The 55,705-nt window shown below is 57.5% G+C and carries 57 protein-coding genes (1 of these 57 cut by a window edge); 37 read left to right on the top strand and 20 right to left on the bottom strand.

The window, feature by feature from the left end:
* Positions 1-799 carry the beginning of a glycoside hydrolase domain-containing protein gene (locus tag QZ766_RS02255; protein ID WP_297196811.1) on the bottom strand. It extends 956 nt beyond the left edge of the window, so the window shows 799 of its 1,755 coding nt (coding positions 1-799); the start codon lies at positions 797-799; its stop codon lies beyond the left edge, outside the window.
* Positions 800-1,400: 601 nt separating this feature from the next.
* Between QZ766_RS02255 and ompR the strand changes: the two genes are divergently transcribed.
* Positions 1,401-2,120, top strand: coding sequence for a two-component system response regulator OmpR (gene ompR / locus QZ766_RS02250; protein WP_001157751.1), 720 nt, complete (start codon positions 1,401-1,403; stop codon positions 2,118-2,120).
* Positions 2,117-3,469: a two-component system sensor histidine kinase EnvZ gene (gene envZ / locus QZ766_RS02245; RefSeq protein WP_297196802.1), complete on the top strand. Its 1,353-nt coding sequence runs from the start codon at positions 2,117-2,119 to the stop codon at positions 3,467-3,469. The genes ompR and envZ overlap by 4 nt, the downstream gene beginning before the upstream one ends.
* Positions 3,470-3,496: 27 nt before the next feature.
* On the opposite strand, the gene nadS is transcribed toward envZ, so the two are convergent.
* The 6 genes from nadS to QZ766_RS02215 form a co-directional block, all read right to left on the bottom strand.
* Positions 3,497-3,793: a NadS family protein gene (gene nadS / locus QZ766_RS02240; protein ID WP_297196800.1), complete on the bottom strand. Its 297-nt coding sequence runs from the start codon at positions 3,791-3,793 to the stop codon at positions 3,497-3,499.
* Positions 3,794-3,937: 144 nt separating this feature from the next.
* Positions 3,938-5,557 carry a phosphoenolpyruvate carboxykinase (ATP) gene (pckA, locus tag QZ766_RS02235; RefSeq protein WP_297196799.1) on the bottom strand — a complete coding sequence of 540 codons (1,620 nt, stop codon included), beginning with the start codon at positions 5,555-5,557 and terminating at the stop codon, positions 3,938-3,940.
* Between the two features lie 363 nt (positions 5,558-5,920).
* The gene (hslO, locus tag QZ766_RS02230) at positions 5,921-6,799 is read right to left on the bottom strand and encodes an Hsp33 family molecular chaperone HslO (RefSeq protein ID WP_297196967.1); all 879 of its coding nucleotides are present in this window, start codon (positions 6,797-6,799) and stop codon (positions 5,921-5,923) included.
* A 23-nt stretch (positions 6,800-6,822) separates the two neighbouring features.
* Positions 6,823-7,224 carry a ribosome-associated heat shock protein Hsp15 gene (gene hslR / locus QZ766_RS02225; RefSeq protein WP_297196965.1) on the bottom strand — a complete coding sequence of 134 codons (402 nt, stop codon included), beginning with the start codon at positions 7,222-7,224 and terminating at the stop codon, positions 6,823-6,825.
* Positions 7,225-7,240: 16 nt separating this feature from the next.
* Entirely contained in the window at positions 7,241-7,909 is a 669-nt protein-coding gene (yrfG, locus tag QZ766_RS02220) for a GMP/IMP nucleotidase (RefSeq protein ID WP_297196798.1), read from the bottom strand.
* A 66-nt stretch (positions 7,910-7,975) separates the two neighbouring features.
* A complete protein-coding gene (locus QZ766_RS02215; RefSeq protein ID WP_297196796.1) occupies positions 7,976-10,117 on the bottom strand; it encodes an intracellular growth attenuator family protein in 2,142 nt (713 codons plus the stop codon).
* Between the two features lie 301 nt (positions 10,118-10,418).
* On the opposite strand from QZ766_RS02215, the gene nudE reads away from it, so the two are divergent.
* On the top strand, positions 10,419-10,979 hold the full coding sequence (nudE, locus tag QZ766_RS02210) for an ADP compounds hydrolase NudE (protein ID WP_297196795.1): 561 nt from the start codon (positions 10,419-10,421) through the stop codon (positions 10,977-10,979).
* A gap of 46 nt (positions 10,980-11,025) precedes the next feature.
* Here the strand turns inward: nudE and mrcA are convergent, their stop codons facing one another.
* Positions 11,026-13,578 (bottom strand): peptidoglycan glycosyltransferase/peptidoglycan DD-transpeptidase MrcA, encoded by a 2,553-nt coding sequence (gene mrcA / locus QZ766_RS02205; RefSeq protein WP_297196793.1) that lies wholly within the window; start codon positions 13,576-13,578, stop codon positions 11,026-11,028.
* 118 nt (positions 13,579-13,696) lie between these two features.
* Between mrcA and QZ766_RS02200 the strand changes: the two genes are divergently transcribed.
* The 12 genes from QZ766_RS02200 to trpS all read left to right on the top strand — a co-directional run bounded on the left by QZ766_RS02200 (position 13,697) and on the right by trpS (position 23,704).
* Positions 13,697-14,428, top strand: a complete 732-nt coding sequence (locus QZ766_RS02200) for a pilus assembly protein (RefSeq protein ID WP_297196791.1) — start codon at positions 13,697-13,699, stop codon at positions 14,426-14,428.
* The gene (locus QZ766_RS02195; RefSeq protein ID WP_297196789.1) at positions 14,412-14,951 is read left to right on the top strand and encodes a PilN domain-containing protein; all 540 of its coding nucleotides are present in this window, start codon (positions 14,412-14,414) and stop codon (positions 14,949-14,951) included. Before QZ766_RS02200 ends, QZ766_RS02195 begins: the two co-directional genes overlap by 17 nt.
* Positions 14,932-15,360, top strand: coding sequence for a hypothetical protein (locus tag QZ766_RS02190; RefSeq protein ID WP_297196787.1), 429 nt, complete (start codon positions 14,932-14,934; stop codon positions 15,358-15,360). The genes QZ766_RS02195 and QZ766_RS02190 overlap by 20 nt, the downstream gene beginning before the upstream one ends.
* Positions 15,350-15,766: a HofP DNA utilization family protein gene (locus tag QZ766_RS02185; protein WP_297196785.1), complete on the top strand. Its 417-nt coding sequence runs from the start codon at positions 15,350-15,352 to the stop codon at positions 15,764-15,766. The genes QZ766_RS02190 and QZ766_RS02185 overlap by 11 nt, the downstream gene beginning before the upstream one ends.
* Positions 15,675-16,919 (top strand): DNA uptake porin HofQ, encoded by a 1,245-nt coding sequence (gene hofQ / locus QZ766_RS02180; protein WP_297196783.1) that lies wholly within the window; start codon positions 15,675-15,677, stop codon positions 16,917-16,919. Before QZ766_RS02185 ends, hofQ begins: the two co-directional genes overlap by 92 nt.
* A 265-nt stretch (positions 16,920-17,184) precedes the next feature.
* A complete protein-coding gene (aroK, locus tag QZ766_RS02175; RefSeq protein ID WP_297196781.1) occupies positions 17,185-17,706 on the top strand; it encodes a shikimate kinase AroK in 522 nt (173 codons plus the stop codon).
* A 57-nt stretch (positions 17,707-17,763) separates the two neighbouring features.
* Positions 17,764-18,852 (top strand): 3-dehydroquinate synthase, encoded by a 1,089-nt coding sequence (gene aroB / locus QZ766_RS02170; RefSeq protein ID WP_297196779.1) that lies wholly within the window; start codon positions 17,764-17,766, stop codon positions 18,850-18,852.
* A 129-nt stretch (positions 18,853-18,981) separates the two neighbouring features.
* The gene (gene damX / locus QZ766_RS02165; protein ID WP_297196777.1) at positions 18,982-20,328 is read left to right on the top strand and encodes a cell division protein DamX; all 1,347 of its coding nucleotides are present in this window, start codon (positions 18,982-18,984) and stop codon (positions 20,326-20,328) included.
* Positions 20,329-20,430: 102 nt separating this feature from the next.
* Positions 20,431-21,255 carry an adenine-specific DNA-methyltransferase gene (gene dam, locus QZ766_RS02160; RefSeq protein ID WP_297196775.1) on the top strand — a complete coding sequence of 275 codons (825 nt, stop codon included), beginning with the start codon at positions 20,431-20,433 and terminating at the stop codon, positions 21,253-21,255.
* Positions 21,256-21,275: 20 nt separating this feature from the next.
* Positions 21,276-21,953, top strand: coding sequence for a ribulose-phosphate 3-epimerase (rpe, locus tag QZ766_RS02155; protein WP_297196773.1), 678 nt, complete (start codon positions 21,276-21,278; stop codon positions 21,951-21,953).
* The gene (gph, locus tag QZ766_RS02150; protein ID WP_297196771.1) at positions 21,946-22,707 is read left to right on the top strand and encodes a phosphoglycolate phosphatase; all 762 of its coding nucleotides are present in this window, start codon (positions 21,946-21,948) and stop codon (positions 22,705-22,707) included. The genes rpe and gph overlap by 8 nt, the downstream gene beginning before the upstream one ends.
* Positions 22,700-23,704, top strand: coding sequence for a tryptophan--tRNA ligase (gene trpS / locus QZ766_RS02145; protein ID WP_297196768.1), 1,005 nt, complete (start codon positions 22,700-22,702; stop codon positions 23,702-23,704). The genes gph and trpS overlap by 8 nt, the downstream gene beginning before the upstream one ends.
* Before the next feature lie 56 nt (positions 23,705-23,760).
* Here trpS and cysG read toward each other — a convergent pair whose 3' ends face one another.
* The 3 genes from cysG to nirB are packed head-to-tail and all read right to left on the bottom strand — an operon-like array spanning position 23,761 to position 28,061.
* Positions 23,761-25,134, bottom strand: coding sequence for a siroheme synthase CysG (cysG, locus tag QZ766_RS02140; RefSeq protein ID WP_297196766.1), 1,374 nt, complete (start codon positions 25,132-25,134; stop codon positions 23,761-23,763).
* 60 nt (positions 25,135-25,194) lie between these two features.
* Entirely contained in the window at positions 25,195-25,521 is a 327-nt protein-coding gene (gene nirD / locus QZ766_RS02135; protein ID WP_297196765.1) for a nitrite reductase small subunit NirD, read from the bottom strand.
* Positions 25,518-28,061, bottom strand: a complete 2,544-nt coding sequence (gene nirB, locus QZ766_RS02130) for a nitrite reductase large subunit NirB (protein WP_297196762.1) — start codon at positions 28,059-28,061, stop codon at positions 25,518-25,520. Before nirB ends, nirD begins: the two co-directional genes overlap by 4 nt.
* 236 nt (positions 28,062-28,297) lie before the next feature.
* Here nirB and QZ766_RS02125 point away from each other — a divergent pair, with 236 nt between their 5' ends.
* Positions 28,298-29,605 (top strand): cytosine deaminase, encoded by a 1,308-nt coding sequence (locus QZ766_RS02125; protein WP_297196760.1) that lies wholly within the window; start codon positions 28,298-28,300, stop codon positions 29,603-29,605.
* Positions 29,606-29,619: 14 nt separating this feature from the next.
* Here the strand turns inward: QZ766_RS02125 and tsgA are convergent, their stop codons facing one another.
* A complete protein-coding gene (gene tsgA / locus QZ766_RS02120) occupies positions 29,620-30,804 on the bottom strand; it encodes an MFS transporter TsgA (protein WP_297196758.1) in 1,185 nt (394 codons plus the stop codon).
* A 264-nt stretch (positions 30,805-31,068) separates the two neighbouring features.
* Between tsgA and ppiA the strand changes: the two genes are divergently transcribed.
* The 5 genes from ppiA to QZ766_RS02095 all read left to right on the top strand — a co-directional run bounded on the left by ppiA (position 31,069) and on the right by QZ766_RS02095 (position 34,398).
* Positions 31,069-31,641, top strand: coding sequence for a peptidylprolyl isomerase A (gene ppiA, locus QZ766_RS02115; RefSeq protein WP_297196756.1), 573 nt, complete (start codon positions 31,069-31,071; stop codon positions 31,639-31,641).
* A 101-nt stretch (positions 31,642-31,742) separates the two neighbouring features.
* Positions 31,743-31,910 carry a YhfG family protein gene (locus tag QZ766_RS02110; protein WP_297196754.1) on the top strand — a complete coding sequence of 56 codons (168 nt, stop codon included), beginning with the start codon at positions 31,743-31,745 and terminating at the stop codon, positions 31,908-31,910.
* Positions 31,900-32,502, top strand: coding sequence for a putative adenosine monophosphate-protein transferase Fic (locus tag QZ766_RS02105; RefSeq protein ID WP_297196752.1), 603 nt, complete (start codon positions 31,900-31,902; stop codon positions 32,500-32,502). The genes QZ766_RS02110 and QZ766_RS02105 overlap by 11 nt, the downstream gene beginning before the upstream one ends.
* A gap of 30 nt (positions 32,503-32,532) precedes the next feature.
* Positions 32,533-33,096, top strand: coding sequence for an aminodeoxychorismate synthase component 2 (gene pabA / locus QZ766_RS02100; protein ID WP_297196751.1), 564 nt, complete (start codon positions 32,533-32,535; stop codon positions 33,094-33,096).
* A 78-nt stretch (positions 33,097-33,174) separates the two neighbouring features.
* On the top strand, positions 33,175-34,398 hold the full coding sequence (locus QZ766_RS02095; protein WP_297196749.1) for an aspartate aminotransferase family protein: 1,224 nt from the start codon (positions 33,175-33,177) through the stop codon (positions 34,396-34,398).
* Here the strand turns inward: QZ766_RS02095 and QZ766_RS02090 are convergent.
* Together QZ766_RS02090 and crp are read right to left on the bottom strand one after the other, a co-directional pair.
* Positions 34,385-36,466: a YccS/YhfK family putative transporter gene (locus QZ766_RS02090; RefSeq protein WP_297196747.1), complete on the bottom strand. Its 2,082-nt coding sequence runs from the start codon at positions 36,464-36,466 to the stop codon at positions 34,385-34,387. The two genes, QZ766_RS02095 and QZ766_RS02090, sit on opposite strands and share 14 nt — an antisense overlap.
* A gap of 53 nt (positions 36,467-36,519) precedes the next feature.
* Positions 36,520-37,152 (bottom strand): cAMP-activated global transcriptional regulator CRP, encoded by a 633-nt coding sequence (gene crp / locus QZ766_RS02085; RefSeq protein WP_000242758.1) that lies wholly within the window; start codon positions 37,150-37,152, stop codon positions 36,520-36,522.
* 293 nt (positions 37,153-37,445) lie between these two features.
* Between crp and QZ766_RS02080 the strand changes: the two genes are divergently transcribed.
* Positions 37,446-37,850 (top strand): OsmC family protein, encoded by a 405-nt coding sequence (locus QZ766_RS02080; protein WP_297196740.1) that lies wholly within the window; start codon positions 37,446-37,448, stop codon positions 37,848-37,850.
* 35 nt (positions 37,851-37,885) lie between these two features.
* On the opposite strand, the gene QZ766_RS02075 is transcribed toward QZ766_RS02080, so the two are convergent.
* The 4 genes from QZ766_RS02075 to QZ766_RS02060 form a co-directional block, all read right to left on the bottom strand.
* Positions 37,886-38,755: a phosphoribulokinase gene (locus tag QZ766_RS02075; RefSeq protein WP_297196738.1), complete on the bottom strand. Its 870-nt coding sequence runs from the start codon at positions 38,753-38,755 to the stop codon at positions 37,886-37,888.
* A gap of 26 nt (positions 38,756-38,781) precedes the next feature.
* Complete coding sequence (locus QZ766_RS02070; protein ID WP_297196736.1) at positions 38,782-39,000, bottom strand: YheU family protein; 219 nt, start codon at positions 38,998-39,000, stop codon at positions 38,782-38,784.
* Positions 39,001-39,131: 131 nt separating this feature from the next.
* The gene (locus tag QZ766_RS02065) at positions 39,132-40,154 is read right to left on the bottom strand and encodes a hydrolase (RefSeq protein ID WP_297196734.1); all 1,023 of its coding nucleotides are present in this window, start codon (positions 40,152-40,154) and stop codon (positions 39,132-39,134) included.
* Between the two features lie 74 nt (positions 40,155-40,228).
* Complete coding sequence (locus QZ766_RS02060) at positions 40,229-40,954, bottom strand: NUDIX domain-containing protein (RefSeq protein ID WP_297196732.1); 726 nt, start codon at positions 40,952-40,954, stop codon at positions 40,229-40,231.
* A 194-nt stretch (positions 40,955-41,148) separates the two neighbouring features.
* On the opposite strand from QZ766_RS02060, the gene prs reads away from it, so the two are divergent.
* Positions 41,149-42,018 carry a ribose-phosphate diphosphokinase gene (gene prs / locus QZ766_RS02055; protein ID WP_297196730.1) on the top strand — a complete coding sequence of 290 codons (870 nt, stop codon included), beginning with the start codon at positions 41,149-41,151 and terminating at the stop codon, positions 42,016-42,018.
* Between the two features lie 4 nt (positions 42,019-42,022).
* Positions 42,023-43,513 (top strand): nicotinate phosphoribosyltransferase, encoded by a 1,491-nt coding sequence (locus tag QZ766_RS02050; protein WP_297196728.1) that lies wholly within the window; start codon positions 42,023-42,025, stop codon positions 43,511-43,513.
* A gap of 50 nt (positions 43,514-43,563) precedes the next feature.
* Here the strand turns inward: QZ766_RS02050 and QZ766_RS02045 are convergent, their stop codons facing one another.
* A complete protein-coding gene (locus QZ766_RS02045; protein WP_297196725.1) occupies positions 43,564-45,471 on the bottom strand; it encodes an ABC transporter ATP-binding protein in 1,908 nt (635 codons plus the stop codon).
* A gap of 165 nt (positions 45,472-45,636) precedes the next feature.
* Between QZ766_RS02045 and kefG the strand changes: the two genes are divergently transcribed.
* From kefG to slyD, 4 genes are all read left to right on the top strand, one after another.
* Positions 45,637-46,188 carry a glutathione-regulated potassium-efflux system ancillary protein KefG gene (gene kefG, locus QZ766_RS02040; protein WP_297196723.1) on the top strand — a complete coding sequence of 184 codons (552 nt, stop codon included), beginning with the start codon at positions 45,637-45,639 and terminating at the stop codon, positions 46,186-46,188.
* On the top strand, positions 46,188-47,993 hold the full coding sequence (gene kefB, locus QZ766_RS02035; protein ID WP_297196721.1) for a glutathione-regulated potassium-efflux system protein KefB: 1,806 nt from the start codon (positions 46,188-46,190) through the stop codon (positions 47,991-47,993). Before kefG ends, kefB begins: the two co-directional genes overlap by 1 nt.
* 11 nt (positions 47,994-48,004) lie before the next feature.
* Positions 48,005-48,205 (top strand): YheV family putative zinc ribbon protein, encoded by a 201-nt coding sequence (locus QZ766_RS02030; protein WP_043081150.1) that lies wholly within the window; start codon positions 48,005-48,007, stop codon positions 48,203-48,205.
* A gap of 94 nt (positions 48,206-48,299) precedes the next feature.
* Entirely contained in the window at positions 48,300-48,884 is a 585-nt protein-coding gene (gene slyD, locus QZ766_RS02025; RefSeq protein WP_297196716.1) for a peptidylprolyl isomerase, read from the top strand.
* Between the two features lie 67 nt (positions 48,885-48,951).
* Here the strand turns inward: slyD and QZ766_RS02020 are convergent, their stop codons facing one another.
* The gene (locus QZ766_RS02020) at positions 48,952-49,170 is read right to left on the bottom strand and encodes a protein SlyX (protein WP_297196714.1); all 219 of its coding nucleotides are present in this window, start codon (positions 49,168-49,170) and stop codon (positions 48,952-48,954) included.
* A 214-nt stretch (positions 49,171-49,384) separates the two neighbouring features.
* Between QZ766_RS02020 and fkpA the strand changes: the two genes are divergently transcribed.
* The 9 genes from fkpA to QZ766_RS01975 all read left to right on the top strand — a co-directional run.
* Positions 49,385-50,215, top strand: a complete 831-nt coding sequence (gene fkpA, locus QZ766_RS02015; RefSeq protein ID WP_297196712.1) for an FKBP-type peptidyl-prolyl cis-trans isomerase — start codon at positions 49,385-49,387, stop codon at positions 50,213-50,215.
* 174 nt (positions 50,216-50,389) lie between these two features.
* Positions 50,390-51,112: a transcriptional regulator gene (locus QZ766_RS02010; RefSeq protein ID WP_297196710.1), complete on the top strand. Its 723-nt coding sequence runs from the start codon at positions 50,390-50,392 to the stop codon at positions 51,110-51,112.
* The gene (gene tusD, locus QZ766_RS02005; protein ID WP_297196709.1) at positions 51,112-51,498 is read left to right on the top strand and encodes a sulfurtransferase complex subunit TusD; all 387 of its coding nucleotides are present in this window, start codon (positions 51,112-51,114) and stop codon (positions 51,496-51,498) included. The genes QZ766_RS02010 and tusD overlap by 1 nt, the downstream gene beginning before the upstream one ends.
* Entirely contained in the window at positions 51,498-51,854 is a 357-nt protein-coding gene (gene tusC / locus QZ766_RS02000; RefSeq protein WP_297196708.1) for a sulfurtransferase complex subunit TusC, read from the top strand. The genes tusD and tusC overlap by 1 nt, the downstream gene beginning before the upstream one ends.
* Before the next feature lie 8 nt (positions 51,855-51,862).
* On the top strand, positions 51,863-52,150 hold the full coding sequence (gene tusB / locus QZ766_RS01995) for a sulfurtransferase complex subunit TusB (protein ID WP_297196706.1): 288 nt from the start codon (positions 51,863-51,865) through the stop codon (positions 52,148-52,150).
* Positions 52,151-52,274: 124 nt separating this feature from the next.
* Positions 52,275-52,649, top strand: a complete 375-nt coding sequence (gene rpsL / locus QZ766_RS01990) for a 30S ribosomal protein S12 (protein ID WP_297196705.1) — start codon at positions 52,275-52,277, stop codon at positions 52,647-52,649.
* 95 nt (positions 52,650-52,744) lie between these two features.
* Complete coding sequence (gene rpsG, locus QZ766_RS01985) at positions 52,745-53,215, top strand: 30S ribosomal protein S7 (protein WP_008807044.1); 471 nt, start codon at positions 52,745-52,747, stop codon at positions 53,213-53,215.
* Between the two features lie 97 nt (positions 53,216-53,312).
* Positions 53,313-55,427 (top strand): elongation factor G, encoded by a 2,115-nt coding sequence (gene fusA / locus QZ766_RS01980; protein ID WP_297196698.1) that lies wholly within the window; start codon positions 53,313-53,315, stop codon positions 55,425-55,427.
* Positions 55,428-55,497: 70 nt separating this feature from the next.
* Positions 55,498-55,705 (top strand): GTP-binding protein (locus tag QZ766_RS01975; RefSeq protein WP_000031660.1); only part of this gene is annotated, 208 nt, incomplete at its 3' end.

Here is a 55,705-nt window from a genome sequence, read left to right as displayed (position 1 = left end):
TATTTAACTGTATCCACTTGTCGAACAGATCGTAGTTATAGGTAAAGGTACCGTCTTTTTTCTTTGTCCATTTCACCATCGAGGGATCGTTATCATAAGACTGATGATTCCAGGCCTCTTCAACGATAGTGGCGACCACTCCCCGCCCGCCAATCGCCGCATACTCTTTCATCATCGCATTGAGATAGGTGCGGTGCTCTTCATTAAACCAGTTGCTGTTATTTACGTCGTTTAGCCGGGATATTCCATAATATCTTGCGCTGACGAACGGGTGTTGCCAAAGCTCAATCTGCGTATCCGCCTCCCTGACATCCGGCAGCGTTAAATCAAGAACTTCATAGGTATAGGTAAAGTTGATCGGCGCGGTCATCTCACTGGCTTTTACCGATAATGTGCCGGTATAGGTGCCGGGTTTGGCGTCTCGCGGGATTTGGACATTAATCCACGCGGCATTAACCTTTTTAGCATCAGCGTTAATGGGCTGGGTGGTATAGAGCACATCCGGGAAGGCTTCGCTGGGCGCAGAATTGAGCTGCCCGCGACCGAGGTTGGCTTGAATATCCTTTAGCCAGGTCACTTTTACGTTATTACTGCTGATTTTATCCTGCTGCCCGTTCACAAAGTCAGAGGCAGTGATGGTCAGGTTGTGTACTCTTTTATCTTTAGTCAGTACCACGATTTTTGAATTTAATACATCGCCCTTCCAGGCGACGGATTCATAAAACTCATTTTTTCCGCTCAGGTAGCTATTGTAATTTTTTTGCTGATGGTGAATATCGGTGGAGCCAATAAATGCCACAATGGGCTGCGTCTGAGGAGGCGAGTCTTCGGTAGCCGCAGTTACTCTGCTTATTTGCGTCAATAACGCTAATGCCAGCGTTATCTGTATAAATACATTAAATATGCGGTTATTCTTCATCGTGTATTTCCCGATTCCTGGTGTTTAAACAAAATGTTCAACCAATCTTATTTCGTTTAACATTCCACCAGGGGGAAAGCAATGCGGGTCCTGAAGGTATAAGCAGACAATATTATTTTGTTTTTTGTGGGCATTACATTTTATCCATCATACTTGACGCTGCCCGCGTGCAGGCTTTGTTATCGGGTTCATTCATTAGCCTTGGCCTGAGGACCGCCGCGCTGCGACATTCAAAACGCTTTCAGGCAGATTTGTCGCTTAACCTGGTCACTTGTGCAAGACCGCTCCCGGGGATCCGCTCACTTGCCGCGTTTTGCGCCTCCGGTGTCAGTTTTTACCGTGCAAACTAGACATAAACTGCTGTTAAATATGCTTTGTAACAATTTCGGCTATAATTTATACCAGATTTTGCTGGAGCAAAATGTATGCTTTTTTAAGAATATGCACTCACAATTGTTGCGAGTCTTCTGGGAGTAAAACAATGCAAGAGAATTATAAGATTCTTGTTGTAGATGACGACATGCGCCTGCGCGCGCTACTGGAACGTTATCTGACCGAACAGGGCTTCCAGGTTCGAAGCGTGGCGAACGCTGAACAAATGGATCGCCTGCTGACCCGTGAATCCTTCCACCTGATGGTGCTGGATCTGATGCTGCCGGGTGAAGATGGCCTCTCTATCTGCCGCCGGCTGCGCAGCCAGAGTAACCCGATGCCTATCATTATGGTGACGGCGAAAGGCGAAGAGGTAGACCGCATCGTCGGCCTCGAAATCGGCGCCGATGACTACATTCCTAAACCCTTTAACCCGCGCGAGCTGCTGGCCCGCATCCGCGCCGTGCTGCGCCGCCAGGCGAACGAACTGCCGGGCGCGCCGTCCCAGGAAGAAGCCGTTATCGCCTTCGGCAAGTTCAAGCTTAACCTCGGCACTCGCGAAATGTTCCGCGAAGATGAGCCGATGCCGCTCACCAGCGGTGAATTCGCCGTGCTTAAAGCGCTGGTCAGCCACCCGCGCGAGCCGCTTTCCCGCGATAAACTGATGAACCTCGCCCGCGGCCGCGAATACTCCGCGATGGAGCGCTCCATCGACGTTCAGATCTCCCGCCTGCGCCGCATGGTGGAAGAGGATCCGGCGCATCCGCGCTATATCCAGACCGTTTGGGGTCTTGGCTACGTCTTTGTGCCGGACGGTTCTAAGGCATGAGGCGAGTGCGTTTCTCGCCGCGAAGCTCGTTTGCCCGCACCCTGCTGCTTATCGTCACCCTGCTGTTTGTCAGCCTGGTGACGACGTACCTTGTGGTGCTGAACTTCGCGATCATGCCGAGCCTCCAGCAGTTTAATAAGGTGCTGGCATATGAAGTACGTATGCTGATGACCGATAAACTGCAGCTGGAAGACGGCACGCAGCTGGTGGTGCCTCCGGCGTTTCGCCGCGAGATTTACCGCGAGCTGGGCATTTCGCTTTATTCGGATGAAGCGGCGGAAGACGCAGGGCTGCGCTGGGCGCAGCATTATGAGTTTCTTAGCCAGCAGATGGCACAGCAGCTGGGCGGCCCGACGGAAGTGCGGGTTGAAGTGAATAAAAGCTCGCCCGTTGTCTGGCTGAAAACCTGGCTCTCTCCCAACATCTGGGTGCGGGTGCCGCTGACGGAAATCCACCAGGGAGACTTCTCGCCGCTGTTTCGCTATACGCTGGCGATTATGCTGCTGGCTATCGGCGGCGCATGGCTCTTTATCCGCATCCAGAACCGGCCGCTGGTAGATCTGGAACACGCGGCACTGCAGGTGGGGAAAGGCATTATTCCGCCGCCGCTGCGCGAATACGGCGCATCGGAAGTGCGTTCGGTGACTCGCGCCTTCAACCATATGGCCGCGGGGGTGAAGCAGCTTGCCGATGACCGAACGCTGCTGATGGCCGGCGTCAGCCACGATCTGCGCACGCCGCTGACCCGCATTCGCCTGGCGACGGAGATGATGGGCGAGCAGGATGGCTATCTGGCGGAGTCCATTAACAAGGACATCGAAGAGTGCAACGCCATCATCGAGCAGTTTATCGACTACCTGCGCACCGGGCAGGAGATGCCGATGGAGCTGGCAGATCTCAACTCGGTGCTGGGCGAAGTGGTGGCCGCCGAAAGCGGCTACGAGCGGGAAATTGAAACCCAGCTGCAGCCTGGTGAGATCCCGGTGCGCATGCATCCGCTCTCTATCAAGCGCGCGCTGGCCAATATGGTGGTGAACGCCGCCCGCTACGGTAACGGTTGGATCAAGGTCAGCAGCGGCAGCGAGCAGAATCGCGTCTGGTTCCAGGTGGAAGACGACGGCCCCGGCATCAAGCCCGAGCAGCGTCAATATTTGTTCCAGCCGTTCGTACGTGGCGACAGCGCCCGCAGCACCAGCGGTACCGGCCTTGGGCTGGCGATCGTCCAGCGTATCGTCGATAACCACAACGGCATGCTGGAGATCAACACCAGCAAGCGCGGCGGGCTGCTGATCCGCGCCTGGCTGCCGGTGCCGGTAGTGCGGATCCAGGGCCAGAGTAAGGACGCTTAGGGCAACCCTCTGACAAAGTGTTATCAATCAAATCATGGAGAGTTGATTGATAATGCATGGATTTTGTTGAATCAACAGCAGCAGTTTCCGTGGGGCGCCGGTGGGCTGGCGCCGCTTTGTTTCCCAGCTTTTTACCAGCTCATAGCTAACGCCAACGGCAAGTGCAAAATCTTGCTGGCATAAACCGGTGGTTTCACGAATAGCTTTTACATCGATCTCACTAAAGGTATGGACGCGTTCAGGTTTTGGCTCTATCTCGCCTTTTTCAATCTTTACCATCTCTTCTGCACTGGCCAGCAGATCGGCAAATAGCTCGTCTTTCATCAGTTTCTTATCTCTTCCGGCGCTAAATTGGGTGATTCTGTCTGTAGAGGGTTAAAGCTTTTAAACACGCTGCATGTTCTTCTGAGCACAAAAAAACCTCTTTCCCCGGAGGAAAAGAGGTTAGCAATAGTTTGCGTTTGCTACTTACAGCTTCGGACCTGCCGCTACCAGCGCTGCGCCTGCCGGCGTGTCGGTGTACTTTTCAAAATTATTCACGAACAGTTTTGCCAGAGACTCGGCTTTTTCCTGCCACTGCTCCGGCGAGCCGTAGGTGCTGCGCGGATCGAGAATGCGGGTATCGACGCCCGGGAGTTCGGTTGGGATCTGCAGATCGAACATCGGCAGAGTAAAGGTTTCCGCATCGTCGAGCGATCCGTTGAGGATGGCGTCAATGATAGCGCGGGTATCCTTAATGGAGATGCGCTTGCCGGTGCCGTTCCAGCCGGTGTTGACCAGATAAGCCTGCGCGCCCGCGGCCTTCATGCGTTTGACCAGCACTTCGGCGTACTGCGTCGGGTGCAGCGTCAGGAACGCGGCGCCAAAGCAGGCGGAGAAGGTCGGCGTCGGTTCGGTCACGCCGCGCTCGGTGCCCGCCAGCTTGGCGGTAAAGCCGGACAGGAAGTGATACTGGGTCTGATCGGCCGTCAGGCGGGAAACCGGCGGCAGAACCCCGAAGGCATCGGCGGTCAGGAAGATAACTTTGGTGGCGTGGCCCGCTTTTGACACCGGCTTAACGATGTTGTCGATGTGGTAAATCGGGTAGGACACGCGGGTGTTTTCGGTTCTGGAGGCATCGTCAAAATCAATGCTGCCGTCGTCGCGTACGGTGACGTTTTCCAGCAGCGCATCGCGGCGGATAGCCTGGTAGATTTCCGGCTCGGCCTCTTTGGACAGCCGAATGGTTTTGGCGTAGCAGCCGCCTTCGAAGTTAAATACGCCGTCGTCGTCCCATCCGTGCTCGTCATCGCCAATCAGGCGGCGCTTCGGATCGGTGGACAGCGTGGTTTTCCCGGTACCGGAGAGACCAAAGAACACCGCAACATCGCCTTTTTCACCAACGTTCGCCGAACAGTGCATGGAGGCGATGCCCTTCAGCGGCAGAAGATAGTTCATGATCGAGAACATACCCTTTTTCATTTCGCCGCCGTACCAGGTGCCGCCAATCAGCTGCACGCGCTCGGTCAGGTTAAAAGCCACGAAGTTTTCAGAGTTGAGGCCCTGCGATTGCCAGTCCGGGTTAGTGCATTTCGCGCCGTTCATTACCACGAAGTCTGGCGTAAAGCTGGCCAGCTCTTCATCGGACGGGCGGATAAACATGTTTTTAACGAAGTGGGCCTGCCAGGCGACTTCGGTAATAAAACGCACGCACAGGCGGGTATCGGCGTTTGCGCCGCAGTAAGCGTCGATGATGAACAGACGCTTACCGGAAAGCTGACGGGTGACGAGCCCTTTAAGATGCTGCCAGGTCTCCTGTGAGAGCGGCTTATTGTCATTTTTGCCTTTGCCTTTATCGGACCACCACACGGTATCGCGGGTCGTATCATCGCGAACGATATACTTATCCTTCGGCGAGCGGCCGGTGAAAATGCCGGTATCGACATTGACAGCACCGAGATTGGTCAGTACGCCGCGCTCGTATCCTTCCAGAGCGGGATTAAGCTCCTCTTCAAATAAGGTGTCGTAATCCGGATTGTAGACGATGTCCTGGACACCGCTAATACCATAAGCTTCGAGATCCTGCGGGGTTAGACGATTAACGCGCATATCACTGCTCCTTAGCCAAGTGTACTGCCAGAGATTGTAGGGTTTTCTGAGGGTTTTTGACCGCGACGAGGCTCATAGATTTACGTATATCCTGACAATGTCGTACTTACGAAATGTGGTGACTCCTGTCACGAGGCGACAGGGATTATGGCAGGAATTGTTTTTGAGTTAAGGAAAATGTTCTTATTTGGTTAAAAGTTGGTTTAACAAACTGGCTTAATGTGAATGTAATCGCATTCATGAAACAAAATTACGAAAGAGTTACATGCAGGCGTTTGAATTCGATCGTCCGGGCGGGCAGGGGAACTGAATGCCCTCGTCCCGCGCAGAGGGCGGGCGAGGGCTGTGCTGTTGCCGGTCGGCTTAGTGGATCTGCGGATCGGCCGGGCTGGCGTTGTTGCGGATCTCCGCGATATCCATCGCGTTGAACAGATAGTGGCTGCCGCAGTAATCGCAGTGCATATCAATTTCGCCCTCTTCCGCGAGGATGCTGTCCACTTCTTCCTCTGGCAGGGTTTTCAGGGCTCCGGCGCAGCGTTCGCGCGAGCAGGTGCACTTAAACACCACCGGCTGCGGATCGTAAACCGTCACTTCTTCTTCGTGGTACAGGCGCCACAGCACGTCGTTGGCGGGCAGCGAGAACAGCTCGTCAGACTTGATGGTTTCCGTCAGGGTGGCCAGATGCTCGAAATCTTCGGTCTGGGCATCCTGGGCAGGCATGACCTGCAGCAGCATACCGGCTGCCGCCGGCTTGCCGGCATGCTCGCCGGTGCGGATGAACAGGCGGGTTGGCAGCTGCTCGGAGCGCATAAAATAATCTTCGAGGCACGCCGCCAGGGTATCGCCTTCCAGACCGACCACACCCTGATAGCGTTCGCCCTCAGCCGGCGCGATGGTGATCACCAGGTAGCCGTTGCCGACCAGCGTTTTCAAATCCGCGTCTTCCGGCACGTCGCCCTGCACGCGCGCGACGCCGCGCAGCTGCTGCTGGTTGTTGCCGTTGATTACCGCCAGCGTCATCGGGCCATCGCCCTGCAGCTGGACGGTAATATCGCCATCAAACTTGAGGGTGGCAGTCAGCAGGCTGGTGGCGACCAGCAGCTCAGACAGCACCTTTTGTACCGGCAGCGGATAGTCGTGCCCGGACAGCACTTCGTCCAGCGTCTCAGAAACGGTAACCAGCTCGCCGCGGACGGCAACGTTTTCAAACAGATAGCGGTGTAATTGATCGTGTTGAATCATCATTTTCTCTCTCAGGGCGCCGGCTATTCGCTGTCGCCGTGTTTAAATCTCATCAGATCGCGGCGCTCTTTTTTATCAGGGCGGCGATCGGGGTGGGGCATGGTGAGCGCATTCATCTTGCGGGCCAGCGCCGTTTTCTCACGCTTCTCAATGCTCTCTGCCGTTTCTTCGTATAGCAGCGCGGCCTCTGCCGCCGGCCTGCGCTGCTCGGTAATGGCTTTAATAATCACGGTGCGTTCATCATTGCCCTGGCGCAGGGTCAGGGTCGCGTTCAGCTCGACGATTTTACTCGGCTTGCTGCGCTGGCCGCTGTAGTGAACTTTGCCGCCTTCAATCATCTCCCGCGCCAGCGCGCGGGTTTTATAAAACCGGGCCGCCCACAGCCACTTGTCCAGCCGGACGCCCTGGGTAGGCTTCTCTTTCATTGCCATTGTGCATCCTTCATGTGATGGCCGGGATGAGGCTGCGGTAGTCATTCACCGCCGGATGGCGTTCATAGCGCTTCTCCGGCTGGCCGGAGTCAGGATTGGCCACGCCGAGACAGTAGCGAATGCCAAACCGGGCCGCGGCATCGAGGATCGGCTCGCTGTCGTCGATGAACAGCGTCTTATCCACGCTCAGGCCCGTCTCTTCGGCGACCGCCTGCCACAGGCGGCGATCTTCTTTCGGATACCCAAATGTGTGGGTGGAAAGTAATAAATCAAGGTGCGCGTCGAGGCCGGTGTTCGCCAGCTTCACCGCCAGATTGTATGGATGGGCGTTGGTCAGCAGAATGCGCCGCTTGCCGCGGGACGCCAGCGCATCGAGAAACGGGACGGTATCTTCGCGCATCGCCGCCTTCGGCCCTTCGGCTTCGGTCATGGCGCGGATATCCAGCCCGAGGCGCTCGCTCCAGTAGTCCAGACAGTACCAGTTTAGCGTATGCTGCACGGCCCGGTACTCCTGTTCCATCGCCGTTCTGGCCTCCTCGAGGCTCAGGCCGTTCTGCGCCCCCCAGGTGTGCGGCACCAGATGCTGCCAGAAATAGCTGTCGAAGGCGAGGTCGAGAAGCGTGCCGTCCATATCCAGCAGGACGGTGTCTACCGCCTGCCAGTCGATATAAAAATGCATGGGAGCTCCAGCCAGAAGAGGGCGCGACAGATTAGCATACCTGCCGCACTTGCGGACGATGCGGGATCAGCGATCTTTTGCGTTTGGCGGCGTTGTCGAAGGGATCAGCCCTGCGTTCAGGCAGCTCTCATAGTATTTATGAATGCTGTCCATCCGCACCCGGTGCAGGTGATAGCGGCGCAGCGCCTGAATGCCGTTCCACAGCGTACAGATAACCATCCCCAGCATCAGCAAGGAAGTGGCGATGTAGCGCCACAGTCCGGCGTTATCCGGCATCCGGTGCAGGTTAACGTGCGTCGTGCCGTTAGCATCCACAAAGACGTTGGTCACTATCCCCTGCGCAATGAACGGCGTGTGCATCAGCATGCTCGCCAGACGCTGGAATTCGACCCACTGTTCGTGGGCCGGATAGTCGTACAGCGACACGGAAGGCCACGGCTGGGAAACCATATCGTTACCCTCATCGCTGGCGAGCAGGAAGCCGCCCGGTGCCGGGCTGTTGAGCGCCTGCGCAGCGCGGGCCGTTTCCCGCAGCATGAATGGCGCCGTTGATGTGGTCACCAGGTTATCCAGCGACTCGGCGCTCACCGGGCGCAACAGGACGTTGACGCCGTTCAGCTTGCCGGCGCTGGCGCGGCGGATCAGGGTATCCCAGTCCCCGGTATTGCCCAGGTTGACCAGCGCGTTCTTTAAACGTACGCAGTCGCTGCCGGCGGCGCACAAATCCTGGGTTTTCTGCACGATATCGGCAAAATCATCCAGCAGCACCATTCCCGATTTTTGGATCGCCGAGCGCAGGGCCGGGCTGACCCGGGAGTCATCGTCGGCGCTGGGGTGCAGCTGGCGGCTTACCGCCTGCATCAGCGCCGTGGCTTTGGTCACCACTTCCGATTCCGGTAGCGGCAGGGCGGGGGCGTCGTTCCAGATAATCTGCGAGCAGTCGAAAGGCATAAACGGTGAACTGCTTTGCGCCGTCCAGGTGCCCGGCGAGTGGATGTTGCACATGCCGGTGCCCTTGATGCTGAGCGTGTCGCCGACGCGCACGCCGGTCTGCTCAAGCTGGGTAACGGTCGTGGCTTCAACGGTCTGCGCGCCTTTAAGCCAGGAGAGCGTAAATTTAAACGGCATGCCCAGCGGCACGCTGATCCACAGCATTAGTGCAATAATCAGCGCGCCGCCGGCCATGACTGCGCTGCGCAGCCACGGCTGGAGCGGAAAGTTGCATACTTCATCGTGCAGGGAAAGAAAGCGGCCCTGGCGGGCGACGCGGCGGTCGAGATAGATATCGATATCGGTCTTCTGACCCAGATCCTGAGTTATCCAGGGCTGCCAGTGGCGGGGATAGATAAGATCGATAATGCCGAGGGAGATATTGTTGATGTGCTCATGGTCGTTCTCGCCAAAGAGTCCCCAGTGCTTGGGGGTTCCGCGCAGGCAGTGGATCTCTTTGAGGGCGCTTTTTAGCGGTGAGCCGAACCAGATCCACAGGCCGCAGGCCAGCAGCAGCGCGCCGCCGCCGAGGGTCCAGGGCACAAAAACGTCCGGGACCATCAGTCCAAAATAGAACAGCAGGAAGGCGGCCACGATGAACAGGGCTTCCCGCAGGCCGTCCGGGCGCCCGAGAGCGTACTCTTCCGGGGTTTCCTGGCGAATACTCAGCAGCTCGACCTGCTCGCTCTCTTCCCCGCGAATTGAGGCCTGTGGCGTGGACTGCGGTTGCAGCGCATAGTTTTGCGCGTCCTGGCCGTGAGCGCGCAGGGTATGGCCGTTGAGGGCGATAACCAGCGGCAGCGAATCGGTATAGATGAGTTCAACCTCGTTCTCATCGTTAATGTACTGCTCCCAGGCTGGAGGAAGATGTACTTCAACGGAGTCGAGGAAATAACGCCATTTATTAAGATCGTCGGTGGTGATCCCGTAGCGCGTAATTGCGCGGGTAAGGATATATACGGTATTGCTCTGGGCGTTAAGGGTAAGTGCGGAGGGAGCCACGCTCGAGCCCGATACAGGGATAGTCAGCGTGCGGTTAACGGCATCGAGATAGCGCTCTACGGCAGAGAGCTCATCGTCGCTTAATTTGCGGGTGGTCGCGCCACTAAAAGTTGTTTGCAGCCATGATAGTCCCCGATGCTGCCTGCGCTGGCGCAGGTACCACGCGGCCAGCAAAATGCAGATCAGCACTGCAAGGAGAATCAAAAAGGTGCTCATGCTTTTCCCATCATCGTTTTTATAATTACAGGTTGCGTTGATTGCCAGGTGATATTGCCGCTGTCCAGCTGCGTTAGGGTATATGATATTGATTGTCACCGGACGCAACTTTTGAACATATCAAAAACCATTGCAAGCAAATATCGGCGGAATCTCAATTTGCCCCATGGGCTTGACCTCTCAGTATCGGGGTTACAAACCGGTTAAAGTTACAAAAATGTAAATGACGGACGACAGCAATTGCCTAAACTGTGCTATGTGTCGCACAATTACCCGATAACCACTGCAAAGACTCGCGATCATGGATAAACCCTTAAAAAAACCCATCATTCACCAGGTCGAAACCGTTGCCCGCTCGCAGCTGTTTACCGTTGAAAGTGTTGACCTGGAGTTCAGCAACGGCGAACGGCGAATCTATGAGCGCATGCGCCCCTCGAACCGGGAAGCGGTGATGATTGTGCCCGTGGTTGACGATCACCTGATCCTGATCCGCGAATATGCGGTGGGCACCGAAAGCTACGAGCTGGGGTTTTCCAAGGGGCTTATCGATCCCGGGGAAAGCATTCTTGAGGCCGCTAACCGCGAGCTGAAAGAGGAAGTGGGATTCGGCGCAAACCAGCTCACTTTCCTGAAAAAGCTCGGCATGGCGCCGTCCTATTTCTCCAGCAAGATGAATATTCTGGTGGCCGAAGATCTCTATCCCGAGTCGCTACCCGGCGATGAGCCTGAACCGCTGCCCCAGGTGCGCTGGCCGCTCGCCAACATGATGGCGCTGCTGGACGAGCCCGACTTTAACGAAGCCCGCAACGTGAGCGCCCTGTTCCTGGTGCGCGAATGGCTTAAAGCGCAGGGAAGGCTGTAGCATTTAGTTCAGCCATAAAAAAAGGCGCCGCGCGGCGCCTTTTTCGTCAGAAGAGTTCGTGACTCTCCCCGTTATCAATAATCGTCGTCCCCACTTCGTGCACCGCCTGTGTAGTCGGCTGGGTGCCATCAATGAAGTACTCCGGTCGGCTGTTGCCGCCGTTGGCCAGCTGGCCGGTGCTGCGGTCAATATTAACCGTAACAATGCCCTGCGGCGGCGTGAGCGGCTGCTCGGGCACGCCGTTTAGCACTACCTTCATGAACGCATCCCAGGCTGGCTGGGCGCTCTTCGCTCCGCCTTCGTAGCCGGAAATCTGATTCTTGATGGCGCCGGAGGCGCTGGTGCGGCCCAAATCGCGACGGTGATCGTCAAAGCCAATCCACACCGAGGTCACGACGTTGGCGCCGTATCCCGAGAACCACGCATCTTTCGAGCTGTTGGTGGTCCCGGTTTTACCGCCGATGTCGTGGCGCTGCAGGTCGCGGCCCGCGCGCCAGCCGGTGCCCATCCAGCCCGGCTCGCCGAAGATATTGGTGTTCAGCGCGCTCTTTATCAGGAACGACAGCGGGGTGGAGATCACGTGCGGAGCGTACTCCTCGGCGCCGGTGCGGGCTACCAGCGCCTGGTTAGCCTGCTCCAGATTCGGCATTGGCGTCTGGGCGGTTTGCGGCTCCTCTGACGTCGCCACATCTTCCACGTCTTTATTTTCCAGCACGTTCGACTTCGGCGTATCGCCATAAATCACCGGAATATTGCAATCCGCGCAGGCGACCCGGGGTTTTGCTTCAAACAGCACGCCGCCCGCGTCGTTCTCAATCTTGCTGATAAAGAACGGGTCCACCAGGAAGCCGCCGTTGGCCAGCACCGAGTAGCCGCGCGCAACCTGCAGCGGCGTAAAGGCGGCGGAGCCCAGCGCCAGCGATTCTGTATGAACAATGTTATCTGCCGGGAAGCCGAAGCGCTGCAGATACTCAGCGGCATAATCGACGCCCATCGCGCGCATCGCGCGGACCATCACTACGTTCTTTGACTGTCCCAGCCCCTGGCGCAGTCGAATCGGACCCGCGTACTGCGGCGGCGAGTTTTTCGGCCGCCAGTCGGAACCGGCGCCCGCATCCCAGCGTGAAATAGGCACATCATTGAGGATGCTGGCGAGCGTCAGGCCTTTATCCATCGCTGCGGTATAAAGGAACGGCTTGATGTTCGAGCCGAGCTGGCGCAGCGCCTGCGTGGCGCGGTTAAACTTGCTCAGGTTGAAGTCGAAGCCGCCGACCAGCGCGATAATTGCGCCATTGTGCGGATTGATAGAGACCAGCGAAGAGTTAACGTCCGGCACCTGACTCAGCCACCAGCTATCCTGCACCTGTCGCACCCAGATTTGCTGTCCCGCCTGCACCACATCGGTGACTTTACGCGGCGTGGCGCCCTGCTGGGTGTCTGAGCGGAACGGCCGCGCCCAGCGCATGCCTTCCATCGTTAGCGAAACGGAGGTGCCGTCCGCCATCAGCGCCGTGGCTTCGTCGAAGCGCGCGGAGGTCACTACCGCGGGGCGCAGCGGCCCGTAGAAAGGCAGTTTCTTCAGGACGTCGATAATTTTTTTGCTATCCAGCGGTGTTTCACCCACTCGCCACAGCACGCTGGCCGGGCCGCGATAGCCGTGGCGCATGTCGTAATCCATGATATTGGTACGCACGGCATCCTGCGCGGCCTGCTGATCTTTGCGGGTGACGGTGGTGTAAACCCGATAGCCGTCTTCGTAGGCGTTCTCGCCGTAGCGCTTAATCATCTCCTGGCGCACCATTTCCGTAAGATACGGAGCCGAGAAGGCGATTTCCGGCGCGTGGTAGCTGGCGTCAATGGGCTGGCGGCTGGCGTCGTCATACTGCGCCTGCGTAATGTAGTTTTCGCTCAGCATACGCGACAGCACCACATTGCGGCGCGCCAGCGCACGCTTCATAGAATAGAGCGGGTTGAAGGTCGATGGCGCTTTAGGCAGGCCGGCAATCACCGCGATTTCGCTGAGCGTCAGCTGATCTATCGACTTGCCGAAGTAGACCTGCGCCGCGGCACCTACGCCGTAGGCGCGATAGCCGAGATAAATCTTATTAAGGTACAGCTCGAGGATCTCATCCTTGCTCAGCAGCTGCTCAATGCGAATAGCCAGAAAAACTTCTTTGATTTTACGCGTGAGGGTTTTTTCCGGACTCAGGAAGAAGTTACGCGCCAGCTGCTGGGTAATGGTGCTGGCCCCCTGCGACGCGTGGCCGGAAAAAAGTGCAATGCTGGCGGCGCGGAAAATACCGACCGGGTCAACGCCGTGGTGCTCGTAGAAGCGGCTGTCTTCCGTGGCGATAAACGCTTTCACCAGCGCCGGCGGCATTTGCGCGAGGGTAACCGGAATGCGCCGCTTCTCACCATATTGCGCAATAAGCTCGCCGTCGGCGCTGTAAACCTGCATCGGGATTTGCAGGCGCACGTCTTTGAGCGTCGCCACGTCGGGCAGCTGGGGCTCAATAAACTTGTAGAGGCCGTAGATCGAGCCTGCTCCCAGCAGAATGCAACAGACTGCAAGGATGAATAAATACTTTACGAACTTCACCGGGAATTTCTCACATCGTGTCAATTGGGCAGTTTATAAACAAGCGGGCGGTAGTATAAAGGCAAGCCAGGAGCATTGATACAGCCGGAATGGTTTGAAGGATAAGGAGATCGTAATAATGACTTACCGCTACTGGCAGGCAGGTTTACATATTCAGGATGACGCAATGGTTTGCATCGCATTGCAGCAGGCGCGCGGCGGCTGGGCGCTGCGCCGATGGTGGCAGCAGGCGCTGACGCCGGACTCGACCGATGCTGACAGAACCGCGACGCTGCGCAAGTGGCGGCGGGAAATGCCCGTCCAGCATCGGATAGCGGTTGCGCTTCCGGCAGGTGGAACGCTCAGGAAAGTGCTGCCGGCGCCCGGGCTTGTCCTGCGGGACAGCGAGCAGGCGCAGTGGATAATCAGCAGCATGGCGCAGCAGCTTGAAATGGCGGAGGCGTCTCTGGCGTTTGACTATTGCCAGGCGACCAGGGGTGGTTTTCAGGTGACCGCCGCCCGGCAGCAGGACGTGCTGCGGCTGCGGAAAATGGCAAAAGATGCCGGACTTAATCTTGCCGCCGTAACGCCGGATGCCAGCGCGCTGCTGGCATTTTTGCCCTGGCTGCCGGACGGCGCTGGCGGGGTGAGCTGGTTCGACGGGGATCGCTGGCTGTGGGCCGCCGGAGAAGAGTGGGGCTGCGCAGATCATCCGGCGCCAGGCTCGGTAGTCTGCGGCAGCGGCATTAACGACTTCGATCCCTGGCACTGCCTGAGCCAGCTTCAGCCACCGCTGCCGGTAAACGGCGACACATTTACCATTGCCCTGGCGCTGGCGCTCGGAGGGCACCGCGATGCCGCCGCCGGTTAATCTGCTGCCCTGGCGGCAAATCCAGCGCCTGAAGGCCCTGCGTTTCTGGGGAGTGATGTTTGCCGCGCTGCCGCTGCTGTCGCTGGTCTTGCTGCTGCGCGGTCACGCGGCGCGGGTGCAGGGTCAGGCGCTGTCTGAGATTTACAGCCTCGCCGACGCGGCGCGCCTGCAGGCGTTTGCCGGGCGCGAACGCCTGCTGCGGGAAAGTCTCAAGCAGCAGGAGAGCCTGCAGCTGCGCCTGCAGCAGCGCGTGTGGACCGGGCGCTGGCAGGCCGGACTTACCGCCCTGGCGCAGGCGCTTCCCGAGGATGCCTGGCTGACCGCGCTGCGATGGCAGGGGAGCACGCTGGAACTTCACGGTCTGACCGCGCGGGTCGTCACGCTGTCGGCGCTTGAAGATGCCCTGAAAGCGCTGCCTGGATACCGCACCATCACCGCGGGCCCCGTGCGGCGGGATACCGAAGGGCGATGGGCATTCAACTATCGGCTGGAAGAGGCGCCCCGTGAGCCTGGCGCTGATTGACCGCTGGTGCGGACTCTCCGCAGCGGCCCGCTGGGCCTGCTGGATAGCTGTGCTGCTGGCGACGCTGTTCGCCGGGCTGGCGTCATATTCTGTTCCGCCGGCTGCGAAGCCTGAATCCAGGCCCGAATGGCGTCAGCTTTTAACGCTGCGCAGTCAGCTGGCACCTGTTGCGTTACCGGGCGCTGAGTCTTTTTCGCCGCTGAATATGCAGGCGGCAGGTGCTCAGCTGGTGAGCTGGCAGCCGGACGCGCGGGGCGGAGAGCTGAAGCTGGAGAGCGGATGGGCGAGTATTCCAGGACTGTTTCCCCTGCTGGCGCGCAGCGATACCGCGATCTTCGCGTTCAGTATTGCGCCGCAGTCGGAAAAGCTCGGCATCAGCCTGCAGCTGGAGATCGCCGATGACCGCTGAACGGCGTATTGCGCTGCTGCTGATGCTGCTGCTCCCGACGCTCACCGCCATGCGCGATCCTTTTCGCCCGCCGGAAGACCGCTGCCGTAAAGCAGAGCTTTCCCGCTGGCGCTACGGCGGTGCGCTGGGAATGGCGCCGCAGCAGACGGGATTCGTGCAAAACGCCGCCGGGCAGTGGCGCAGAGTAAAGGAAGGAATGCCGCTGGAGGGCGGGCGAAAAGTGCTGAAGATAGCTCCGGATCGGCTGGAGATAGCGCTTAACGAGGGTTGCGAAACGCCGTCGTGGCACTGGCAAAAAGAGGGACCGAAACGCAATGAACAGAAAAGTGCTGGCGGGCGTGCTGCTGCTCGTCTCATTTATGACGATAGCGAAAGAGAAAGCGAAACCCGTGACGCTGAGCGTTGATGAGGTTCCCGTAGTCCAGGTGCTGCAGGCGCTGGCGGACTTAGCCGACAGAAACATCATTATTGCGCCAGAGGTACGGGGCAACCTCTCGCTGCAGCTGAATAATCTGCCCTGGCCGCTGGCGCTGCAGGCCGTTTTAAATAGCGCCGGGCTCATTTCGGAAAACCAGGGCCAGGTACTCTATATCTACAGCAGCGCCAGGCTGGCGGAAAAAGAGGCCCGCCGTGAAGAAGCGCGGCAGAAGCAGCAGAAGTCCCGGCCGCTTAAAGCGCAAAGCGTGCCGCTGCACCATGCGGACGCGGCCGAGCTGGCAAAGGCGGGTGAAAAGTTGCTGGGCCCAAGAGGCACGCTGACGGCGGACTTGCGCACTAACCGGCTGCTTATCCGCGACGACGCCCGGCATCTGCCCGAGCTGCTGGCCTGGATCCAGGAGATGGATCTCCCGGTGGGTCAGGTAGCCCTTAGCGCCTTTATCGTGACCATTAATGAGAAAAGCCTGCGCGAACTCGGCGTTAAATGGGCGCTCGGGGATGCGCAGTCGGCTCCGGGAAAAGGTCAGCCCTCGTCTCTGGACGTCAATCTTGCGGTACCCGATGCGCAGACGCGAACAGGATTCACATTGGGCAGGCTGGGCGGGCGTCTGCTTGAGCTGGAGCTGAGCGCGCTGGAACGCAAGCATCAGCTGGAGATTATTGCCAGCCCGCGCCTGATTGCCTCGCATCTGCAGCCCGCCAGCATCAAGCAGGGTAGCGAAATTCCCTACCAGGTTTCCAGCGGCGAGAGCGGCGCCACGTCCGTGCAGTTCAAAGAAGCTGTTTTAGGTATGGAAGTTACGCCGACCGTGCTACAGCGTAACCGCGTTCGCCTCAAGCTGCGCATCACCGAGGATATGCCCGGACAAATGCTGCAGCAGGCGGGCGGGGAAGTGCTTGCTATTGATAAACAAGAGATTGAAACACAGGTTGAGCTTAACAGCGGCGAAACGCTGGCATTGGGCGGTATCTTCTCGCAAAAGAACAAACTTTCCCGCGACAGCGTCCCGCTGCTGGGAAACATTCCGCTGCTGGGGGCGCTGTTTCGTCACGATGGTAAAGACCGGGAAAGGCGGGAACTGGTGGTGTTCATTACCCCGCGCATTATTTCCGCCCAATAGCCTCTGAGGCGGTGATTTTTCTGGCTTAACTCGTTTCAGGAGTTTGACGTGACGCCAGATTTAGCATACAAGGAGTACCGATTTGAGAGTCGGTGCTCTCGTAGGGTCGTGATGAATAAAGTTGCCAAACCCGGCGGACTACTGAGATAATTTCCGATCTGACTCTCGCACTATCGCAAATGAGGTTTCAGTTCATGTCCGGCGTCGCTCGCATGTCTACGGCGCGGATGTATTATTAACAAATCGTCTTAGTAGTACCTAAAAAATGGCAGAGAAACGCAATATCTTTCTGGTTGGGCCTATGGGTGCCGGCAAAAGCACCATTGGGCGCCAGCTGGCCCAGCAGCTCAACATGGAATTCTACGATTCTGATCAAGAAATAGAAAAACGCACGGGCGCAGACGTGGGCTGGGTCTTCGATGTTGAAGGCGAAGACGGTTTCCGCGATCGTGAAGAAAAAATCATCAACGAGCTGACGGAAAAGCAGGGTATTGTTCTGGCTACCGGCGGCGGCTCAGTGAAATCCCGCGAAACGCGTAACCGCCTCTCCGCCCGCGGCGTTGTGGTGTATCTGGAAACTACTATCGAAAAACAGCTGGCGCGTACCCAGCGTGATAAGAAGCGTCCGCTGCTTCAGGTGGAAACGCCGCCGCGCGAAGTGCTCGAAGCACTGGCCGGCGAACGCAATCCGCTCTATGAAGAGATTGCAGATGTGACTATTCGTACCGACGATCAAAGTGCAAAAGTGGTGGCGAACCAGATTATTCATATGCTGGAAAGCAACTGATTCTGGCAGCATCGGGGTACGTCAGCGAATTCAAGTAACCAAGGTGGATGTTGCGTTATGGAGAGGCTCACAGTAACTCTCGGGGAACGTAGTTACCCGATTACTATCGCCGCTGGTTTGTTTGACGATCCGGCTTCCTTTCAGCCCCTGAAGTCCGGCGAACAGGTGATGCTGGTTACCAACGAAACGCTGGCGCCGATCTACCTTGATAAGGTTAAGTCCCGGCTTGAACAGGCTGGCGTCATTGTTGACAGCGTAATCCTTCCTGATGGCGAGCAGTATAAAACGCTGTCGGTGATGGATAACGTCTTCACCGCCCTGCTTAAAAAACCCCACGGCCGGGATACCACGCTTATCGCGCTTGGTGGCGGCGTTATCGGTGATTTAACCGGTTTTGCTGCTGCGAGCTACCAGCGCGGGGTGCGCTTTATTCAGGTGCCGACCACGCTGCTCTCACAGGTTGACTCTTCTGTAGGCGGCAAAACAGCGGTTAATCATCCGCTGGGCAAAAATATGATTGGCGCGTTCTGGCAGCCGGTCTCGGTGGTGGTCGATCTCGACTGCCTCAAAACGCTGCCCGCCCGCGAGCTCTCCTCCGGCCTCGCCGAGGTTATCAAATACGGCATCATCCTTGATGCCCGCTTCTTCGAATGGCTTGAAAACAACATTGATGCTCTTTTAGCGCTGGATGAGAAAGCGATGGCTTACTGCATTCGCCGCTGCTGCGAGCTGAAAGCCGATGTTGTTGCCGCAGACGAGCGCGAAACCGGCGTGCGTGCTTTACTCAATCTGGGGCACACCTTCGGTCACGCCATTGAAGCAGAGATGGGATACGGTAACTGGCTGCACGGTGAAGCCGTTGCGGCCGGTATGGTAATGGCTGCCCGGGCCGCAGAGCGGCTGGGGCAGTTTTCGTCTCAGGATACTCAGCGCATTATTACCCTGCTTGAGCGGGCGAAGCTGCCCGTCGCGGGCCCGCGCGAGATGTCCGCAGAGGCGTATATTCCGCACATGATGCGCGATAAAAAGGTTCTGGCCGGGAAGATGCGTCTGGTGCTTCCGTTAGCAATTGGCAAAAGTGAGGTACGCGGCGGCGTGGCACATGATGTGGTGCTGGGCGCGATCAACGATTGTCAGCAGAAGTAATCAACCCGGACGCCGCCACGCCCGTCGTGTGGCGATGCGCAAAAAAAGGTCAGGCCGCATTCTTTGCGGCAATACAGATTCAGGCGATATGCAACCGTAACCGGCATAAGCCTTTTAGTGGGGTGTTAAATGGATGAATTTAAACCAGAAGACGAGATGAAACCCGATCCCAGCGATCGCCGCACGGGTCGTTCTCGTCAATCCAACGATCGCGACAACGATCGGCAAATCAATTTTGACGACGTCGATCTTGATGACGATCGCCGTCCGGCCCGCGGCAGTAAAGCCAGCGATGTGCAGGACGAAGAGAGTTACGATGCCGACGACGAGCAGGTAGAGCGTCGTCCGCGCAAGCGCAAAAAAGCGCCGGCAGCCAAGCCCGCTTCGCGCCAGTATCTGATGATGGGCCTGGGGATCCTGGTCCTGCTGGTTCTTATCATCGGTATCGGTTCTGCGCTGAAATCACCTTCTGCACCGTCCAGCAGCAATCAGGCATCCGGCGGCGAGCGTAATATCGACCTTAACAACGGCGGTGATGCGGCTGCTAATCAGGCCAACGGCGCCCAGCCGGCACCGGGCAGCACCCCGGCAAACCAGACGCAGGATGCTAACGGCCAGACGGCGAGCAATCAGCCGCAGGACGTTTCCGTACCGCCGATTGCCTCCACGCCTGCGGACGGTAGCCAGAGCGCGGCAGCGCCTCAGGGCCAGCAGCGTGTAGAGGTGCAGGGCGACCTGAACAATGCGCTGACCCAGCAGCAGGGTCAGGTGGACAGCGCGGTAGCCAACTCCACGCTGCCGACTGAGCCGGCTACCGTTGCGCCGATTCTCGGCGGCAGCGCGCAGCATCAGCCTGCCCGCAATACTGAAACCGCAGAAGCCGCACCGCGTACCGAGCGCAGGCATTCAGTTGTCGAGTCTAAACCGCAGAGCAAGCCGCAGGCTGTCACCAGAACCGAGCCTAAGCGCACCGAGCCGCAGAAGCGCGTCGAGCAGCCTAAGCGCAGCGAGCCCGCCGCGGTAGTCCACACGCCGGCTAAAGTGGAAGCAGCGAAACCGACCCAAACTGCGAAAGCGGCGGAGGCGGCTAAGCCAGCAGAAACGACTAAACCGGCGGCGACCAGCCAGGCGAAAGCAGCCCAGCCGGCGGCAACTTCTACCGCAGCGGCATCTACTGCCAGCAAAGGTACCGGCGATATCGGCGCGCTGAAGTCTGCGCCGTCAAGCCACTACACCCTGCAGCTGAGCAGCTCGTCAAACTATGACAACCTGAACGGCTGGGCGAAGAAAGAGAACGTGAAAAACTACGTTGTCTATCAGACCACCCGCAACGGTCAGCCGTGGTATGTCCTGGTCAGCGGCGTTTATGCCACCAAGGATGACGCCAAGCGCGCTGTCTCTTCACTGCCGGCCGACGTGCAGGCGAAGAACCCGTGGGCCAAGCCGGTTCGCCAGGTTCAGTCCGATCTTAAGTAATTAACACCGCCGCCCGGCTGCCGGGCGGCTTTGTGTTTTAAGCGCAGGATGCTGTCGGAGCCATTTCTTCGCAGCCAGAGAAAGTGTAAGCAGTCAGACAGCATGAAAAAAAATCGCGCTTTTTTGAAATGGGCAGGGGGAAAATTTCCGCTGCTTAACGATATTGAAAAACATCTGCCGAAAGGCGAGTGTCTTATCGAGCCCTTCGTCGGGGCCGGTTCCGTATTCCTCAATACCCGCTATTCCCGCTACATTCTCGCGGATATTAATAGCGATCTGATCGATTTGTATAACATCGTCAAAACCCGTACTGCAGAATACATCGGCGCCGCCAGCGCAATGTTTGTCGCCGAAAATAACTGCGCCGAAGCCTATTATCTGCTGCGGGACGAATTTAACCAGTGCCGGGAGCCGCTCAGGCGCGCGGTGCTGTTTTTGTACCTCAACCGCCACGGGTACAACGGCCTGTGCCGCTATAACCTGAAAGGGGAGTTTAACGTGCCGTTTGGCCGTTATAAGAAGCCTTACTTCCCGGAGGCGGAGCTTAACCATTTTGCCGAAAGGGCGCAGCACGCCGAGTTCCACTGCATGTCCTATGAGGAGTGCATGGCGCTGGCGGATGATGGTTCGGTAGTGTATTGCGATCCGCCCTACGCGCCGCTTTCCGCGACCGCGAATTTCACGGCCTACCACACCAACAGCTTCAGCCCTAAACAGCAGGCACATCTGGCGGAGCTTGCGGAAAAGCTGGTAAGCCAGCAGATCCCGGTGTTAATTTCGAATCACGACACGCCGGATACCCGCGAGTGGTACAAAGCGGCTGATAAGCAGGTCAAAGTTAAAGTTCGCCGCAGCATCAGCAGCAACGGCGGCACGCGTAAAAAGGTGGATGAACTGCTGGCGCTCTATCGCCCCGCCACCAAATAATCGTTTTCAAGGAGATGCGGATGAAACAGTATTTGATTGCCCCTTCAATTCTGTCGGCCGATTTTGCCCGCTTGGGTGAAGATACCGCGAAAGCGCTGGCCGCAGGCGGCGACGTCGTTCACTTCGACGTCATGGACAACCACTATGTACCGAATCTGACCATGGGCCCGATGGTGCTGAAGGCGCTGCGCGGCTACGGCATTACCGCGCCGATTGACGTACACCTGATGGTAAAACCTGTCGATCGCATCATTCCGGACTTTGCCGCCGCCGGCGCCAGCATTATCACTTTCCATCCCGAAGCCTCCGAGCACATTGACCGCTCACTGCAGCTGATTAAAGAGCACGGCTGTAAGGCCGGGCTGGTCTTCAACCCGGCAACGCCCCTGAGCTATCTCGATTACGTGATGGACAAGCTCGACGTCATTCTGCTGATGTCGGTTAACCCGGGCTTCGGCGGACAGTCATTTATCCCGCACACGCTGGACAAGCTGCGCGAAGTCCGCCGCCGCATTGACGCTTCTGGCTACGACATTCGCCTGGAAGTGGACGGCGGCGTGAAGGTCAGCAACATTCACGATATTGCCGCGGCGGGCGCGGATATGTTCGTGGCCGGCTCGGCCATCTTCGACCAGCCGGACTACAAAACTGTGATTGACGAAATGCGCAGCGAGCTGGCGAAGGTGAGCCATGACTGATTTAACCACCACTCGCGGCGTAGCTTTTGATCTCGACGGTACGCTGGTGGACAGCGCGCCGGGCCTGACGGCGGCAGTAGACAGCGCGCTGTACGCCCTGGAACTGCCCACAGCCGGGGAAGATCGCGTCGTGACCTGGATTGGCAACGGTGCCGACGTGCTGATGCAGCGGGCCCTGAGCTGGTCTCTGCAGGAGCGGGCCAGCCAGCGTGCGGCGTCCGGCAAGCCTGCCGTTGATACCGCGGATATCCCGCAGGAAGAGCAGCAGCGCATGCTGCGCAGGCTGTTCGACAAGTACTACGCGGAGTTCGCCGAAGAGGGCAGCTATCTGTTCCCGGCAGTGGCGGATACTCTCGCGGCCCTGCACGATAAAGGCATTCCGCTCGGCGTGGTAACCAACAAGCCGACGCCGTTCGTTGCACCTATTCTGGCTGCTCTCGGTATTGACCATTATTTTTCCGTGGTTATCGGCGGCGATGACGTGCAGAATAAAAAACCGCATCCGGAGCCGCTGCTTCTGATGGCCGAACGCCTTTCCGTCGCGCCGGACGCGCTGCTGTTTGTGGGTGATTCCCGCAATGACATTCAGGCGGCGGCGGCGGCGGGATGCCGCTCCGTGGGACTGACCTACGGCTATAACTATGGCGAAGCGATTGCCGACAGCAATCCGGACGTCGTTTTCGATCGATTTGATGACTTAATGCCCGCGCTCGGGCTCGCGAAAAGTGAAACTCAGGAAGTGAATCATGACTAAACCCATCGTTTTCAGTGGCGCACAGCCGTCCGGTGAATTAACCATTGGCAACTACATGGGTGCGCTGCGTCAGTGGGTGAGCATGCAGGATGACTATCACTGCATTTACTGCATCGTCGACCAGCACGCCATCACCGTGCGTCAGGATCCCGTCGCGCTGCGTAAAGCAACGCTGGATACGCTGGCGCTGTACCTGGCCTGTGGTATCGATCCTGAGAAGAGCACCATTTTCGTACAGTCGCACGTGCCCGAGCACGCGCAGCTCGGCTGGGCGCTGAACTGCTATACCTACTTCGGCGAGCTGAGCCGTATGACCCAGTTCAAAGACAAATCCTCCCGCTACGCGGAAAACATCAACGCCGGCCTGTTTGACTATCCGGTGCTGATGGCGGCAGATATTCTGCTGTACCAGACCACGCAGGTACCGGTTGGTGAAGATCAGAAGCAGCACCTGGAGCTGAGCCGCGATATCGCCCAGCGCTTTAACGCCATCTACGGTGATATTTTCACAGTGCCGGAACCGTTCATTCCGAAATCCGGCGCGCGCGTAATGTCCCTGCTTGAGCCGACCAAGAAGATGTCCAAGTCCGACGATAACCGCAACAACGTTATCGGCCTGCTGGAAGATCCGAAAGCGGTGGTGAAGAAAATTAAGCGTGCGGTGACTGATTCCGACGAGCCGCCGGTGGTGCGCTACGATCTGAAAAACAAAGCGGGCGTTTCTAACCTGCTGGATATCCTCTCCGGCGTTACCGGCCAGAGCATTGCGGAACTTGAGCAGCACTTCGACGGCAAGATGTACGGCCACCTGAAGGGTGAAGTCGCCGAGGCGGTTGCCGGCATGCTGACGGATATTCAGGAGCGCTTTAACCGCTATCGCGGCGATGAAGCTTTCCTGCAGAAGGTGATGAAAGAGGGGGCGGAAAAAGCCAGCGCGCAGGCGTCGAAAACCCTGAGCGCGGTGTACGAGGCCATCGGTTTCGTGGCCCGTCCGTAATCCTGTTAAGCTGCCGGACGGCTCTCGCCCGGCAGCGCATTTCCTGAAACTGCTCGCTAGTGGTTTGAAAACCAGTTCAGCTTATCCCGCAGGGCCACTACCGGCCCGACAATAATCAGCGACGGACTCTCTACCTGCTGCGCCAGCGCGCCCAGCTCCCGTAACGTGCCCGCCACCACGCGCTGCTTTATCGCCGTGCCGTTTTCCACCAGCGCTACCGGCATCTCCGCCGACATACCGTGCTCCATCAGCTTTTCGGCGATGGTCGTTGCCTGGTTAAGCCCCATATAGAACACCAGCGTCTGCTTATCGGCGGCCAGATTTTGCCAGCCCAGCTCGCTGCCGGTTTTCAAGTGGCCGGTAACCAGCCGCACGCTCTGGGCATAATCCCGGTGGGTCAGGGGAATACCCGCGTAGGCGGAGCAGCCGGAGGCTGCGGTGATACCCGGGACCACGGAGAAGGGAATGCCCGCCTCGCATAAGGTCTCCAGCTCCTCGCCGCCCCGCCCGAAGATAAACGGATCGCCGCCCTTCAGACGTACCACGCGCTTGCCCTTCTGCGCTTCCCGCAGCAGGATCTGGTTAATCTCCTCCTGGGGCACGCAGTGGTAGCCGGCACGCTTGCCGACGAAAACCCGGTCAGCGTCGCGGCGCACCAGGTTCATGATCTCATCGGAAACCAGACGATCGTAGACCACGATGTCGGCCTGCTGAATTTGCTGCAGCCCTTTTAGCGTCAGCAGCCCGGCATCTCCCGGCCCGGCGCCTACCAGCACCACTTCGCCGCGGTGTTCCAGCGGCTCGCTAAGTAGCTGCTCGGTAGTGTCAGTAACTGCCTGCGCGTCCTGGTTCGCCAGCGACTGGGCAAGCCGGTCGTTAACGAAGAACTTTTCCCAGAAGCGGCGGCGCTCGCTGACGCTGGCGAAGGTCTGCTTCACCCGCGCCCGCAGCTTGCCGGCGTAAGCGGCCACCTGCCCGAGATGCTGAGGCAAAATCGCCTCCAGCTTTTCGCGCAGCAGGCGCGCCAGCACCGGCGAGGTGCCACCGGAAGAGACGGCCACCATCAGCGGCGAACGGTCAATGATTGACGGCATGATAAAGCTGGCCTGCTTCGGCGCGTCCACCACGTTGCAGAAGATGCGCCGCCGCTCGGCGGCCTCGCTCACCCGGTTGTTGACCCCGTCGTCATCGGTGGCGGCAATCACCAGCCAGCTTTTATCCAGCAGCGCCTCGTCGAAGGCCCCTTCCACCAGCGTTAGCATACCGGCGCTGGCCCAGACCTGAAACTGCGGCGCGAACGCCAGCGCGTTAACCGTCAGGCGAGCGCCGGCATCCAGCAGCAGGCGGGCTTTGCGCTCGGCGACATCACCGCCGCCGACGAGCAGGCAGTCGCGGTTGCGCAGCTGGCAGAAAATGGGAAGGTGGTCCATGGGAAGCGTTCTCTCAGGCGGTGGAAGCAACGCCGGCGGCAGAGCGCCGCCGGCGGGGGATCAGGCTTTTAATTGTACCTGACCGTCCTTAACGCGCACATCGAAATGTGACACGGAGTGGCTGGCGTCTTCCATGCACAGGCCGTCGCTCAGGCGAAAGCGCTGTTTCTTCAGCGGGCTGGCAACCCACAGCTCGCCGTCGTGTTCGGCGATCAGCCCGCGGGAAAGCACGCTGGATTCAAAGAACGGATCGACGTTGCTGATGGCGTACACCCGATCGTCGTGATAGGGCCGGAAGATGGCCACCTGCTTATTGCCAAGCAGGGCGCAGACGCCCGTTGCCGGTAAAATCGCATCGATGTTGCAGATATCTACCCACTGGTTCATACGTTTTCCTCCACCAGCGTCACCGGGATACGCTCGTAGGGCGTGGCCGGGCGATGCTGTTCACGTTCAGGGACGATCTGCACGTTGGGATCGCGCTGGTCGCTGTTGATAAAGTGTTTGAAGCGTCCCTGCGCTGCCGGATGATTCACGGTTTCGGTCCACTCGCAGGCGAAGGCGGCGCGCAGGCGGGCCATCTCTTCTTCCAGCTGAGCGTTAAGACCAAGCTTATCGTCGATAATGACCGCTTTCAGATAGTCGATGCCGCCCTCCAGGTTTTCCAGCCACGGCGCGGTGCGGGTGAGTTTATCGGCGGTGCGGATGTAGAACATCATGAAGCGGTCGAGATAGGCGATAAGCGTATCGCGATCCAGATCGGCCGCCAGCAGGTCGGCGTGGCGCGGCTTCATCCCGCCGTTGCCGCACACATACAGGTTCCAGCCTTTCTCGGTAGCGATAATGCCGACGTCTTTACCCTGCGCTTCGGCACATTCACGGGTGCAGCCCGAAACGCCGAACTTCATTTTGTGCGGCGTGCGGATGCCCTTGTAGCGGTTTTCCAGCTCGACGCCGAAGCCCACGCTGTCGCCCACGCCGTAGCGGCACCAGGTGCTGCCGACGCAGGTTTTCGCCATCCGCAGCGCTTTGGCATAGGCGTGTCCGGTTTCAAAACCGGCATCAATAAGCTGGCGCCAGATTTCCGGCAGATCGTCTTTCTGCGCGCCGAACAGGCCGATACGCTGGGAGCCGGTGATTTTGGTGTACAGATTAAACTCGCGCGCGATGCGCCCCACGGTCATCAGCCCTTCCGGGGTAATTTCACCCCCCGCCGAGCGCGGGATCACCGAATAGGTGCCGTCTTTCTGGATATTGGCGAGGAAGTTATCGTTGGTATCCTGCAGCGCCACATTTTCCGGCTTCAGAACATATTCGTTCCAGCAGGAGGCCAGCAGCGAACCCACGGTAGGTTTACAGACTTCACAGCCGTAGCCCTGGCCGTGCTTTTGCAGCAGCTCGTCAAAGGTTTTAATGCCCTCGACGCGGATCAGGTGGTACAGCTCCTGGCGCGACCAGGCAAAGTGTTCGCACAGGTTGCTGTTAACTTCGATGCCCTGTTTTGCCAGCTCGGCGTTCAGTACCTGGGTTACCAGCGGGATGCAGCCGCCGCAGCCGGTGCCGGCTTTGGTTTCGGCTTTCAGCGCCGCGACGGTGTGGCAGCCCTTGTTGATGGCGCTAATCAGATCGCCTTTGGTCACGTCAAAACAGGAGCAGATCTGCGCGCTGTCCGGCAGTTTGTCGACGCCAATCGCCGGTTTACCGCCCGCCGCATGGGCAGGCAGGATCAGCGAGTCCGGGTTCTCCGGCAGCTCAATGGCGTTCAGCACCAGCTGCAGCAGGTTACCGAAGTCGGTGGTGTCGCCTACCAGTACGGCGCCGAGCAGCGTTTTGTTGTCGGCGCTAACGATCAGGCGCTTGTAGGTTTCGCTTCTTTCATCAAGATAGACGTAGCTGCGCGCGCCCGGCGTGCGGCCGTGCGCGTCGCCGATACCGCCTACGTCCACGCCCAACAGCTTCAGCTTGGCGCTGAGATCGGCACCTTCAAAGACGTTTTCATTGCCGAGAATGTGGTCGACGGCAACCTGCGCCATTTTGTAGCCCGGTGCGACAAGACCGTATACGTGGTTGTTCCAGTTGGCGCACTCGCCGATGGCGTAGATGTCAGGGTCGGACGTCTGGCAGCGGTCGTTAACCATAATCCCGCCGCGCTGGCCGGTGGCCAGTCCGCACTGGGTAGCCAGCTTATCGCGCGGGCGGATGCCGGTTGAGAAGACGATGAAGTCCACTTCCAGCTCGCTGCCGTCGGCAAAGCGCATGGTTTTGCGCGCTTCGCTGCCCTGCTGGACAATCTCTTGCGTGTTTTTGCGGGTGTGTACCCGCACGCCCATGCTTTCAATTTTGCGCTTGAGCTGCTCGCCACCCATCTGGTCCAGCTGTTCGGCCATCAGCATCGGCGCGAATTCGATAACGTGGGTTTCTACACCGAGGTTTTTCAGGGCACCCGCGGCTTCAAGGCCCAGCAGGCCGCCGCCGACCACCGCGCCGCGCTTGCTGCGGCGGGCGCAGGCTTCAATGGCGTTGAGATCTTCAATGGTGCGGTAAACGAAGCAGTCCTGCGTGTCAGAGCCTTTAATTGGCGGGATCCACGGATAGGATCCGGTTGCCATGATCAATTTGTCGTAGAATACGGTCCGCCCGGCGCTGGAGTGGATAACCTTCTCCTGGCGGTTGATGGTGATAGCGCGCTCGCCCACCAGCACTTTGATGCCGTGCTTTTCGTAAAAACCTTCCCGTACCAGGGAGAGCTCTTCTGCGGTATGGTGAGAGAAGTAGGATGACAGATGCACGCGGTCATAGGCGATGCGGGGTTCTTCACAAAAAACGGTAATATCGAACCCATCGGCAGGCGCTTTATCGATAAGATCTTCAATAAAGCGGTGGCCGACCATGCCGTTACCGATAATAGCGAGTCTGACTTTGCTCATTTTTGCCTCGATTTCTTTTCTATTACTGCTTACCTTAACGATTCAGCTACGGGGTTTATTGATGTGCATCAATTTCGACCAGACCTACCACTTAATGAGTATATGATTGATTTAGAAGTGTTTTTGTAACTTACGGAATTAACACCACTTTTATTTCTGACGCTTTTTTAGACAAATTGAGCGCTTTGAGCTGCACGAGCGTCAGCGCTGAGATTGAAAGAGACTGGAGACAAATAATGAGTTCGACACCACTTTGGTTTATTGAAAACGTCCGGCTGCCGGGACGCGAAGGTTTATGGCAGCTCGGTATCGAGGAAGGGCGTTTTCACAGCATCGCGCCAATGGGTGAAAGCCGTCATGAGAGTGCCGAAATCCTCAACGCCCGCGGTGGTCTGGCGATCCCGCCGTTTATCGAGCCCCATATTCACCTGGACACCACTCAGACCGCCGGTGAGCCGAACTGGAACCAGTCCGGCACGCTGTTTGAGGGTATTGAACGCTGGGCCGAGCGCAAGGCGATGCTCACCCACGAGGATGTGAAGGCGCGGGCGTGGAAAACCCTGAAGTGGCAAATCGCCAACGGTATTCAGTTTGTGCGTACCCACGTCGACGTGTCGGATCCGACGCTGACCGCGCTAAAAGCGATGCTGGAGGTGAAAGCCGAAGTGGCGCCGTGGGTTGAACTACAGATTGTGGCGTTTCCGCAGGAGGGCATTCTCTCCTATCCGAACGGCGCGGCGCTGCTGGAGAAAGCGCTGGAGCTCGGCGCGGACGTGGTCGGCGCGATCCCGCACTTTGAATTCACCCGCGAGTACGGCGTTGAGTCGCTGCATATCGCGTTTGCGCTGGCGAAAAAGTACGACCGCCCGCTGGACATCCACTGCGATGAGATCGACGACGAGCAGTCGCGTTTTGTGGAAACCGTTGCGGCGCTGGCGCTGAAAGAGGGTATCGGCCACCGGGTCACCGCCAGCCACACTACCGCCATGCACTCCTATAACGGCGCCTACACGTCGCGTCTTTTCCGCTTGCTGAAGATGTCGGGCATCAACTTTGTCGCTAACCCGCTGGTGAATATCCACTTGCAGGGTCGCTTTGACGATTATCCAAAGCGCCGCGGCATTACCCGGGTGAAAGAGCTGATGAATGCCGGGATTAACGTCTGCTTCGGCCACGATGATGTGTTCGATCCCTGGTATCCGCTCGGTACCGGCAACATGCTGCAAGTGCTGCATATGGGGCTGCACGTGTGCCAGCTGATGGGTTATCAGCAGATTAACGACGGTCTGAACCTGATTACCCACAACAGCGCCCGTACCTTCGGCGTGGACGACTACGGTATTGAGGAAGGGAAAGTGGCGAACCTGGTGATCCTGCCGGCGGAGAACGGTTTCGAAGCGGTGCGCTGCCAGGTGCCGGTGCGCTGGTCAATTCGTCAGGGCCGGGTTATCGCCACCACCCAACTGGCCCAGACGTGGGTACAGACGGATAGCGGCGGCGAGGAGCTTTTCTTCACCCGCAATAGCCCCTTCACGCAGGAGTAAAGGGGCCCGGGTATTTAGTGTGCCGCTGGCGCCGCGTTATGCTGGCGGTGGCGGCTCACAAAGCCCAGCGCGAAGCACATCACGAAGACCACGGCATACAGGCCGTTGGCGGTCATCAGGGCGGGTTTGGTGCCGTAAGCGGCCACAATGGGCGCGGTAACCACAAAGGTCAGCATGGTGCCGATGGTCCCGCAGGTCAGGACGAAGTTAACCAGCTTCGGCGAGGCCACGCGGGTTTGCAGCGAGCCCAGCGTGATGATTGAGGTATAAATGGCGCTGGAAAAGAAGCCCAGCGCCAGAATGTACCACGCCATGTGCTCCGGCGCGCCGTGAATAAACAGGTACATCAGCACGGCGGCCAGTCCCGCCAGCCCGGTCAAAATGCGCTGCAGATCGAAGAAGCGCAGCGCGAAGCTGAACACCCACATCCCCACCATGTAAGACATCCAGAAGTCGCTTACCAGCTTGCCGGCGTCGCCGAGGCTCATGCCCAGTCCCTGTGCGTACTGCGGTACCCAGGAGATAAAGCCCAGCTGGCCGAGGATGTAGCACAGCGCGGCAACGGACAGGAACAGTACGCCAACGCCCCACTTTTCTTTCACCTGCGGCACATCCGGCTGCGCGGCTTTTTTGCCCAGCAGCGGAAATTCACAGCCGAAGGTGAGGATAAAGATAGCCAGGTAAATGATGCCAATGCAGGCGTAGACCCAGTACCACTCAATGGTGCGCGCCAGCAGCCAGGCCGCCACCATCGGAAAGATCATGCCGGCCATGCTGAAAAACGAGTCGGTAAACAGCAGCCGCGCGCCGCGCTGCCGCCCCTCGTACATATGGGTAATAAGAAAAGTGCCGATGGACATGGTGATGCCGCTCACCAGCCCCAGCACGAACATGGCGGCGGAGAACAGCGTCAGGCTGTGGCTAAACATCAGCCCGGCGAGGGCCAGTAGCATCAGCACAAAGCCAAACCGTAGCTGGGTTTTCAGCGGCACAATCTCCATCAGCCACGCATTGAGAAAAATTGAGATTAGGATCCCGGCGTTGAGAAAGGTGAAGGTGTTGCTCATGCTTGAGACCGGCATATGGAAATAATCGGCAATATTGCCCATTACCATGCCGGTGACGATCACCAGCGCGCCGGTAAGCGCGTACGAGAAGAAGCTGATCCATGTGAGCTTAATACGGTTGCTGTTAGTCATGACTGGCCTGTTTGCAAGGAAGAACGCGGTACCGCCGCGCGGGTGGGCAGATTTTATGCATTCGAGTGACGCGGTGAAATGTTTATTATGAAATTCGTGAAATCATTAATCCTTTTGTGTGATTTGAATCACAAATAAGGCTTCGCAGTGATAAGTAAAAACTGTGTCTGCTAAGTAAACTTTAGTAAAAGGCTGGTTTGAAAAACAAACGCCTTTTAGAATCAGGCAATTCGCGATCTTATCCGCACTGTCTAAGGAATTTACATGTTCAAATTAACCCTCGCTGCAGCCGCGGCTGTACTGACTATGTCGGCCGTTACGCCTGCGGCGCTGGCGGCGAAAGCGGACCCCCACGTGCTGCTCACTACCTCTGCCGGCAACATCGAGCTGGAACTGAATAGCCAGAAAGCTCCTGTATCCGTTGAGAATTTCGTCAGCTACGTTAACAGCGGGTTCTACAACAACACGACCTTCCATCGCGTCATTCCGGGCTTTATGATCCAGGGCGGCGGCTTTAACACCGACATGCAGCAGAAGAAGCCGAACCCGCCTATCAAGAACGAAGCCGATAACGGTCTGCGCAACACCCGCGGCACCATCTCCATGGCGCGCACCGCCGACAAAGACAGCGCCACCAGCCAGTTCTTTATCAACGTTGCGGACAACGCTTTCCTCGACCACGGCCAGCGTGATTTTGGCTATGCGGTATTTGGCAAGGTGGTCAAAGGTATGGAAGTGGCCGATAAGATCTCTCAGGTTGCCACTCATGATGTCGGCCCGTTCCAGAATGTGCCGTCCAAGCCGGTTGTTATCCTCTCCGCAAAAGTTCTGCCGTAGTTCTTCTCATGCGGGCGTCTTCGCCCGCACTGTCTGGCTCTCCCTGCGTAACCTGCAATTGCTGCTTATACTTGGGCAACAGAAACCGTCAGGGAGGTCCAATGAAAAAGCTCACCGATAAGCAAAAATCCCGCCTGTGGGAGCAAACCCGCAGCGCCAACTTTCAGGCCAGCCGCCGGCTGGAAGGGACAGAGACTCCGCTGATTACCCTCGACAGCGAGCAGGCGCTGGCGCGCCTTGAGGCGTTAAGGGGCCAGTATGAGCGATAAATACGGCAACGATCGTGACCCCTACCTCTATAACGGCATCGACGTACTGAGAAACCAGCTTGGGATCCGCCAGATGCAGCGCCTGGAGCAGGCCGCCTACGAAATTACCGCTCTGCGGGCTGCGACCCTGCCGCTGGGGCCGCAGGTGCGCGGCCTCCCGTACCTGTGCGCGATTCATCACGCGCTGTACCAGGATATTTTTAGCTGGGCGGGGAAAATTCGCGAAATCGATATTTATCAGGGCGACACCCGCTTCTGCCACTTCCCGCGTATTGAGGAAGAAGGCAACGCGCTGATGCAGGACCTCGAAGAGGAAGCCTATCTCGCCGGACTGGAGCAGCCGGAGTTTATCGCCCGGCTGGCGCACTACTACTGCGAAATTAATATGTTGCATCCTTTCCGTATCGGCAATGGTATAGCGCAGCGCATCTTTTTCGAACAGCTGGCAATCCACGCCGGCTACCTGCTGAGCTGGGACGGCATCGATCCGCAGCTCTGGAGCGAGGCGAATCAGAGCGGGGCGATGGGCGATCTGGAGCCGCTGGTGGCGCTGTTCACTAAAGTGGTGAGACCGGCAGCAGAAACAGAGTAACATAGCGCGGTTTGCCGTTACGGAGCCGCCATGATCCTGCTTATTGATAATTACGATTCATTCACCTGGAATCTTTACCAGTACTTCTGCGAGCTGGGTGCCGACGTGCTGGTGCGCCGCAACGATGAGATAACCCTTGCGGACATTGCCGCGCTGGCCCCGGCGAAAATCGTTATTTCTCCCGGCCCCTGCACGCCGGACGATGCCGGCATTTCGCTGGAGGTGATTCGCCGCTATAGCGGAAAAACGCCGATTCTGGGGGTTTGCCTCGGGCATCAGGCGATTGCCCAGGCGATGGGTGCACGGGTGGTGCGGGCGACAAAGGTGATGCACGGCAAAACCTCGCCGGTTACCCACTGCGGGCGCGGCGTGTTTCACGGCCTCAATAATCCCCTGATCGTTACCCGCTACCATTCGCTGATTGTCGATCCCGACACGCTTCCCGACTGTCTTGAAATTACCGCCCGCGCCGACAGCGGCGAGATCATGGGGCTTCGCCATCGCGAGTGGGATCTGGAGGGCGTTCAGTTTCATCCGGAGAGCATTCTCAGCGAACAGGGGCACGCGCTGTTAAGAAACTTTCTCGAACGGTAAATTGCCTGTTGCCATAATTTGATTTTTTATGCATATTTTGTGATTAATTTCTCACAAAGAAAATGCAAGAGGATTGTTATGGCTATCCCGCAGGCTGAAATTACCCGTGCGACCTTTGATGAAGTGATCCTGCCCATTTATGCACCGGCGGAGTTTATTCCGGTGAAGGGCAAGGGGAGCCGAATCTGGGACCAGCAGGGCAACGAGTATATTGATTTTGCCGGCGGGATCGCCGTCACCGCGCTGGGCCACTGCCATCCGGCGCTGGTTGAGGCGTTAAAAACCCAGGGTGAGACCTTATGGCATACCAGTAACGTCTTCACCAATGAACCGGCCCTGCGCCTCGGGCGCAAGCTGGTGGACGCCACCTTCGCCGAGCGGGTGGTGTTTATGAACTCCGGCACCGAAGCTAACGAAACGGCTTTTAAGCTGGCGCGCCACTATGCCGCAACTCGCCACAGTCCTTACAAAAGCAAAATTATCGCTTTCCACAATGCGTTTCATGGACGTTCGCTGTTCACCGTCTCCGTCGGCGGCCAGCCGAAATATTCTGACGGCTTCGGGCCCAAGCCTGCCGACATCGTCCACGTGCCTTTTAACGATCTGCACGCAGTGAAGGCGGTCATGGACGATCACACCTGCGCGGTGGTGGTTGAGCCCATTCAGGGCGAAGGCGGCGTAACTGCGGCAACCCCCGAGTTCCTGCAGGGACTGCGCGCGCTGTGCGACCAGCACCAGGCGCTGCTGGTGTTCGACGAAGTGCAGTGCGGCATGGGCCGCACCGGCGAGCTATTTGCCTACATGCGCTACGGCGTGACGCCGGATATTCTCACCAGCGCCAAAGCGCTGGGCGGTGGATTCCCGGTGAGCGCCGTGCTGACTACCCAGGAGATAGCCAGCGCGTTTCATCCGGGCTCTCACGGCTCGACCTACGGCGGTAATCCGCTGGCCTGCGCAGTGGCGGGCGCGGCGTTTGACGTTATCAATACGGCGGAAGTGCTGGAAGGCGTGAGCGCGAAGCGCGAGCGGTTTGTCGCGCACCTGCGCCAGATTAACGAACAGTACGGCATCTTCAGCGATATCCGCGGCATGGGGCTGCTGGTGGGAGCCGAGCTCGCGCCGCAATATGCCGGACGCGCCCGGGATTTCCTGCACGCCGGCGCGAGGGAAGGGGTGATGGTACTCAATGCCGGGCCGGACGTGATGCGCTTTGCGCCGTCGCTGGTGGTGAGCGATGAGGATATTGACGAAGGCATGAGTCGCTTTGCCCGCGCCGTGGCGGGAGTGGTTAACGCTCTCTAAGACGCCTGCTGAGCCAGATGCCGTGATGCGGCCTCTGGCGCCAGGCCACGGACGATATCGTATACATGGAGTTCAGGTGCCCGAGAATGCGGTGCAGATGAATTTCCATCGGACTTAGCGGCCCCTGCGGCCGCCCTTCCAGTGATTCCATCACATTATTCTCGCCATTCACGCCCGGATCGTCGTACTCCAGCCGCTGCTGGCAGCGCTGCAGGGCAATTTCGCAAGACTCCAGATAGCGCTGAGCCAGATTCTCCGTCAGCATATTGTGTTCCCTCGCCAGAATAGTCATCGCATTAATATGCTCGACGATAAACTGGCTGTGGGTGACCCACAGCTTCATGTCCGCCAGATAATTATTATTAAATCCCGGCTCCTGCATCGCCTGATTGAGCGAGTTATACAGCGTGTTGTGCGCCTGGTTGACCCGCATGCGCTGGTAGGCCATGGCGGGAGCTTCATGATCGGCGCTCAGCAGCAGGCGAAGGGCATTTTGGTCAGCCTCCAGCGCGTCGTGTGCGTTCTGGCGCAGCAGGCCGCTCTGCCACTGCGGCCACAGCCAGACCATTCCGGCAAAGGCAATCAGGCAGCCAATCAGCGTATCAATCAGTCGCGCAAAGATAAACTGGTCGCCGTGCAGGGTGAGCAGCTGGAGCGTATACACCGCCGTCACCGTGAAGCCGACGGTGGCCCAGCCGTAGCTTTTACGCACGATGAGATAGCTAATCAGGGTAACCAGCAGCATGCCCGAAAGGGTATAGCTCTCCGGGACGCGGAAATGCAGGGTTGCTCCAGCGATAAACAGCCCGGCCAGCGTGCCCGCCGCCCGGTGGAAAATACGCACCCGGGTGGCACCGTAGCCGTTTTGGGTGACCAGCAGCACGGTCATCAGGATCCAGTAAGGCTTGGGCAGGTTGAGCGCGGCGCCCGCCAGGCTTGCAGCGCTGAGCATCACGCTCAGCCGCGCGGCGTTGCGTAGAGCCGGGGATTTCAGCGACAGGTAGCTTTTCAGCGCCGGCAGCAGCGGCAGGCGGCGCTCGCTGTCGGCCATCAGATTGCGGGAGTAGAGCGGACGGTGCGACTGGAGCACCCGCGCGATGCGGTTAAAGTGCCAGGCGCAGAACTGGCCTACCGGATTATCCGGATGCTGGCGGGCGATTTTTTCCAGCGCGCCGGTCTGCTTGTCCATATTGAAGCGCGTGGGAAGCCGGTGATAGAGAATGTCATCCGCCATCACCCGCAGGCGGGCGGATACCGTCTGCGCGTTCCAGCGGATCACCGCTTCGGCGTGGCTTTGCTCGACCAGCTTCTGGACTTCGGCGGGCTGGTGCAGGCTGACGGAGATATGCTCCTGCAGATCCAGTCCCATCTGGAAGATGCGCAGCAGCCGCTTGTATTCGCCGTTACGGTTGAGCGAAAGCATGTGCAGCTGCTGGTAGCACTGGGTAATCAGATCCACGGCTTTCTGCTGGCGGGTCAGCAGCGGCGGCAGGGCAGTTTCCGGGTCGGCGTGCTGGGTCAGCATGCTGTATTTCGCTTCGCAGTAGTCGGCGAGATTGCGGTACAGCAGGCTGAGGGATTCCCGCAGCGGCTGCTCCCGCCACAGCCAGAACCAGAGCCAGTTGAACAGGCCGTACCACAGCGTGCCGAGGGCATAAATCAGCAGCGGCTGCCAGACGGGCATATTTCCCGCGAGGCTGAGCGTGAATATTGCGGCGATGAGCGAGGCCGGAAGCAGGCGCGCGTGCAGGGAGCTTATCTCGGCGGTTACGCCGAGGATCATCGCCAGACCGGTCAGGATCAGCGGCAGCGGCACCGCGTTGAACAGCAGCAGCTGAACCGCCAGGCTGCAGCCGGCGAACAGGCTTCCGCCGACGATCAGGCGTTTAAAAAAACGTTTGTGGGGCGTATCGAGCCCGGCAATGTTGCAGCAGGCGGGCACCAGCGAGAATAGCAGGCCGTTTTGCAGATGTCCCAGCAGGATACCGACGGCAACAGGCAGGCAGAGCACCAGGGTTTGACGCAGTGCGTAGTTGATTTCCGGATGGTAAATGAGCCTGCGCCACATAGCGTAGAGACAAAAACGGCGTACTGCGAGCGCAATACGCCGTCAATGCTGTCTTAGCGGGTGCCGTAAACGACGATGGTTTTACCGTGAGCAGAGATCAGATTTTGATCTTCAAGCATTTTCAGGATACGACCAACGGTTTCGCGCGAGCAGCCGACGATCTGGCCAATTTCCTGGCGGGTAATTTTAATTTGCATGCCGTCAGGATGGGTCATGGCGTCAGGCTGTTTGGCCAGGTTCAGCAGCGTCTGGGCGATGCGTCCGGTAACGTCGAGGAACGCCAGGTTGCCCACTTTCTCAGAGGTCACCTGCAGGCGGCGCGCCATCTGGGAGGAGAGGCGCATTAGAATGTCAGGGTTCACCTGAATCAGCTGGCGGAATTTTTTATAGGAGATTTCAGCAACTTCACAGGCGGTTTTCGCCCGCACCCATGCGCTACGCTCCTGGCCTTCTTCAAATAAGCCAAGCTCACCAATGAAATCGCCCTGGTTGAGGTAAGAGAGGATCATCTCTTTACCTTCTTCGTCCTTAATGAGTACGGCGACTGAACCTTTCACGATGTAGTACAGCGTTTCGGCTTTTTCACCCTGGTGGATCAGGGTGCTTTTGGATGGGTACTTATGAATGTGGCAATGAGACAAGAACCATTCAAGGGTAGGGTCTGTTTGCGGTTTGCCAAGCACCATGCGCGGTTTTCCTCTGTTATAAGCTATATCCAGCGGCAGAAACGACACCGCCACTGGCGTTGCATTTATATCCTTCCCCGTGTCCGGGAAGTCGGCTGTCGGGTTTGATTGCAGCCTGTAATACTTTCTGCGTAGGCGCAGACTATTAACGTATTATCCTTGTTGTTTTAGCATAGCTTTAGACGCATGTCTCGCGGTGTCTCGCTTCAGCATGACGTGGATCGCCTTACATTGCGGGAAATGTTATGTGCGCGTAATCTGTAAAGAAAATTGTTCAGTAGGAGTTAACTATTATGCAAGCACGCGTGAAATGGGTAGAAGGATTAACCTTTCTGGGTGAGTCAGCTTCCGGCCACCAGATCCTGATGGACGGCAACTCGGGCGATAAAGCCCCGAGCCCGATGGAAATGGTGCTAATGGCGGCCGGTGGCTGCAGCGCTATCGACGTGGTATCGATTCTGCAAAAAGGGCGTCATGATGTGACCGACTGTGAAGTGAAGCTGACGTCAGAGCGCCGGGATGAAGCGCCGCGCTATTTTACCCATATCAATTTGCACTTTATCGTTACTGGCAAGGCACTGAAAGACGCGGCAGTGGCGCGTGCCGTCGAGCTGTCGGCGGAGAAGTACTGCTCGGTGGCGCTGATGCTGGAAAAAGCGGTCAACGTTACCCACTCTTTCGAGGTTGTGGAAATCTAGCGCGCCGCGTCCGCTAGCCCGGCGGTTAGCGGACCTCAGCCGATTTTTCGCCCTTCCATAAGCCGCTCCACCAGCGGCGCCATAATCAGCTCCATCGCCAGCCCCATCTTGCCGCCCGGCACCACCAGCGTGTTCATGTGTGAGATAAACGAACCCTGCAGCATCGCCAGCAGCCACGGGAAATCGATATTGCCCAGATTGCGGAAGTGGATCACCACGAAGCTCTCATCGAGAGAGGGGATCTCTTTTGCCGCGAAAGGATTTGACGTGTCCACCGTCGGCACGCGCTGGAAGTTGATGTGGGTGCGCGAGAACTGCGGGGTAATGAAGTTGATGTAGTCGTCCATCGAGCGGACGACGGAATCCATCACCGCCTCCCGGGAGTGACCGCGCTCGCTGGTATCGCGGATAAGCTTCTGGATCCACTCCAGGTTCACGATAGGCACCACGCCAACCAGCAGGTCTACGTGCTTCGCCACATCGTGCTGCGGCGTGACCACCCCGCCGTGCAGCCCTTCATAAAACAGCACGTCGGTGGGTTCCGGTAGCGGCTGCCACGGCGTAAAGGTGCCCGGCACCTGGTTCCAGGGCACGGCTTCATCGTAAGTGTGCAGGTATTTGCGCGACTGGCCTTTACCGTGTTCGCCGTATTGCACAAAAGTGCGCTCAAGCAGGCTGAAATCGTTAGCGTCCGGGCCAAAATAGCTGATGTGCTTACCCATATCGCGCGCTTTGCGAATCGCCATATCCATTTCGGGGCGGGTGTAGCGATGGAAGCTGTCGCCTTCCACCTCTGCGGCAGTCAGATTGAGCTGGGCAAAGATTTTACGGAAGGCGAGGCTGGTGGTCGTGGTGCCGGCTCCGCTCGAGCCGGTCACGGCGATTACCGGGTGTCTGGCAGACATAGCTACTCCCTGAGATGTGCGCTGAATCAGCCGCGAAATTGGGTGCGGGGCATAATGTTTACTGTTTCGTGTAGTTCGGACCACACCAGCAGGGCTTCCCCGTTTTTTAACTGCAGTTTGACGTCGGCAACTTTATCGTCGAGCGAGCGTTCATGTTCACCATAATCAGTGCCTTCGCGCAAGACAAAGCTTTCAATCAGGTTATGGAGCGTTTCAGGATCGACATCCTGCCAGGGAATGATCATTGTTCTATCCGCTTTATCGAAGATTGCTATCAGTTTACGCGCTGGAAAGGGTTTGCGCCCGCCGCCGGCAGCGCGCAATTGCAGAAGCAGAAGTGGAGGGCGGCTCAAACCCGCCAGCCCTGAGGTAGTACTTAGACCGCGCCGCTGAGGAATCGCGTCAGCCAGTCCGGGATCCGCTGCTCCAGCCACATTTCAGGATGGCGCATCGTGCCGCCAACGAAGCCCACATGCCCGCCGTGCTCGGTAAGCTGGTACTCGATGTTGGCCGGTAACTCTTCCTGGGCCGGAATCGAGTGGTGATCCATAAACGGATCGTCTTTCGCATGGATAATGAGCGTTGGTTTAGTTATCTGGCTCAGCACCGGCATTGCGCTGCACTGCCGATAGTAGTCGATAGCGTCGGCGAAGCCGTGGATTTTAGAGGTAATGAGATCGTCGAACTCGCGAATGCGCCGCACGCTTTTCAGGCGCTTGAGATCCACCGGCAGCGTGCCGGGATAGGCCTTCAACTTGCGCGAGGCATTGGCTTTAAGCAGATTGAGCAGGTAGCGCTGATAGATGCGGGAAAAGCCCTTATCCATGTGATAGCAGCACGCTTCCAGCATAAACGGCGCGGAGACGATCGCTGCGGCATCCAGCGGCACGTTCTCTTTCTCTTTCGCCAGCAGGCAGGCAAGCATATTGCCGCCCAGCGAGTAGCCAACCGCCGCCGTAGGCGCATCGCCGTGCTCGCGACGAAGCCACGACAGAAACCAGCTGCCGTCTTCCGTTTCGCCCGAATGATAGATGCGGCGGGCGCGGTTAGGTTCGCCGCTGCAGCCGCGGAAATGCATCACGACGCCCAGCCAGCCGCGCTGCATGGCAGCGTGAACCAGACCGTGTGCGTAAGGGCTGTGCAGGCTTCCTTCCAGCCCGTGAAAGACCACCAGCCGCGGCTTGTGGCGGGCCTGAAGCGGATCTTCACTCCACGCAAGATCGATAAAATCGCCGTCGGGGAGATCCAGCCGCTGCCAGTGCGGCTGAAACTGCACGCGGCGGCGAATAAGACGTGGCAGCATGGTTTGCAAATGACGATTTGCCACGCCGCGCATGGGATGGAACTCGCGGGAGTCGGCGTCAAAAGCGGTCATTTCTGCGGGGGTAATTTCAACCATAGCACCAGAATACATTAAGAAATGTTGAGAAACTATACAGCGCATTGTGCGCGCAGTTTAGTCAATACGTGATTTTATAACTCGTCTGCCAGCAGGTTACGCGTGAACAGATGCATATCGACGCCGGGCCTGCGGCGCCACAGGCGCGCTTTCCGCGCCCCGGTTGCGAGGCTCTCGCCTGTCTCTTCAAACATACCGGAGGCTTCTACGCGGCGGATCAGGCTTTTGCGCTGAACAGGCTTGCCGAGAACAATCTCCGTTGCCTCCTGCAGCTGGCCGAGAGTGAAGCTTTCCGGCAGGCAGTAGACCGGCAGCAGCGAGTACATGGTTTTCTGCCGCAGGCGGGCCAGCGCGGTATGAATGATTTCCGCATGATCAAAGGCCAGTTGTTGTTCCTCAAGCCGGGCTACCGGTACCCAGCGGGCGTCACTCACGCTGGCAATACCCGGCTGGCAGTCGGCCCAGGCGATCAGCGCAAACCAGGTGACCGTCAGGCTCCAGCCGCGCGGATCGCGTTCGGGGCCGGAGACCGTGCCCAGCGGTTCAAGCCACGGTGGCACAACGCCGGTTTTTTCCGTGAGCTTGCGCAGGGCGGTGGCGCGGGTGGATTCATCCTGCTGCATATCAATAAAACCGCCCGGCAGCCCCCAGCGGCCCTGCTGCGGCGGGCTGGCGCGCTCCACGAGCAGGACACACAGCGACTGCTGATGCAGCGTAAAAAGCACGCTGTCTACGGTTACCAGCGGCGAGGGAAAGCAGCTGGCATCGTAGTGTTTCAGGTAATCAGCATCAGTGGTCATTACAGGCTCGCGGACAGAAGATAACCGGCCAATTTTACCAGCGCACCCGATCCCGGCAAGGTTAAATTTTTGTTCTTAAAAAACAGGTCATTATACCGTTATCTAAAAGGTGTGCAAAATTTACACTTGCACTAATTGTGTCCTTGAGACATTATTAAATTGTCTTAGGGACATTAATTAAACCGGAGGGCACCATGACCGTGAAACTGACTCTTGAGCTGGATGACAAACCCGTTGCGCTGAGCAGCGGCGTTTTCCCTGATGGCGCCGGATGGCTAAAAGTAACCGATCCGCTACCGGCCTCGGCGCGCCTGATGCGTATCCGCGCCGCAGCGCTTCGGGACATGAATGATTTCATGCTGCTGGCGCAGCTGGTTGAGGCAGTACGCCATGTTACAAACATTGCGTTCAGCCATCTTGAGCTGCCGTGGCTGCCCTGGGCGCGTCAGGATCGCCACATGGTGCCCGGCGACAGCTTCGCGCTGAAGGTTTTCGCCCGCCAGCTTAACGCGCTGGCATTTGACAAGGTTATCGTGCTGGATCCGCACAGCGATGCCGCGGCGGCGGCAATAGATAACATGTTGGCAGTCGCGCAGCAGGCGTGCCTGTTGCAGAGCGAGACGCTGCGCGAGGCCGTTGGTACAGGCCGCTTGATGCTGGTGGCGCCGGATGCCGGGGCGCTTAAAAAAATCGACGCGGTAGTTAAGGCCACCGGTGCGGCAGAGTACGCCATTCTGAGCAAGGTTCGGGATGTTGCCAGCGGAGCCCTGACCGGATTCTCCCTGCTGGCGGGCGACGTTAAAGGTAAGGATGTGCTGATCGTGGACGACCTGTGCGATGCGGGCGGGACATTTATCGGCTCGGCGCAGGTACTGCGCGAAGCGGGGGCCCGCAGCGTCAGACTGTATGTTACCCACGGGATCTTCTCCAAAGGTATTGAGCATCTGCTAAATAACGGGATTGATGCGGTTTACACCACCACCTCACTGGCTTCCGCTGCGCTGCGTCACCCGCAGCTGGAGCTCATTGACATTGATGCTATCTACAGCGCGAGCGGGAGATAAAAAAATGAAAATGAATCCGATTCTGGCTATCGACGGCTATAAGGTTTCTCACCGGGCGCAGTATCCCCAGGGCACTACCCGGGTCTATTCGAACTTTACTCCGCGCAGCGATCGCTTTTTCCAGTCGCCGCTGGCGGACGGCAAAATGGTGTTTTTCGGCCTGCAGGGTTTTCTGCAGTGGTTTTTGGTGGACCTGTTTAATGATGCGTTTTTTGCCCGTCCGGAAGAGGAGGTGGTAAACGAGTACAAGCAGGTAATGGACAGCTATCTCGGCCCCGACGCGGTTGCGGTAGACCACATCCGCGACCTGCACCGGCTGGGCTATTTGCCGCTGCATATCAAGGCGCTGGACGAGGGAACGAAAGTGCCGATGAAAGTACCGGTGCTGACCATCACCAATACGCAACCGGCGTTTTTCTGGCTGGTGAACTATCTGGAGACTGTACTTTCAGCAGAGCTGTGGAAGGCCTCCACTAACGCTACTATCGCCCACCACTACCGTAAAATTTGCGCCCGCTGGGCGGAAAAAACTTGCAGCGACCTGTCTCACCTCGACTTCCAGTGCCACGACTTCTCGTTTCGCGGGATGTCCGGGCTGCAGGACACTATGCAGGCGGGCTGCGGCCACCTGATAAGCTTCAAAGGCACGGACAGTATTCCGTCTCTGCTGTACGCCCGTGATTACTACACTGACGGCAAGCCCTGCTTTATCGGCGCGTCCATTCCCGCCACCGAGCACAGCGTAATGTGCATGGGCGAGCGCGACAGCGAGATTGACACTTTCCGCCGGCTGATTGCCGATCTTTATCCTCAGGGGTTCGTGTCAATCGTGTCCGATACCTGGGACTACTGGCAGGTGCTGACCGACTATACCCGGGAGCTGAAAGAGACCATTATGCAGCGCGAAGGCCGCGTAGTGTTCCGCCCGGACAGCGGCGATCCGGTAGAGATCCTGTGCGGCACCGGCGCGGACGACGATACGCGGCCGCAACGTACCCCGGAAGAGAAAGGCTCGGTGGAGGTGCTGTGGGAGATTTTCGGCGGGACCCTCAACGAGAAGGGCTATAAAGTCCTCGATCCGCACGTCGGCCTGATCTACGGCGATTCAATCACTCTCGCCCGCGCTAACGAGATCCTGCGCCGCCTGGAGGCAAAAGGCTTCGCCAGCTCGAACGTGGTGTTCGGCGTCGGCTCATTTACCTACCAGTACAATACCCGGGATACCTTCGGCTTTGCGATGAAAGCCACCTGGGGCGAGGTCAATGGCGAAGGACGGATGATCTTTAAAGAGCCAAAAACGGATAATGGCCTGAAGCGCTCCGCGCGCGGCCTGCTGCGGGTTGAACGGGACGAACGGGGGGAGCTTGTACTGTTTGACGGACAAACTGAGGAGCAGGAGCAGCAGGGCGAACTTAAAACGCGTTTCCTGGACGGCCGGCTTTACCGCACGGAGCACCTGGAGCAGATCCGCGCCCGGCTGGCGGCGCAGGATTAATGTTTCGCCCCGCGCCGCTTTCATATCTCTCAGCAGCGCGGGGCCGGAGTTTACGATTCGCCCTGCAGCATCTGCTCCAGCTGTTCCTGGGCATCAAGCCAGGCCATTTCGCACTCCTCCAGCCCGGATTTAGCGCTGGCCTGCTGCTGGAGGCACTCTGTGAGTTCCGCCTTGCGGGACTGATCGTACAGGCCGCTGTCTCCGAGTTTCTCTTCCGCTACCGCCAGTCGGGCGTTCAGCTTTTCCATCTCTTTTTCAAGACGGGCGATCTCTTTGCGCAGCGGTTGGGTTTGCGTGCGGAGTTCGGCTTCGCGGCGCTTCTGATCCTTACGGGACTGGGCGCTGTTGGCATTGTCTTTTGACGTATCGGCAGGCTGGTTCTCCTGGCGGCTCACGTCGCTCAGCCACTGCTGGTAGTCCTCAAGATCGCCGTCGAAAGGCTCGACTTTGGCATCGTGCACCAGATAGAGATCGTCGGTGGTGGAGCGCAGCAGGTGCCTGTCATGGGAAACCACCACCAGCGCGCCTTCGAACTCAATCAGCGCTTCGGTCAGGGCCTGGCGCATATCGAGATCGAGGTGGTTAGTCGGTTCATCGAGCAACAGCAGGTTCGGACGCTGCCAGACGATCAGCGCCAGCACCAGGCGCGCTTTTTCACCGCCGGAGAAGCGACGCGTCTCTTCGGTGACTTTATCGCCCTGAAAGCCAAAGCCGCCCAGATAGTCGCGCAGCTGCTGCTCCAGCACCTGCGGCGCGAGGCGCGCCAGATGCTGGAGCGGAGATTCGTCGGCGCGTAAAAATTCCAGCTGGTGCTGGGCGAAGTAGCCAAGCTTAATGCCCTTAGCGAGGCCAATCTCACCGTGCAGCGGAGCAAGCTCGCCGGCCAGCAGCTTAATCAGGGTTGATTTACCCGCGCCGTTGCGCCCCAGCAGGCCAATGCGCGAGCCGGGCACCAGATTGAGCTTGATGGAGTCGAGGATCGTGCGGTCGCCGTAGCCGGCGCTCACTTTTTCCATTTTTAGCAGCGGATTCGGCAGACTCTCCGGGGCTCTGAAGCTGAAATGAAACGGGTTATCAACGTGGGCCGGCGCAATCAGCTCCATGCGCTCCAGCATCTTCACGCGGCTCTGGGCCTGTTTGGCCTTGGAGGCTTTAGCTTTGAAGCGATCGATAAAACCCTGCAGGTGGGCAACCCGCTGCTGCTGGCTTTCGTACATCGACTGCTGCTGAGCGAGGCGGGTGGCGCGCTGTAGCTCGAACGAGGTGTAGTTGCCGGTGTATTCGAACAGGCTCTGCTGTTCGATATGAATAATTTTGCCCACTACCGGATCGAGGAAGTCGCGGTCGTGGGAGATCAGGATCAGGGTACCCTGATAGCTCTTCAGCCACTTCTCCAGCCAGATAACCGCGTCGAGATCGAGGTGGTTAGTCGGTTCATCGAGCAGCAGCAGGTCAGAACGGCAGATCAGCGCCTGAGCCAGGTTGAGGCGCATGCGCCAGCCGCCGGAAAAATCGCTTACCGGGCGTTCGAGCTGTTCGTTGCTAAAGCCCAGACCGTGCAGCAGGCTTGACGCGCGGGCGCGGATTGTCCAGGCGTCAATAGCATCGAGCTTGCCGTGAACCGTGGCGATGGCGTTACCGTCGTTGCGCTCGTTGGCGGCGTTGAGCTCGGCTTCCAGCTGCCGGTATTCGCGGTCGCCGTCGATAACATAGTCGAGAGCCGGTTCCGCCAGGGCGGGCGTCTCCTGGTTGACCCAGGCCAGCTGCCAGTTTCCGGGGTAAGTAAAGCTACCGGCATCGGCGCTTATCTCGTTTTTCAGCAGCGACAGCAGGGTGGATTTCCCGCAGCCGTTTTTACCCACCAGCCCCACTTTTTGGCCCGGGTTAATGGTGGCGGTTGCGTTATCCAGCAGGACGCGCACGCCGCGACGAATTTGTAACGAGGAGAAAACAATCATAAGGCGCCGTATGTTCAGACTATGTTAAATTATCATTATGCTAATGTAGTGTTGCCAGCCGAGCGCGACACAGGGCGGCCATAGTAGCCCAAAATAGCCGCGATACACAAAGCATCCAGGCCAGAGCCTGTTTCACCATTTTAGTTACCCTACCGGGAGGGATGAATGCCTGACCCAGCAAAAGTGCTGCTGCTGTATGCCCATCCTGAATCTCAGGATTCTGTGGCAAATCGGGTATTGCTGAAACCGGCCCGACAGCTGGAAAACGTCACTGTCCACGACCTTTACGCCCACTATCCCGACTTCTTTATTGATATTCCCCACGAGCAGGCACTGCTGGAACAACATGACGTTATTGTCTTTCAGCACCCGCTCTATACTTACAGCTGTCCGGCACTGCTCAAAGAGTGGCTGGACAGAGTGCTGAGCCGCGGCTTTGCCAGCGGGCCCGGGGGCAATCATCTGGCGGGAAAGTACTGGCGCAGCGTGATCACCACCGGCGAGCCGGAGAGCGCCTACCGTCATGATGCGCTAAACCGCTATCCCATGAGCGATGTGCTGCGCCCGTTCGAACTGACGGCCGCTATGTGCCGGATGCACTGGATGAGCCCGATTGTAGTCTATTGGGCGCGCCGACAGCCGGCCGCCGAGCTTGCCAGCCACGCCCGCGATTACGGCGACTGGCTGGCAAATCCAGTTTTCACGGGGAGCCGCTGATGGAAGGATCGGATTTACTGTTAGCGGGGGTTTTGTTTCTCTTCGCCGCGGTGGTCGCCGTGCCGCTGGCCGCGCGGCTCGGTATTGGGCCGGTGCTGGGTTATCTGCTGGCGGGTATTGCCATTGGCCCCTGGGGCCTGGGTTTTATCAGCGACGTTGAGGAGATCCTGCATTTCTCCGAACTGGGCGTCGTCTTTCTGATGTTTATTATTGGCCTGGAGCTCAACCCGGCCAAGCTCTGGCAGCTGCGGCGCTCTATTTTCGGCGTCGGCGCAGCGCAGGTGCTGCTGAGCGCGGCGATTCTGGCCGGGCTGCTGATGCTCACAGATTTTGCGTGGCAGGCGGCAGTGGTCGGCGGCATCGGACTGGCGATGTCTTCAACGGCGATGGCGCTGCAGCTGATGCGCGAAAAGGGGATGAACCGCAGCGAGGCAGGGCAGCTGGGCTTCTCGGTCCTGCTGTTTCAGGATCTGGCGGTGATCCCGGCGCTGGCGCTGGTGCCGCTGCTGGCCGGCAACGGCGACGATCATCCTGACTGGATTAAAATCGGCCTCAAGGTGCTGGCATTTGCCGGAATGCTGATCGGCGGGCGCTACCTGCTGCGCCCGGTCTTTCGCTATATTGCCGGTTCTGGCGTGCGGGAAGTGTTTACTGCGGCAACCCTGCTTCTGGTGCTGGGATCGGCGCTGTTTATGGATGCGCTGGGCCTGTCGATGGCGCTGGGCACCTTTATCGCCGGTATCCTGCTGGCGGAGAGCGAGTACCGCCACGAGCTGGAAATTGCCATCGAGCCATTTAAAGGGCTGTTGCTGGGGCTGTTCTTTATTTCTGTCGGCATGGCGCTCAATCTCGGCGTGCTTTATACCCACCTGCTGTGGGTAGCCGCCAGCGTCATTATTCTGGTGGCAGTTAAGATGCTGGTGCTGTATGTGCTGGCGAGGATTTACGGCCTGCGCAGCGCGGAGCGAATGCAGTTTGCCGGCGTATTGAGCCAGGGCGGCGAGTTTGCCTTCGTGCTCTTCTCATCCGCTTCATCTCAGCGCCTGTTCCACAACGACCAGATGGCGCTGCTGTTGGTCACCGTAACCCTGTCGATGATGACCACGCCGCTGTTATTGAAAGCGATTGACCGCATGCTTTCGCGCCGCCTTAACGGCGCGGAAGAGGGGGATGAAGAGCACTGGGTGGAGGACGACAAGCCGCAGGTTATTGTCGTCGGTTTCGGCCGCTTTGGCCAGGTGATTGGCCGCCTGCTGATGGCCAACACGATGCGGGTCACGGTTCTTGAGCGCGATATCAGCGTCGTTAACCTGATGCGTAAATATGGCTATAAAGTCTATTACGGCGACGCCACGCAGATTGACCTGCTGCGCTCGGCGGGAGCTGATCAGGCGCAATCCATCGTGATCACCTGTAACGCCCCGGAAAACACCATGAAAGTGGTGGAAATCTGCCAGCAGCACTTTCCACATCTCCATATTCTGGCCCGCGCGCGGGGCCGCGTTGAAGCCCATGAGCTGCTGCAGGCGGGCGTGAAGCAGTTTTCACGCGAGACATTTTCCAGCGCGCTGGAGCTTGGCCGCAAGGCGTTAATTACGCTGGGGATGCATCCGCACCAGGCCCAGCGCGCGCAGCTGCACTTTCGCCGGCTCGATATGCGCATGCTGCGGGAGCTAATGCCGGTACACTCCGACACGCAGCAGATTTCCCGCGTCCGGGAAGCCCGGCGCGAGCTTGAAGAGATTTTTCAGCGCGAAATGCAGCAGGAACGGCGCCAGCTCGACGGCTGGGATGAATTTGAATAAGAAGGTGAACCATGGCAGTGCGTAAACGTTTTATTGCCGGCGCAAAATGCCCGGCGTGCCAGGCACAGGATTCCCTGGCGATGTGGCGCGAGAACAATGTTGATATTGTTGAATGTGTTAAGTGCGGCCACCAGATGCGCGAGGCTGACAAAGAAGCGCGCGAGCACGTGCGCAAGGATGAGCAGGTGATCGGTATTTTTCATCCCGAGTAGCGATCCGGGCCGTCTTTTTTTAAGCTAAAGGGTACAGGCGTGCAGAATTCCGCTACAATCTGCGGCACTATTTTTCCTATGTTCAGGAGATTTCATGAAAGTAGCAAAAGACCTGGTGGTCAGCCTGGCTTACCAGGTACGTACAGAAGACGGTGTGTTGGTTGATGAGTCTCCGGTAAGCGCACCGCTCGACTATCTGCACGGTCACGGTTCCCTGATCTCAGGCCTTGAAAAAGCGCTTGAAGGTCACGAAGCTGGCGATAAGTTTGACGTTGAGGTTGCCTCTAACGACGCTTACGGCCAGTACGATGAAAATCTGGTTCAGCGCGTACCAAAAGATGTATTTATGGGCGTTGACGAGCTGCAGGTTGGCATGCGTTTCCTGGCTGAAACCGACCAGGGCCCGGTGCCGGTTGAGATCACTGAAGTGGGTGATGACTACGTCGTGGTTGACGGTAACCACATGCTGGCTGGTCAGAACCTGAAGTTCCACGTTGAAGTTGTGGCACTCCGCGAAGCGACCGAAGAAGAGCTGGCCCACGGCCACGTTCACGGTGCTGACGGCCATCATCATGACCACGATCACGAGCATGGCCACGATGGCTGCTGCGGCGGTCACGGTCACGAAGAGAGTGGTAAAGGCGGATGCGGCGGCAACGGCGGCTGCGGTTGCCACTAATTGCTCGCAATTAGCGGTTAATAAAAAAGCGTGCTCTGCACGCTTTTTTTATCTCTATCTCCCGCACTCAATAGTGAGGTGGCGGTGTCTCTTCGGCCTGCGACGCAATCTGCGACGGCTGGCTCGCTTTTAGCTTTTCCACTACCAGACGCATATTATCGCGCATCTTTGCCATCTCAATCTCGTGGGCAGTGACTGTGCGGTTGAGGTCCTCAATAGTGATCTCCTGAAACGCCAGCCTGCTTTCAAGCTCTGCCAGACGCGTCTCTAACGCGGTATCGCTCATGATTAACCCCTTAGTTATTGTTGCTGCGGATTCTACTCAACTTTTCGAATTCACGCAGTCAGAACGCGGTAAAGGGAAATTAATTTACACAAAATAGTCTGAAAAGACTCAACATTCAGGTTCATTCGTATGTAGATTTGTTCTGCAACGATTTATAGTACGTAGCTCATTTACGTAAACCCTGGGGCGAGAGGCCCTGGCTCTGGAGAGATGGATGAAATCACTGTTTAAAGTAACGCTTCTGGCGACAACAATGGCCGTTGCCCTGAATGCACCGCTGACCTTCGCTGCTGACGCTACTGCGGCGAAATCTGCTCCGGCTGCTGCGGACAGCAAAGCTGCATTCAAGAACGATGACCAGAAAGCAGCCTATGCGCTGGGCGCCTCGCTGGGCCGTTACATGGAAAATTCCCTGAAAGAGCAGGAAAAGCTGGGCGTTAAGCTGGATAAAAACGAGCTCATTACCGGCGTCCAGGACGCGTTTGCTGATAAGAGCAAGCTGAGCGATCAGGAGATCGAGCAGACGCTGCAGGCTTTCGAAACCCGCGTTAAAACCGCAGCCCAGCAGAAAATGGAAAAAGACGCTGCTGAAAACGAAGCCAAAGGTAAAACCTACCGCGATACTTTCGCCAAAGAGAAAGGCGTTAAAACGTCCAAATCTGGCCTGATGTACAAGATTGAGAAAGAAGGCACCGGCGACGCGCCGAAAGACAGCGACACTGTCGTGGTTAACTACAAAGGTACGCTGACCGACGGTAAAGAGTTTGATAACTCTTACAAGCGCGGCGAGCCTCTCTCTTTCCGCCTGGACGGCGTTATCCCGGGCTGGACCGAAGGCCTGAAGAACATTAAGAAAGGCGGCAAAATAACGCTCGTCATCCCGCCTGAACTGGCCTACGGTAAAACAGGCGTTCCGGGGATCCCGGCGAACTCCACGCTGGTCTTTGACGTAGAGCTGCTGGACATTAAGCCAGCGCCGAAAGATGAGCCTAAGGCTGACGCGCCGGCTGGCGACAAAGCCGCTGCGGATGCAGCGAAGAAGTAAGTGCTGATAAAAGCCGCCGCCTGTAAGGGCGGCGGCTTTTTTAATGGGTGCAATATAATTAACGCTGGTAAGCATTTGATGCGCGTATTACCTTAGATGCCTTAGTTTTAATGATGATATGAGCCTGCCCCTACAGCCTAACGACAGGTTCCTGAAAAAGGAGTGTTTTTTTTCATGTCCAGGTCGCTTTTAACCAACGAAACCAGTGAGCTTGATTTACTGGATCAACGTCCCTTCGACCAGACCGACTTCGATATTCTCAAATCCTACGAAGCCGTTGTGGACGGGTTAGCGATGCTCATCGGCTCACACTGTGAAATCGTGCTGCACTCCCTGCAGGATCTTAAATGTTCGGCAATCCGCATTGCTAACGGCGAACACACCGGGCGTAAAATAGGCTCGCCAATCACCGATCTGGCGCTGCGCATGCTCCATGATATGACCGGGGCGGACAGCAGCGTATCCAAGTGCTATTTCACCCGCGCCAAAAGTGGCGTGCTGATGAAATCGGTCACCATCGCCATTCGCAATCGCGAGCAGCGGGTTATCGGGCTGCTGTGCATTAATATGAACCTCGACGTGCCGTTCTCGCAGATCATGAGCACCTTCTCACCGCCGGAAATGCCGGAGGTGAACTCGCAGGTAAACTTCGCTTCATCTGTTGAAGATCTGGTGACTCAGACCCTCGAGTTCACTATCGAAGAGGTCAACGCGGACCGCAACGTTTCGAATAACGCCAAGAATCGTCAGATCGTGCTCAACCTGTATGAGAAAGGTATTTTCGACATTAAAGATGCCATCAACCAGGTGGCTGACCGCCTGAATATCTCTAAACACACGGTCTATCTCTACATTCGCCAGTTCAAGAGCGGCGATTTCCAGGGGCAGGATAAGTAATGCGCTATGCCCTGCTGGTCACCGGACCGGCATACGGCACGCAGCAGGCCAGCAGCGCCCTGCAGTTTGCCCGCGCGTTGCTGGATGAGGGACACGAGCTTATCAGCATTTTCTTCTACCGCGAGGGTGTGTATAACGCCAATCAGCTGACGGCGCCCGCCAGCGACGAGTTCGATCTGGTCCGCGCCTGGCAGTCTCTGCGTCAGCAGTATCACGTTGCCCTGCATATTTGTGTGGCGGCGGCGCTGCGCCGCGGGGTGACCGATGAGGCCGAGGCCGGGCGGCTCGGGCTGGCAGGGTTTAATCTCCAGCCCGGCTTTTCACTGAGCGGACTGGGCGCCCTGGCGGAAGCAGCGCTCACCTGCGACCGAATGGTGCAGTTTTGATGAAGCGTGTGGCCTGGGTATTTTCAAGCGCGCCGCACGGGAGTGCTGCGGGCAGGGAAGGGCTGGACGCGCTGCTGGCAACGTCTGCATTGAGCGAAGAACTCGGCGTCTTTTTTATCGGAGACGGCGTGCTGCAGCTGCTTGCGGATCAGAACCCGCAGGCGATTCTGGCCCGTAACTATATTCCAGCCTTTAAGCTGATGGCGCTTTACGATATTGAACGCTGCTGGGTTTGCGCGGCTTCGCTTCGCGAGCGCGGGCTGGAAGAGGCCGAACGGATTATTGACGCGGAGATCGTTGCCGCAGATGCGTTACGTACGCTGCTTGACGACTACGACGTTATCCTGCGTTTTTGAGGCCCTCTATGTTACATACATTGAATCAATCGCCCTGGCATTACGATCTCAGCGCGCCGCTCAGGCTGGTGCGTGAAGGAGACGACTTGCTGCTGCTTTCCGATGGCGTACTTGCCGGACTGAAAGGCAGCCGCTTCCTTGATCTTTTGCTGGATGCCCCCATAACCCTCTACGCGCTGGAAGATGATATTGTGGCGCGCGGGCTTGCTGCTCAAATTTCAGACAGTATCGTCAGGATTAGCTATACTGAGTTCGTCAGACTTACCGTAAAACACGGCAGTCAGCTGAGCTGGTAATTGCACTATCGTTGTATATTTCTTGACACCCTTTCATCGTGGCCCTAAAATTTCGCGTCCTCATATTATATGAGGCGATTTATTACGTGTTTACGAAGCAAAAGCTAAAACCAGGAGCTATTTAATGGCAACAGTTAACCAGCTGGTACGCAAACCACGCACTCGCAAAGTTGCTAAGAGCAACGTGCCGGCGCTGGAAGCATGCCCGCAAAAACGTGGCGTATGTACTCGTGTATATACCACCACCCCGAAAAAACCGAACTCCGCACTGCGTAAAGTATGCCGTGTTCGTCTGACAAACGGTTTCGAAGTGACTTCCTACATTGGTGGTGAAGGTCACAACCTGCAGGAGCACTCCGTGATCCTGATCCGCGGCGGTCGTGTTAAAGACCTCCCGGGTGTTCGTTACCACACCGTTCGTGGTGCGCTCGACTGCTCCGGCGTTAAAGACCGTAAGCAATCTCGCTCTAAGTATGGCGTGAAACGTCCTAAGGCTTAATGGTTCTCCGTTAAGTAAGGCCAAACTGTTTTAACTAAATGTCAATTAAACTCGTAGAGTTTTGGACAATCCTGAATTAACAACGGAGTATTTCCATGCCACGTCGTCGCGTCATTGGTCAGCGTAAAATTCTGCCGGATCCGAAGTTCGGATCAGAACTGCTGGCTAAATTTGTGAACATCCTGATGGTAGATGGTAAAAAATCTACTGCTGAAGCTATCGTATACAGCGCGCTTGAGACCCTGGCTCAGCGCTCTGGCAAAAACGAACTGGAAGCTTTCGAAGTCGCTCTGGACAACGTCCGTCCGACCGTCGAAGTTAAGTCCCGCCGCGTAGGTGGTTCTACTTATCAGGTTCCAGTTGAAGTACGTCCGGTTCGTCGTAATGCCCTGGCAATGCGTTGGATCGTTGAAGCTGCTCGTAAACGCGGTGATAAATCTATGGCTCTGCGTCTGGCGAACGAACTCACTGATGCTGCAGACAACAAAGGTACTGCAGTTAAGAAACGTGAAGACGTTCACCGTATGGCAGAAGCCAACAAGGCGTTCGCTCACTACCGTTGGTAATCCCTTCGGTGTGTTAGTCACCAGGCGGGCGCTTCAGGTAAGCCGCCCGCTCTGGGTCACTTAAACTGAACGTCTCAAGAAACAAACGAGGAATAACATGGCTCGTACAACACCCATCGCACGCTACCGTAACATTGGTATCAGTGCGCACATCGACGCCGGTAAAACCACTACTACAGAACGTATTCTGTTCTACACCGGTGTAAACCATAAAATCGGTGAAGTTCATGACGGCGCCGCAACCATGGACTGGATGGAGCAGGAGCAGGAGCGTGGTATCACTATCACTTCCGCAGCGACTACTGCATTCTGGTCAGGTATGGCTAAACAGTATGAACCGCACCGCGTAAACATCATCGACACCCCGGGGCACGTTGACTTCACTATCGAAGTAGAACGTTCCATGCGTGTGCTTGATGGTGCGGTAATGGTTTACTGCGCAGTCGGTGGTGTTCAGCCGCAGTCTGAAACTGTATGGCGTCAGGCAAACAAATATAAAGTTCCGCGTATTGCGTTCGTTAACAAAATGGACCGCATGGGCGCGAACTTCCTGAAAGTTGTTGGTCAGATCAAATCCCGTCTGGGCGCGAACCCTGTTCCGCTGCAGCTGGCAATTGGTGCTGAAGAAGGTTTCACCGGTGTTGTTGACCTGGTGAAAATGAAAGCCATCAACTGGAACGAAGCTGACGCAGGTGTAACCTTCACTTACGAAGATATTCCGGCTGACATGCAGGACCTGGCTGACGAATGGCACCAGAACCTGATCGAGTCCGCAGCGGAAGCATCTGAAGAGCTGATGGAAAAATACCTCGGTGGTGATGAACTGACTGAAGAAGAGATTAAAAAAGCTCTGCGTCAGCGTGTTCTGAACAACGAAATCATCCTGGTAACCTGCGGTTCTGCGTTTAAGAACAAAGGTGTTCAGGCGATGCTGGATGCGGTAATTGATTACCTGCCGGCGCCGACTGACGTTCCTGCGATCAACGGTATTCTGGACGACGGTAAAGATACTCCGGCTGAGCGTCACGCTGATGACAACGAGCCGTTTGCTGCTCTGGCGTTCAAAATCGCGACTGACCCGTTTGTGGGTAACCTGACCTTCTTCCGCGTGTACTCTGGTGTGGTTAACTCCGGTGATACCGTACTGAACTCCGTTAAATCGGCGCGTGAGCGTTTTGGCCGTATCGTACAGATGCACGCCAACAAACGTGAAGAGATCAAAGAAGTTCGCGCAGGCGATATCGCGGCTGCAATCGGTCTGAAAGACGTAACTACCGGTGACACTCTGTGCGATCCGGATGCGCCGATCATTCTGGAGCGTATGGAATTCCCGGAACCGGTAATCTCCATCGCTGTAGAACCGAAAACCAAAGCTGACCAGGAAAAAATGGGTCTGGCTCTGGGCCGTCTGGCTAAAGAAGACCCGTCATTCCGCGTATGGACTGATGAAGAATCTAACCAGACCATCATCGCCGGTATGGGTGAGCTGCACCTCGACATCATCGTTGACCGCATGAAGCGTGAATTCAACGTTGAAGCGAACGTCGGTAAACCTCAGGTTGCTTACCGTGAAGCGATTCGCGCGAAAGTTACCGATATCGAAGGTAAGCACGCCAAGCAGTCTGGTGGCCGTGGTCAGTACGGTCATGTTGTTATCGACATGTACCCGCTGGAGCCGGGCTCTAACCCGAAAGGTTACGAGTTCATCAACGACATTAAAGGTGGTGTAATTCCTGGCGAATACATCCCTGCCGTTGATAAAGGTATCCAGGAGCAGCTGAAATCTGGTCCGCTGGCGGGTTACCCGGTAGTTGACCTCGGTGTGCGCCTGCACTTCGGTTCTTACCATGACGTTGACTCCTCTGAGCTGGCGTTTAAACTGGCTGCTTCTATCGCCTTTAAAGATGGCTTTAAGAAAGCAAAACCTGTTCTGCTTGAGCCGATCATGAAGGTTGAAGTAGAAACGCCGGAAGAGAACACTGGTGACGTTATCGGTGACTTGAGCCGTCGTCGCGGTATGCTGCGCGGTCAGGAATCTGAAGTGACTGGCGTTAAGATCCACGCTGAAGTTCCGCTGTCCGAAATGTTCGGTTATGCAACTCAGCTGCGTTCTCTGACCAAAGGTCGCGCATCATATACGATGGAATTCCTGAAGTATGATGATGCCCCGAACAACGTTGCTCAGGCCGTTATTGAAGCTCGTGGCAAATAAGCCGCAGAGTTAAAACCAAAGTCCCGTGCTCTCTCCCAAGGGGGAGAGCACTATAGTAAGGAATATAGCCGTGTCTAAAGAAAAATTTGAACGTACAAAACCGCACGTCAACGTTGGTACTATCGGCCACGTTGACCATGGTAAAACTACTCTGACCGCTGCAATCACTACCGTACTGGCTAAAACCTACGGCGGTGCTGCTCGCGCATTCGACCAGATCGATAACGCGCCGGAAGAAAAAGCTCGTGGTATCACCATCAACACCTCTCACGTTGAAT

It is taken from the genome of uncultured Pluralibacter sp., from assembly GCF_913775985.1.
Taxonomy (GTDB): Bacteria; Pseudomonadota; Gammaproteobacteria; order Enterobacterales; family Enterobacteriaceae; genus Pluralibacter.
The sequence above is the reverse complement of the archived record's forward strand: the minus strand, read 5'-3'. Positions and strand labels throughout refer to the sequence as shown.

What these genes read in the sequence shown, in the direction of transcription:
- ompR (WP_001157751.1), top strand. Translation starts at nt 1,401, where the DNA reads ATGCAAGAGAATTATAAGATTCTTGTTGTAGATGACGACATGCGCCTG.
- envZ (WP_297196802.1), top strand. Translation starts at nt 2,117, where the DNA reads ATGAGGCGAGTGCGTTTCTCGCCGCGAAGCTCGTTTGCCCGCACCCTG.
- nadS (WP_297196800.1), bottom strand. Translation starts at nt 3,793, where the DNA reads ATGAAAGACGAGCTATTTGCCGATCTGCTGGCCAGTGCAGAAGAGATG.
- pckA (WP_297196799.1), bottom strand. Translation starts at nt 5,557, where the DNA reads ATGCGCGTTAATCGTCTAACCCCGCAGGATCTCGAAGCTTATGGTATT.
- hslO (WP_297196967.1), bottom strand. Translation starts at nt 6,799, where the DNA reads ATGATTCAACACGATCAATTACACCGCTATCTGTTTGAAAACGTTGCC.
- hslR (WP_297196965.1), bottom strand. Translation starts at nt 7,224, where the DNA reads ATGAAAGAGAAGCCTACCCAGGGCGTCCGGCTGGACAAGTGGCTGTGG.
- yrfG (WP_297196798.1), bottom strand. Translation starts at nt 7,909, where the DNA reads ATGCATTTTTATATCGACTGGCAGGCGGTAGACACCGTCCTGCTGGAT.
- QZ766_RS02215 (WP_297196796.1), bottom strand. Translation starts at nt 10,117, where the DNA reads ATGAGCACCTTTTTGATTCTCCTTGCAGTGCTGATCTGCATTTTGCTG.
- nudE (WP_297196795.1), top strand. Translation starts at nt 10,419, where the DNA reads ATGGATAAACCCTTAAAAAAACCCATCATTCACCAGGTCGAAACCGTT.
- QZ766_RS02200 (WP_297196791.1), top strand. Translation starts at nt 13,697, where the DNA reads ATGACTTACCGCTACTGGCAGGCAGGTTTACATATTCAGGATGACGCA.
- QZ766_RS02195 (WP_297196789.1), top strand. Translation starts at nt 14,412, where the DNA reads ATGCCGCCGCCGGTTAATCTGCTGCCCTGGCGGCAAATCCAGCGCCTG.
- QZ766_RS02185 (WP_297196785.1), top strand. Translation starts at nt 15,350, where the DNA reads ATGACCGCTGAACGGCGTATTGCGCTGCTGCTGATGCTGCTGCTCCCG.
- hofQ (WP_297196783.1), top strand. Translation starts at nt 15,675, where the DNA reads ATGAACAGAAAAGTGCTGGCGGGCGTGCTGCTGCTCGTCTCATTTATG.
- aroK (WP_297196781.1), top strand. Translation starts at nt 17,185, where the DNA reads ATGGCAGAGAAACGCAATATCTTTCTGGTTGGGCCTATGGGTGCCGGC.
- aroB (WP_297196779.1), top strand. Translation starts at nt 17,764, where the DNA reads ATGGAGAGGCTCACAGTAACTCTCGGGGAACGTAGTTACCCGATTACT.
- damX (WP_297196777.1), top strand. Translation starts at nt 18,982, where the DNA reads ATGGATGAATTTAAACCAGAAGACGAGATGAAACCCGATCCCAGCGAT.
- dam (WP_297196775.1), top strand. Translation starts at nt 20,431, where the DNA reads ATGAAAAAAAATCGCGCTTTTTTGAAATGGGCAGGGGGAAAATTTCCG.
- rpe (WP_297196773.1), top strand. Translation starts at nt 21,276, where the DNA reads ATGAAACAGTATTTGATTGCCCCTTCAATTCTGTCGGCCGATTTTGCC.
- gph (WP_297196771.1), top strand. Translation starts at nt 21,946, where the DNA reads ATGACTGATTTAACCACCACTCGCGGCGTAGCTTTTGATCTCGACGGT.
- trpS (WP_297196768.1), top strand. Translation starts at nt 22,700, where the DNA reads ATGACTAAACCCATCGTTTTCAGTGGCGCACAGCCGTCCGGTGAATTA.
- cysG (WP_297196766.1), bottom strand. Translation starts at nt 25,134, where the DNA reads ATGGACCACCTTCCCATTTTCTGCCAGCTGCGCAACCGCGACTGCCTG.
- nirD (WP_297196765.1), bottom strand. Translation starts at nt 25,521, where the DNA reads ATGAACCAGTGGGTAGATATCTGCAACATCGATGCGATTTTACCGGCA.
- nirB (WP_297196762.1), bottom strand. Translation starts at nt 28,061, where the DNA reads ATGAGCAAAGTCAGACTCGCTATTATCGGTAACGGCATGGTCGGCCAC.
- QZ766_RS02125 (WP_297196760.1), top strand. Translation starts at nt 28,298, where the DNA reads ATGAGTTCGACACCACTTTGGTTTATTGAAAACGTCCGGCTGCCGGGA.
- tsgA (WP_297196758.1), bottom strand. Translation starts at nt 30,804, where the DNA reads ATGACTAACAGCAACCGTATTAAGCTCACATGGATCAGCTTCTTCTCG.
- ppiA (WP_297196756.1), top strand. Translation starts at nt 31,069, where the DNA reads ATGTTCAAATTAACCCTCGCTGCAGCCGCGGCTGTACTGACTATGTCG.
- QZ766_RS02110 (WP_297196754.1), top strand. Translation starts at nt 31,743, where the DNA reads ATGAAAAAGCTCACCGATAAGCAAAAATCCCGCCTGTGGGAGCAAACC.
- QZ766_RS02105 (WP_297196752.1), top strand. Translation starts at nt 31,900, where the DNA reads ATGAGCGATAAATACGGCAACGATCGTGACCCCTACCTCTATAACGGC.
- pabA (WP_297196751.1), top strand. Translation starts at nt 32,533, where the DNA reads ATGATCCTGCTTATTGATAATTACGATTCATTCACCTGGAATCTTTAC.
- QZ766_RS02095 (WP_297196749.1), top strand. Translation starts at nt 33,175, where the DNA reads ATGGCTATCCCGCAGGCTGAAATTACCCGTGCGACCTTTGATGAAGTG.
- QZ766_RS02090 (WP_297196747.1), bottom strand. Translation starts at nt 36,466, where the DNA reads ATGTGGCGCAGGCTCATTTACCATCCGGAAATCAACTACGCACTGCGT.
- crp (WP_000242758.1), bottom strand. Translation starts at nt 37,152, where the DNA reads ATGGTGCTTGGCAAACCGCAAACAGACCCTACCCTTGAATGGTTCTTG.
- QZ766_RS02080 (WP_297196740.1), top strand. Translation starts at nt 37,446, where the DNA reads ATGCAAGCACGCGTGAAATGGGTAGAAGGATTAACCTTTCTGGGTGAG.
- QZ766_RS02075 (WP_297196738.1), bottom strand. Translation starts at nt 38,755, where the DNA reads ATGTCTGCCAGACACCCGGTAATCGCCGTGACCGGCTCGAGCGGAGCC.
- QZ766_RS02070 (WP_297196736.1), bottom strand. Translation starts at nt 39,000, where the DNA reads ATGATCATTCCCTGGCAGGATGTCGATCCTGAAACGCTCCATAACCTG.
- QZ766_RS02065 (WP_297196734.1), bottom strand. Translation starts at nt 40,154, where the DNA reads ATGGTTGAAATTACCCCCGCAGAAATGACCGCTTTTGACGCCGACTCC.
- QZ766_RS02060 (WP_297196732.1), bottom strand. Translation starts at nt 40,954, where the DNA reads ATGACCACTGATGCTGATTACCTGAAACACTACGATGCCAGCTGCTTT.
- prs (WP_297196730.1), top strand. Translation starts at nt 41,149, where the DNA reads ATGACCGTGAAACTGACTCTTGAGCTGGATGACAAACCCGTTGCGCTG.
- QZ766_RS02050 (WP_297196728.1), top strand. Translation starts at nt 42,023, where the DNA reads ATGAAAATGAATCCGATTCTGGCTATCGACGGCTATAAGGTTTCTCAC.
- QZ766_RS02045 (WP_297196725.1), bottom strand. Translation starts at nt 45,471, where the DNA reads ATGATTGTTTTCTCCTCGTTACAAATTCGTCGCGGCGTGCGCGTCCTG.
- kefG (WP_297196723.1), top strand. Translation starts at nt 45,637, where the DNA reads ATGCCTGACCCAGCAAAAGTGCTGCTGCTGTATGCCCATCCTGAATCT.
- kefB (WP_297196721.1), top strand. Translation starts at nt 46,188, where the DNA reads ATGGAAGGATCGGATTTACTGTTAGCGGGGGTTTTGTTTCTCTTCGCC.
- QZ766_RS02030 (WP_043081150.1), top strand. Translation starts at nt 48,005, where the DNA reads ATGGCAGTGCGTAAACGTTTTATTGCCGGCGCAAAATGCCCGGCGTGC.
- slyD (WP_297196716.1), top strand. Translation starts at nt 48,300, where the DNA reads ATGAAAGTAGCAAAAGACCTGGTGGTCAGCCTGGCTTACCAGGTACGT.
- QZ766_RS02020 (WP_297196714.1), bottom strand. Translation starts at nt 49,170, where the DNA reads ATGAGCGATACCGCGTTAGAGACGCGTCTGGCAGAGCTTGAAAGCAGG.
- fkpA (WP_297196712.1), top strand. Translation starts at nt 49,385, where the DNA reads ATGAAATCACTGTTTAAAGTAACGCTTCTGGCGACAACAATGGCCGTT.
- QZ766_RS02010 (WP_297196710.1), top strand. Translation starts at nt 50,390, where the DNA reads ATGTCCAGGTCGCTTTTAACCAACGAAACCAGTGAGCTTGATTTACTG.
- tusD (WP_297196709.1), top strand. Translation starts at nt 51,112, where the DNA reads ATGCGCTATGCCCTGCTGGTCACCGGACCGGCATACGGCACGCAGCAG.
- tusC (WP_297196708.1), top strand. Translation starts at nt 51,498, where the DNA reads ATGAAGCGTGTGGCCTGGGTATTTTCAAGCGCGCCGCACGGGAGTGCT.
- tusB (WP_297196706.1), top strand. Translation starts at nt 51,863, where the DNA reads ATGTTACATACATTGAATCAATCGCCCTGGCATTACGATCTCAGCGCG.
- rpsL (WP_297196705.1), top strand. Translation starts at nt 52,275, where the DNA reads ATGGCAACAGTTAACCAGCTGGTACGCAAACCACGCACTCGCAAAGTT.
- rpsG (WP_008807044.1), top strand. Translation starts at nt 52,745, where the DNA reads ATGCCACGTCGTCGCGTCATTGGTCAGCGTAAAATTCTGCCGGATCCG.
- fusA (WP_297196698.1), top strand. Translation starts at nt 53,313, where the DNA reads ATGGCTCGTACAACACCCATCGCACGCTACCGTAACATTGGTATCAGT.